The 55,319-nt window shown below is 65.5% G+C and carries 61 protein-coding genes, 1 tRNA gene and 1 pseudogene; 47 read left to right on the forward strand and 16 right to left on the reverse strand.

Going from position 1 to position 55,319, the window contains the following annotated elements:
* The 32 genes and pseudogenes from K6142_RS05320 to rplQ form a co-directional block, all read left to right on the forward strand.
* Positions 1-72: pseudogene (locus tag K6142_RS05320) on the forward strand (30S ribosomal protein S12); the annotation flags it as partial.
* A gap of 15 nt (positions 73-87) precedes the next feature.
* Complete coding sequence (gene rpsG, locus K6142_RS05325; RefSeq protein WP_012611244.1) at positions 88-558, forward strand: 30S ribosomal protein S7; 471 nt, start codon at positions 88-90, stop codon at positions 556-558.
* Between the two features lie 18 nt (positions 559-576).
* Positions 577-2,652 carry an elongation factor G gene (gene fusA, locus K6142_RS05330; protein ID WP_190243655.1) on the forward strand — a complete coding sequence of 692 codons (2,076 nt, stop codon included), beginning with the start codon at positions 577-579 and terminating at the stop codon, positions 2,650-2,652.
* A gap of 785 nt (positions 2,653-3,437) precedes the next feature.
* Positions 3,438-3,755: a 30S ribosomal protein S10 gene (rpsJ, locus tag K6142_RS05335; protein WP_007521013.1), complete on the forward strand. Its 318-nt coding sequence runs from the start codon at positions 3,438-3,440 to the stop codon at positions 3,753-3,755.
* A 12-nt stretch (positions 3,756-3,767) separates the two neighbouring features.
* Entirely contained in the window at positions 3,768-4,397 is a 630-nt protein-coding gene (rplC, locus tag K6142_RS05340; protein ID WP_012611246.1) for a 50S ribosomal protein L3, read from the forward strand.
* A gap of 18 nt (positions 4,398-4,415) precedes the next feature.
* Entirely contained in the window at positions 4,416-5,036 is a 621-nt protein-coding gene (gene rplD / locus K6142_RS05345) for a 50S ribosomal protein L4 (RefSeq protein WP_012611247.1), read from the forward strand.
* 11 nt (positions 5,037-5,047) lie between these two features.
* A complete protein-coding gene (gene rplW, locus K6142_RS05350; protein WP_012611248.1) occupies positions 5,048-5,338 on the forward strand; it encodes a 50S ribosomal protein L23 in 291 nt (96 codons plus the stop codon).
* Positions 5,339-5,341: 3 nt separating this feature from the next.
* A complete protein-coding gene (rplB, locus tag K6142_RS05355; RefSeq protein WP_012611249.1) occupies positions 5,342-6,172 on the forward strand; it encodes a 50S ribosomal protein L2 in 831 nt (276 codons plus the stop codon).
* A gap of 9 nt (positions 6,173-6,181) precedes the next feature.
* Positions 6,182-6,463, forward strand: coding sequence for a 30S ribosomal protein S19 (gene rpsS / locus K6142_RS05360; protein ID WP_007521020.1), 282 nt, complete (start codon positions 6,182-6,184; stop codon positions 6,461-6,463).
* A 12-nt stretch (positions 6,464-6,475) separates the two neighbouring features.
* Positions 6,476-6,814 (forward strand): 50S ribosomal protein L22, encoded by a 339-nt coding sequence (gene rplV / locus K6142_RS05365; protein WP_012611250.1) that lies wholly within the window; start codon positions 6,476-6,478, stop codon positions 6,812-6,814.
* 3 nt (positions 6,815-6,817) lie between these two features.
* Positions 6,818-7,459 carry a 30S ribosomal protein S3 gene (gene rpsC, locus K6142_RS05370; protein WP_007521024.1) on the forward strand — a complete coding sequence of 214 codons (642 nt, stop codon included), beginning with the start codon at positions 6,818-6,820 and terminating at the stop codon, positions 7,457-7,459.
* Positions 7,459-7,872 (forward strand): 50S ribosomal protein L16, encoded by a 414-nt coding sequence (gene rplP, locus K6142_RS05375; RefSeq protein WP_012611251.1) that lies wholly within the window; start codon positions 7,459-7,461, stop codon positions 7,870-7,872. The genes rpsC and rplP overlap by 1 nt, the downstream gene beginning before the upstream one ends.
* Position 7,873: 1 nt before the next feature.
* Positions 7,874-8,059 (forward strand): 50S ribosomal protein L29, encoded by a 186-nt coding sequence (gene rpmC / locus K6142_RS05380; protein WP_007521028.1) that lies wholly within the window; start codon positions 7,874-7,876, stop codon positions 8,057-8,059.
* Positions 8,060-8,063: 4 nt separating this feature from the next.
* Positions 8,064-8,330 carry a 30S ribosomal protein S17 gene (gene rpsQ, locus K6142_RS05385; RefSeq protein WP_007521031.1) on the forward strand — a complete coding sequence of 89 codons (267 nt, stop codon included), beginning with the start codon at positions 8,064-8,066 and terminating at the stop codon, positions 8,328-8,330.
* Positions 8,331-8,339: 9 nt separating this feature from the next.
* On the forward strand, positions 8,340-8,708 hold the full coding sequence (gene rplN, locus K6142_RS05390; RefSeq protein WP_007521033.1) for a 50S ribosomal protein L14: 369 nt from the start codon (positions 8,340-8,342) through the stop codon (positions 8,706-8,708).
* 10 nt (positions 8,709-8,718) lie between these two features.
* The gene (rplX, locus tag K6142_RS05395) at positions 8,719-9,042 is read left to right on the forward strand and encodes a 50S ribosomal protein L24 (RefSeq protein ID WP_167128968.1); all 324 of its coding nucleotides are present in this window, start codon (positions 8,719-8,721) and stop codon (positions 9,040-9,042) included.
* A gap of 11 nt (positions 9,043-9,053) precedes the next feature.
* Positions 9,054-9,593 carry a 50S ribosomal protein L5 gene (rplE, locus tag K6142_RS05400; protein WP_007521038.1) on the forward strand — a complete coding sequence of 180 codons (540 nt, stop codon included), beginning with the start codon at positions 9,054-9,056 and terminating at the stop codon, positions 9,591-9,593.
* Between the two features lie 12 nt (positions 9,594-9,605).
* Positions 9,606-9,791 (forward strand): type Z 30S ribosomal protein S14, encoded by a 186-nt coding sequence (locus tag K6142_RS05405; RefSeq protein ID WP_007521040.1) that lies wholly within the window; start codon positions 9,606-9,608, stop codon positions 9,789-9,791.
* 18 nt (positions 9,792-9,809) lie between these two features.
* On the forward strand, positions 9,810-10,190 hold the full coding sequence (gene rpsH, locus K6142_RS05410; RefSeq protein ID WP_012611254.1) for a 30S ribosomal protein S8: 381 nt from the start codon (positions 9,810-9,812) through the stop codon (positions 10,188-10,190).
* A 9-nt stretch (positions 10,191-10,199) separates the two neighbouring features.
* Positions 10,200-10,736 carry a 50S ribosomal protein L6 gene (gene rplF / locus K6142_RS05415; RefSeq protein WP_223380766.1) on the forward strand — a complete coding sequence of 179 codons (537 nt, stop codon included), beginning with the start codon at positions 10,200-10,202 and terminating at the stop codon, positions 10,734-10,736.
* A 14-nt stretch (positions 10,737-10,750) separates the two neighbouring features.
* Positions 10,751-11,110: a 50S ribosomal protein L18 gene (gene rplR / locus K6142_RS05420; RefSeq protein ID WP_007521046.1), complete on the forward strand. Its 360-nt coding sequence runs from the start codon at positions 10,751-10,753 to the stop codon at positions 11,108-11,110.
* An 18-nt stretch (positions 11,111-11,128) separates the two neighbouring features.
* A complete protein-coding gene (gene rpsE / locus K6142_RS05425) occupies positions 11,129-11,620 on the forward strand; it encodes a 30S ribosomal protein S5 (protein ID WP_012611256.1) in 492 nt (163 codons plus the stop codon).
* A 9-nt stretch (positions 11,621-11,629) separates the two neighbouring features.
* Entirely contained in the window at positions 11,630-11,800 is a 171-nt protein-coding gene (rpmD, locus tag K6142_RS05430) for a 50S ribosomal protein L30 (protein WP_007521049.1), read from the forward strand.
* On the forward strand, positions 11,800-12,249 hold the full coding sequence (rplO, locus tag K6142_RS05435; protein WP_012611257.1) for a 50S ribosomal protein L15: 450 nt from the start codon (positions 11,800-11,802) through the stop codon (positions 12,247-12,249). The genes rpmD and rplO overlap by 1 nt, the downstream gene beginning before the upstream one ends.
* A gap of 3 nt (positions 12,250-12,252) precedes the next feature.
* Positions 12,253-13,566: a preprotein translocase subunit SecY gene (gene secY / locus K6142_RS05440; RefSeq protein WP_190243657.1), complete on the forward strand. Its 1,314-nt coding sequence runs from the start codon at positions 12,253-12,255 to the stop codon at positions 13,564-13,566.
* 1 nt (position 13,567) lies between these two features.
* Positions 13,568-14,362: a type I methionyl aminopeptidase gene (gene map, locus K6142_RS05445; RefSeq protein WP_012611259.1), complete on the forward strand. Its 795-nt coding sequence runs from the start codon at positions 13,568-13,570 to the stop codon at positions 14,360-14,362.
* 85 nt (positions 14,363-14,447) lie between these two features.
* Positions 14,448-14,561, forward strand: coding sequence for a 50S ribosomal protein L36 (gene rpmJ / locus K6142_RS05450; RefSeq protein ID WP_007521055.1), 114 nt, complete (start codon positions 14,448-14,450; stop codon positions 14,559-14,561).
* Positions 14,562-14,578: 17 nt separating this feature from the next.
* The gene (gene rpsM, locus K6142_RS05455; protein ID WP_012611260.1) at positions 14,579-14,947 is read left to right on the forward strand and encodes a 30S ribosomal protein S13; all 369 of its coding nucleotides are present in this window, start codon (positions 14,579-14,581) and stop codon (positions 14,945-14,947) included.
* Between the two features lie 151 nt (positions 14,948-15,098).
* Positions 15,099-15,488, forward strand: coding sequence for a 30S ribosomal protein S11 (gene rpsK / locus K6142_RS05460; RefSeq protein WP_007521058.1), 390 nt, complete (start codon positions 15,099-15,101; stop codon positions 15,486-15,488).
* Positions 15,489-15,504: 16 nt separating this feature from the next.
* Entirely contained in the window at positions 15,505-16,131 is a 627-nt protein-coding gene (gene rpsD, locus K6142_RS05465) for a 30S ribosomal protein S4 (RefSeq protein WP_012611261.1), read from the forward strand.
* 12 nt (positions 16,132-16,143) lie between these two features.
* On the forward strand, positions 16,144-17,187 hold the full coding sequence (locus K6142_RS05470) for a DNA-directed RNA polymerase subunit alpha (RefSeq protein ID WP_012611262.1): 1,044 nt from the start codon (positions 16,144-16,146) through the stop codon (positions 17,185-17,187).
* Positions 17,177-17,578 (forward strand): 50S ribosomal protein L17, encoded by a 402-nt coding sequence (gene rplQ, locus K6142_RS05475; protein ID WP_012611263.1) that lies wholly within the window; start codon positions 17,177-17,179, stop codon positions 17,576-17,578. The genes K6142_RS05470 and rplQ overlap by 11 nt, the downstream gene beginning before the upstream one ends.
* Positions 17,579-17,773: 195 nt before the next feature.
* Here rplQ and selD read toward each other — a convergent pair whose 3' ends face one another.
* A complete protein-coding gene (selD, locus tag K6142_RS05480) occupies positions 17,774-18,826 on the reverse strand; it encodes a selenide, water dikinase SelD (protein ID WP_190243658.1) in 1,053 nt (350 codons plus the stop codon).
* Positions 18,823-19,785, reverse strand: a complete 963-nt coding sequence (locus tag K6142_RS05485) for a selenium metabolism-associated LysR family transcriptional regulator (RefSeq protein ID WP_190243659.1) — start codon at positions 19,783-19,785, stop codon at positions 18,823-18,825. Before K6142_RS05485 ends, selD begins: the two co-directional genes overlap by 4 nt.
* 340 nt (positions 19,786-20,125) lie before the next feature.
* Between K6142_RS05485 and K6142_RS05490 the strand changes: the two genes are divergently transcribed.
* From K6142_RS05490 to lon, 5 genes are all read left to right on the forward strand, one after another.
* Positions 20,126-20,210, forward strand: a tRNA-Leu gene (locus tag K6142_RS05490).
* 80 nt (positions 20,211-20,290) lie between these two features.
* Complete coding sequence (tig, locus tag K6142_RS05495) at positions 20,291-21,589, forward strand: trigger factor (protein ID WP_190243660.1); 1,299 nt, start codon at positions 20,291-20,293, stop codon at positions 21,587-21,589.
* Between the two features lie 539 nt (positions 21,590-22,128).
* The gene (gene clpP / locus K6142_RS05500) at positions 22,129-22,734 is read left to right on the forward strand and encodes an ATP-dependent Clp endopeptidase proteolytic subunit ClpP (protein ID WP_012611267.1); all 606 of its coding nucleotides are present in this window, start codon (positions 22,129-22,131) and stop codon (positions 22,732-22,734) included.
* Between the two features lie 7 nt (positions 22,735-22,741).
* Positions 22,742-23,995 carry an ATP-dependent Clp protease ATP-binding subunit ClpX gene (clpX, locus tag K6142_RS05505; RefSeq protein WP_190243661.1) on the forward strand — a complete coding sequence of 418 codons (1,254 nt, stop codon included), beginning with the start codon at positions 22,742-22,744 and terminating at the stop codon, positions 23,993-23,995.
* Positions 23,996-24,442: 447 nt separating this feature from the next.
* Positions 24,443-26,905, forward strand: coding sequence for an endopeptidase La (lon, locus tag K6142_RS05510; protein WP_190243662.1), 2,463 nt, complete (start codon positions 24,443-24,445; stop codon positions 26,903-26,905).
* 298 nt (positions 26,906-27,203) lie between these two features.
* On the opposite strand, the gene K6142_RS05515 is transcribed toward lon, so the two are convergent.
* The 7 genes from K6142_RS05515 to K6142_RS05545 form a co-directional block, all read right to left on the reverse strand.
* Complete coding sequence (locus K6142_RS05515) at positions 27,204-27,779, reverse strand: FlgO family outer membrane protein (protein WP_012611270.1); 576 nt, start codon at positions 27,777-27,779, stop codon at positions 27,204-27,206.
* Positions 27,780-27,801: 22 nt separating this feature from the next.
* Positions 27,802-28,068 (reverse strand): hypothetical protein, encoded by a 267-nt coding sequence (locus tag K6142_RS05520; RefSeq protein WP_190243663.1) that lies wholly within the window; start codon positions 28,066-28,068, stop codon positions 27,802-27,804.
* A 17-nt stretch (positions 28,069-28,085) separates the two neighbouring features.
* Positions 28,086-29,027 carry a FlgO family outer membrane protein gene (locus K6142_RS05525; RefSeq protein ID WP_190243664.1) on the reverse strand — a complete coding sequence of 314 codons (942 nt, stop codon included), beginning with the start codon at positions 29,025-29,027 and terminating at the stop codon, positions 28,086-28,088.
* A 378-nt stretch (positions 29,028-29,405) separates the two neighbouring features.
* On the reverse strand, positions 29,406-29,834 hold the full coding sequence (locus tag K6142_RS05530; protein WP_190243665.1) for a Fur family transcriptional regulator: 429 nt from the start codon (positions 29,832-29,834) through the stop codon (positions 29,406-29,408).
* Between the two features lie 243 nt (positions 29,835-30,077).
* Positions 30,078-30,908 (reverse strand): metal ABC transporter permease, encoded by an 831-nt coding sequence (locus K6142_RS05535; protein WP_190243666.1) that lies wholly within the window; start codon positions 30,906-30,908, stop codon positions 30,078-30,080.
* Positions 30,908-31,843 (reverse strand): metal ABC transporter ATP-binding protein, encoded by a 936-nt coding sequence (locus K6142_RS05540; RefSeq protein ID WP_190243667.1) that lies wholly within the window; start codon positions 31,841-31,843, stop codon positions 30,908-30,910. The genes K6142_RS05535 and K6142_RS05540 overlap by 1 nt, the downstream gene beginning before the upstream one ends.
* A 6-nt stretch (positions 31,844-31,849) precedes the next feature.
* A complete protein-coding gene (locus K6142_RS05545) occupies positions 31,850-32,884 on the reverse strand; it encodes a metal ABC transporter solute-binding protein, Zn/Mn family (RefSeq protein ID WP_190243668.1) in 1,035 nt (344 codons plus the stop codon).
* 515 nt (positions 32,885-33,399) lie between these two features.
* Here K6142_RS05545 and ispG point away from each other — a divergent pair.
* The 7 genes from ispG (at position 33,400) to dxs (ending at position 42,147) form a co-directional block, all read left to right on the forward strand.
* Positions 33,400-34,491 (forward strand): flavodoxin-dependent (E)-4-hydroxy-3-methylbut-2-enyl-diphosphate synthase, encoded by a 1,092-nt coding sequence (gene ispG / locus K6142_RS05550; RefSeq protein ID WP_190243669.1) that lies wholly within the window; start codon positions 33,400-33,402, stop codon positions 34,489-34,491.
* Positions 34,491-36,218, forward strand: a complete 1,728-nt coding sequence (locus tag K6142_RS05555; RefSeq protein WP_190243670.1) for a proline--tRNA ligase — start codon at positions 34,491-34,493, stop codon at positions 36,216-36,218. The genes ispG and K6142_RS05555 overlap by 1 nt, the downstream gene beginning before the upstream one ends.
* 165 nt (positions 36,219-36,383) lie before the next feature.
* A complete protein-coding gene (xseA, locus tag K6142_RS05560; protein WP_223380767.1) occupies positions 36,384-37,874 on the forward strand; it encodes an exodeoxyribonuclease VII large subunit in 1,491 nt (496 codons plus the stop codon).
* A complete protein-coding gene (locus tag K6142_RS05565) occupies positions 37,874-38,884 on the forward strand; it encodes a M23 family metallopeptidase (protein ID WP_190245434.1) in 1,011 nt (336 codons plus the stop codon). The genes xseA and K6142_RS05565 overlap by 1 nt, the downstream gene beginning before the upstream one ends.
* A gap of 72 nt (positions 38,885-38,956) precedes the next feature.
* Positions 38,957-39,199: an exodeoxyribonuclease VII small subunit gene (locus tag K6142_RS05570; protein ID WP_317846374.1), complete on the forward strand. Its 243-nt coding sequence runs from the start codon at positions 38,957-38,959 to the stop codon at positions 39,197-39,199.
* Positions 39,183-40,124: a polyprenyl synthetase family protein gene (locus tag K6142_RS05575; protein WP_190245430.1), complete on the forward strand. Its 942-nt coding sequence runs from the start codon at positions 39,183-39,185 to the stop codon at positions 40,122-40,124. Before K6142_RS05570 ends, K6142_RS05575 begins: the two co-directional genes overlap by 17 nt.
* An 82-nt stretch (positions 40,125-40,206) precedes the next feature.
* Positions 40,207-42,147, forward strand: a complete 1,941-nt coding sequence (gene dxs / locus K6142_RS05580; protein WP_223290407.1) for a 1-deoxy-D-xylulose-5-phosphate synthase — start codon at positions 40,207-40,209, stop codon at positions 42,145-42,147.
* Positions 42,148-42,336: 189 nt separating this feature from the next.
* Here dxs and K6142_RS05585 read toward each other — a convergent pair whose 3' ends face one another.
* The 4 genes from K6142_RS05585 to dnaE all read right to left on the reverse strand — a co-directional run bounded on the left by K6142_RS05585 (position 42,337) and on the right by dnaE (position 49,609).
* Complete coding sequence (locus tag K6142_RS05585) at positions 42,337-44,652, reverse strand: methyl-accepting chemotaxis protein (protein WP_190245429.1); 2,316 nt, start codon at positions 44,650-44,652, stop codon at positions 42,337-42,339.
* Between the two features lie 174 nt (positions 44,653-44,826).
* Positions 44,827-45,444: a MarC family protein gene (locus K6142_RS05590; protein ID WP_190245428.1), complete on the reverse strand. Its 618-nt coding sequence runs from the start codon at positions 45,442-45,444 to the stop codon at positions 44,827-44,829.
* Positions 45,445-45,636: 192 nt separating this feature from the next.
* The gene (queD, locus tag K6142_RS05595) at positions 45,637-46,029 is read right to left on the reverse strand and encodes a 6-carboxytetrahydropterin synthase QueD (protein ID WP_190245427.1); all 393 of its coding nucleotides are present in this window, start codon (positions 46,027-46,029) and stop codon (positions 45,637-45,639) included.
* Between the two features lie 58 nt (positions 46,030-46,087).
* A complete protein-coding gene (gene dnaE / locus K6142_RS05600) occupies positions 46,088-49,609 on the reverse strand; it encodes a DNA polymerase III subunit alpha (RefSeq protein ID WP_190245426.1) in 3,522 nt (1,173 codons plus the stop codon).
* 456 nt (positions 49,610-50,065) lie between these two features.
* Between dnaE and K6142_RS05605 the strand changes: the two genes are divergently transcribed.
* The 3 genes from K6142_RS05605 to K6142_RS05615 all read left to right on the forward strand — a co-directional run bounded on the left by K6142_RS05605 (position 50,066) and on the right by K6142_RS05615 (position 52,150).
* Complete coding sequence (locus K6142_RS05605; RefSeq protein ID WP_190245425.1) at positions 50,066-50,407, forward strand: hypothetical protein; 342 nt, start codon at positions 50,066-50,068, stop codon at positions 50,405-50,407.
* Between the two features lie 2 nt (positions 50,408-50,409).
* Positions 50,410-51,279: an HD domain-containing protein gene (locus K6142_RS05610; protein ID WP_190245424.1), complete on the forward strand. Its 870-nt coding sequence runs from the start codon at positions 50,410-50,412 to the stop codon at positions 51,277-51,279.
* 112 nt (positions 51,280-51,391) lie between these two features.
* Positions 51,392-52,150, forward strand: a complete 759-nt coding sequence (locus K6142_RS05615; RefSeq protein WP_190245423.1) for a class I SAM-dependent methyltransferase — start codon at positions 51,392-51,394, stop codon at positions 52,148-52,150.
* Positions 52,151-52,388: 238 nt separating this feature from the next.
* Here the strand turns inward: K6142_RS05615 and K6142_RS05620 are convergent, their stop codons facing one another.
* From K6142_RS05620 to K6142_RS05630, 3 genes are all read right to left on the reverse strand, one after another.
* Entirely contained in the window at positions 52,389-52,928 is a 540-nt protein-coding gene (locus K6142_RS05620) for a hypothetical protein (protein ID WP_190245422.1), read from the reverse strand.
* A gap of 114 nt (positions 52,929-53,042) precedes the next feature.
* A complete protein-coding gene (locus K6142_RS05625) occupies positions 53,043-53,861 on the reverse strand; it encodes an HAD family hydrolase (protein WP_190245421.1) in 819 nt (272 codons plus the stop codon).
* The gene (locus K6142_RS05630) at positions 53,861-55,105 is read right to left on the reverse strand and encodes a DUF3179 domain-containing protein (RefSeq protein ID WP_190245420.1); all 1,245 of its coding nucleotides are present in this window, start codon (positions 55,103-55,105) and stop codon (positions 53,861-53,863) included. The genes K6142_RS05625 and K6142_RS05630 overlap by 1 nt, the downstream gene beginning before the upstream one ends.
* Positions 55,106-55,319 lie beyond the last annotated feature (214 nt).

Genomic DNA, 55,319 nt, shown 5'->3' on the forward strand with positions numbered 1-55,319 from the left:
ACCCTCGACACTGCCGGCGTGCAGGATCGTCGCCAGGGCCGTTCCAAGTACGGCGCCAAGCGTCCCAAATAGCAAGGGAGTATTTCGATGCCTCGTAAAGGTCCCGTCCCCAGACGTGAAATTCTGCCCGATCCGGTGTACAACAGCCGGCTGGCCGCCCGTTTCATCAATCGCCTGATGTACGACGGCAAGAAGGGTGTGGCAGAAAAGTTGTTCTACAAGTCGCTCGAAACCCTGGGCGAAAAGACCGGCGAAGAACCCCTGAAGGCGTTCGAACGCGCCGTCGAGTCCGTGAAGCCGCACCTTGAAGTGAAGGCCCGCCGCGTGGGCGGCGCCACCTACCAGGTGCCCATGGACGTGCGGCCCGATCGCCAGGTTTCCCTGGCCATCCGCTGGCTGATCAACTATGCCCGCTCGCGCGGCGAGAAGGGCATGTCCGCGAAGCTTTCCGCCGAGCTCATTGATGCCTTCAACAGTCGCGGCGGCGCCGTGAAGAAGAAGGAAGACACCCACCGCATGGCCGAAGCCAACAAGGCCTTCGCCCATTACCGCTGGTAGGGCGCCGGAGTACCCATCGTGTCCAGAACCGTCCCCCTCGAACGGCAGAGGAACATCGGGATCATGGCCCACATTGATGCGGGCAAGACCACGACCACCGAGCGCATCCTCTATTACACCGGCGTCTCCCACAAGATCGGCGAAGTCCATGACGGCGCGGCCACCATGGACTGGATGGAGCAGGAGCAGGAGCGCGGCATCACCATCACTTCCGCTGCCACCACGTGCAGCTGGAAGGAACATACCATCAACATCATCGACACGCCCGGCCACGTCGACTTCACCATCGAAGTCGAACGTTCGCTGCGCGTGCTTGACGGTGCCGTGGCCGTGTTCGACGCCGTTGCCGGCGTCGAGCCGCAGTCGGAAACGGTGTGGCGCCAGGCCAACCGCTACGGCGTTCCGCGCATCTGCTTCGTCAACAAGATGGACCGCATCGGCGCCAACTTCTTCCGTTGCGTCGACATGATGGTCGAGCGCCTGCGCGCCAAGCCCATCCCCATCCAGCTGCCCATCGGCAGCGAAGACAAGTTCGAAGGCGTGGTCGACCTCATCAGCGGCAAGGCCATCAAGTTCGACAAGTCCAGCAAGGGCGTGGAGTTCACGGAAGAAGACGTGCCCGCCGACATGATGGACCTGTACCTTGAAAAGCGCCTGGCCATGGTCGAAGCCGTGGCCGAAGAGGACGAAGCCCTGCTCGAGAAGTACCTTGGCGGCGAAGAGCTGACCGAGGAAGAAATCATCTCGTGCGTGCGCAAGGCCACCATTGCCCGCAACATCGTTCCGGTGTTCTGCGGCTCGGCCTTCCGCAACATGGGCGTGCAGCCGCTGCTTGACGCGGTGGTCGCCTTCCTGCCTTCGCCCCTGGACATCGAACAGATGAAGGGCATGAACCCGGACAACGAAGAGGAAACCATCGTCTGCCCCTGCAGCGACAAGGAGCCTCTGGCCGGTCTGGTGTTCAAGCTGTTCTCCGACCCCTACATCGGTCACCTGTCCTTCTTCCGCATCTACTCCGGTTTCATCGAGTCCGGCATGACCGTGCTGAACTCGACCACCGGCAAGAAGGAACGCGTCGGCCGCCTGCTGCGCATGCACGCCAACAAGCGTGAAGAGATCAAGTGGGCGGGCGCTGGCGACATCGTGGCCGTGGTGGGCCTGAAGCAGGCTTCCACCGGTGATACCATGTGCGACGAAAAGCGCCCCGTGGTGCTCGAATCGCTGGATATCCCCGAGCCGGTCATCGAAGTGGCCATCGAGCCCAAGACCAAGGCCGACCGCGATGCGCTGTCCGCCGCCCTCGCCAAGCTGGCCAAGGAAGACCCGTCGTTCCGCGTGAAGGGCGACGAGGAAACCGGCCAGACCCTGATCGCGGGCATGGGCGAACTGCACCTCGAGATCATCGTCGACCGCCTGACCCGCGAGTTCAGCGTCAACGCCAACGTGGGCAAGCCCCAGGTTGCGTACCGCGAAACCATCACCGCTTCGTCCAAGTCGGACATGAAGCACGTGAAGCAGTCGGGTGGCCGTGGCCAGTACGGCCACGCGGTCATCGAGATCGAACCGAACCCCGGCAAGGGCTACGAGTTCGTCAACGCGATCACCGGCGGCGTCATTCCCAAGGAATACATCGCCCCGGTGGACAAGGGTATCCAGGACGCCATGAAGAGCGGCGTGCTGGCCGGGTTCCCCACCGTGGACATCAAGGTAACCCTGGTGTTCGGTTCGTACCACGACGTCGACTCCTCGGAGCAGGCGTTCTACGTTACCGGCTCCATGGCGATCAAGGATGCCGTCCACAAGGCCTCGCCGGTTCTGCTTGAACCGATCATGGACGTGGAAGTGGTGACCCCCGACGAATACCTCGGCGACGTCATGGGCGACCTGAACGGCCGCCGCGGCCGCGTGCAGAACATGGAAGCCCGCGTGGGTTCCCAGGCCGTGCGCGCCCAGGTGCCGCTGTCCGAGATGTTCGGCTACGCCACCGACCTGCGTTCCAAGACGCAGGGCCGCGCCACCTTCACCATGCAGTTCCATCACTACGAGCGGGTTCCGGCCCAGCTCGCCGAAGAAGTGATCAAGAAGAAGGGCTAGCCCTTCCTCTCGTGGAGAGCCGGAGCCGTCGGTAAAGGACTCCGTAGAAAGTAGAGCCCCGGGTGTTAGTCCGGGGCTCTTTTTTTTCGAAACTTCTTGACGGGAGAGGGTGGCTGCGGTAATCAATCCACTCGCGCCGGTTCTCCGGTGTGAAAAACGTGATCCCCGAAGCTTCGGGGGCCCCTGTAACGGCAGGGGAAGGGCAGGTCGAGCCTGTCCTGATGCGTTTGGCGCAAGCCAAGCTTTGACAATTGCAGGCGTTACCGAATGCCGCAATTATGTCATGCCGTTCCAGTCCGTCGTTAACCCCTTGTTGGCGGGCTGTAAGGTACTGTACGTGCGGGGCACCATGTGCCCTATTCGGTGACCCCTGTGGACCACCTGCACTCGCCGGAGCATGCTCCGGCCTGGGCCAGGCTGGCGACAACATGGGTGATCTTCCCGGACGGATACCGCGAATGCGGTTCCGCGAGGTGATTGAGAAGGCCTTTGGGTGTGCCAGCCGGCTCCCCCTCCCGCCTTTCTCCAAATCGCTCCGAACCCCCGAAGATCACGGCACCCCGTCCCCCGCCGGACGGCAAGCCGCCATGGCGTCATATGCCACCTGAGCCCGCGTCGCGGAAGCGGCATCCGGGTATCGCGTAGCTCCGGATGCTTATGGCGGGTCTCGGTGTGCCGCCACCGAACGTGAGGAACTCTGCAGCCTACGGCATCTGCCTCTCACCTCATGGCAGTCAGGCGCCGGACGGCAAGGGTACGTTTGCCAGATAACGGAGTAATCAACAATGACGACAGTTAGCAGTGATCGTATCAGAATCAAGCTGAAAGCTTACGATTACCGCATCCTCGACAAGGCTGTGGCGGAAATCGTGGATACGGCGCGCAACACGGGCGCCGGGGTGGCTGGTCCCATCCCCCTGCCCACCAACATTCACAAGTACACCGTCAACCGGAGCGTGCACGTCGACAAGAAGTCGCGCGAGCAGTTCGAAATGCGCATCCACAAGCGGCTCATGGACATCCTCGAGCCTACGCAGCAGACCGTGGACGCACTGGGCAAGCTGAGCCTGCCCGCCGGTGTGGACGTCGAAATCAAGCTCTAGTGAGAGGAAGTCATGGCTGAGAAATTGGGTATCCTGGGTCGCAAGGTCGGCATGACCCGCATTTTCGCCAGTGATGGTTCCGCCGTGGCTGTTACGGTCATCCAGGCCGGTCCCTGTCCGGTCATCCAGGTTCGCAACGGCGAGACCGACGGCTACGACGCCGTGCAGATCGCCTTTGAGGAAGCCAAGGAAAAGCACGTGACCAAGCCCGCCCGTGGCCACTTCGCCAAGGCCGGCAAGGGTCTTTTCCGCAACCTCCGCGAAATCCGCCTGGAAGCGCCTGCCGAATTCGAAGTCGGCCAGGAACTCACCGTGTCCCTGTTCGCCGCTGGCGAAAAGGTGAAGGTGACCGGTACCAGCATAGGCAAGGGGTACCAGGGCGTCATGCGCCGCTGGAACTTCGCCGGCTCCAAGGACACGCACGGCTGCGAAAAGGTGCATCGTTCCGGTGGCTCCATCGGTAACAACACCTTCCCGGGTCACGTGTTCAAGGGCAAGAAGATGGCTGGCCACTGGGGTGACGAGCGCGTGACGGTCAAGAATCTCGAGATCGTCGACATCCGCGCCGAAGACAACGTCATTCTGGTGAAGGGTGCCGTTCCCGGCCCCAAGAACGGCCTGGTCCTGGTGCGCAAGCAGTAACGAAATGAGGATGATCACATGGCTGTGGTGAAAGTATACGATCAGAACAAGAAGGAAGCTGGCGAACTGACGCTCGCTCCCGAGGTGTTCGAGGTCGAGGTGAAGCCTGAGATTCTCAATCTCGTGGTCCGTGCGCACCGCGCCGGGCTGCGCTCCGGCACCCATGCCACCAAGACCCGCGCCTTCGTCTCCGGCGGCGGTGCAAAGCCTTGGCGCCAGAAAGGCACCGGCCGCGCCCGTTCCGGTTCGAACCGCTCGCCCATCTGGCGTGGCGGGGCCGTCATTTTCGGCCCCCAGCCCCGCGAGTACGGCTTCAAGGTGAACAAGAAGGTCCGTCAGCTGGCCCTGAAAATGGCGCTCAGCTCGCGGCTTGCCGGCGAGAACCTGATGGTGGTCAAGGGCATCGAACTGCCCGAGATCAAGACCAAGCTGTTCGCCAAGGTGGCCGGTGCCCTGGGCCTCGAAAAGGCCCTGGTCATTACCGCCGAAGCGGATACCACCCTCGCCCTTTCGGCCCGCAACATTCCCGGCATTACCCTGATCACCGCCGACCAGCTCAGCGTCTACGAGATTCTGAAGCACCCGAAGCTGGTGATGTTCGAGGGCGCCGTCGAATCCGTCCAGGCCAGGCTGAAGTAGGGAGGTTGGTCATGGATTATACACAGATTCTCGTGAAGCCCCTGGTGTCCGAAAAGGCCACCTTCGTGAAGGAACAGGCCCAGCAGGTCGTGTTCTTCGTGAACCCCCGGGCCAACAAGATCGAAATCAAGAAGGCCGTCGAAGCCGCCTTCAAGGTCAAGGTGACCGACGTCAACGTCATCACCAAGAAGCCTTCCGACAAGGTCCGTCAGGGCCGCGTCGTGGGCCGGATCTCCGGCTGCAAGAAGGCTTATGTGACCCTGGCTCCCGGCGAAAAAATCGAATTCTTCGAGGGAGTGTAAGCAATGGCTGTTCGTAAGCTGAAACCGACATCTCCCGGTCGCCGCTTCCAGACCGTCTCGGATTTCGAGGAAGTCACCAGGAGCACGCCCGAGAAGTCCCTTACCGAGGGGCTGACCAAGAAGAGCGGTCGCAACAACAATGGCCGCGTGACCATGCGCCGTCGCGGCGGCGGTCACAAGCGCCTGTACCGCATCATCGACTTCCGTCGTAACAAGCTCGGTATCGCGGCCACCGTCGCGCACATCGAGTACGACCCCAACCGTACCGCCCGCATCGCGCTGCTGCACTACGCGGATGGCGAGAAGCGCTACATCCTCGCCCCGCTCGGCATCAAGCAGGGCGACATGGTGCAGGCCGGCGAAGGCGCGGACATCAAGCCTGGCAATGCCATGCCCATGGCCCGCATCCCGGTCGGTACCGTGCTGCACAACATCGAGCTCTACCCCGGTCGTGGCGGCCAGTTCTGCCGCGCCGCCGGTACCTACGCCCAGCTGGTGGCCAAGGAAGGCAAGTACGCCCTCCTGCGCATGCCTTCGGGCGAAGTGCGCAAGGTGCTTGCGGCCTGCTGCGCCACCATCGGCCAGGTCGGCAACGTGAACCACGAGAACATCTCGTTGGGCAAGGCTGGCCGCAATCGCTGGCTCGGCCGTCGTCCCAAGGTCCGCGGCGTCGCCATGAACCCCATCGACCACCCGTTGGGTGGTGGTGAAGGCCGCAGCTCCGGCGGTCGCCATCCGGTGACCCCGTGGGGCGTGCCCACCAAGGGGTACAAGACCCGCGATCGCAAGAAGGCTTCCACGAAGCTCATCGTCAAGCGTCGCGGTCAGAAGTAGGAGTAGAGCATGCCCAGATCCCTGAAGAAAGGTCCGTTCATCGACGACCATCTGATCAAGAAAGTGGAATTGGCCGTGTCGAACAGCGACCGCCGCGTCATCAAGACGTGGTCGCGTCGGTCCACCATCGCTCCCGAGATGGTCGGCCTGACGTTCGCGGTCCACAATGGGAAGAAGTTCATTCCCGTGTTCGTCACCGAGAACATGGTGGGTCACAAGCTGGGCGAATTCGCCCCGACCCGCACGTTCTACGGGCATGCCGCGGACAAGAAGAGCAAAGCAAAGAAGTAGTGGGTGAATCCGATGGAATCGAGAGCCACCGCGAAATTCATGCGTGTGTCGCCGCGTAAGGCCCGCCTGGTTGCCCAGAACGTGAACGGGCTGCCTGTCGAAGACGCCATGAATATCCTGAAGTTCACGCCCAACAAGCCCGCCGACATCATCTTCGGCGTGCTTCGTTCGGCCCTCGCCAACGCCGAGCAGCTGCCCGGCATCGACGTGGACGCCATGGTCGTGAAGCAGATCGTCATCAACGAAGGCCCCACCTGGAAGCGGTTTCTTCCGCGTGCGCAGGGTCGCGCCACCAAGATTCGGAAGCGTACCAGCCACATCACCGTGATTCTCGCAGAAGGGCAGGAATAGGTTATGGGTCAGAAAGTACATCCTTACGGCTTCCGGCTGGGGTACAACAAGAACTGGCAGTCGCGCTGGTTCAGCAAGAAGGAATACCCCGGCTTCGTCTTCGAGGATCACAACATCCGCAAGTTCGTGAAGAAGACGCTGTACCACGCCGGTCTTTCCAAGATCGAGATCGAGCGTGCCGGCGGCAAGGTGCGGCTGATCCTCTCCACCGCGCGTCCGGGCATTGTCATCGGCCGCAAGGGCGTGGAAATCGAAAAGCTCCGTGGCGACCTGCGCAAGAAGTTCAAGCGCGAGTTCTCCATTGAGGTGAACGAAATCCGCCGCCCCGAAGTGGAAGCCCAGCTCGTTGCCGAAAACATTGCGCTGCAGCTTGAACGCCGTGTGGCTTTCCGTCGCGCCATGAAGCGCACGGTGTCCATGTCGCGCAAGTTTGGCGCCGAAGGCATCAAGGTGACCTGTTCCGGCCGCCTCGCCGGGGCCGAAATCGCCCGTACCGAATGGTACCGCGATGGTCGCGTGCCCCTGCAGACCCTGCGTGCCGACATCGACTTCGGTTTTGCCGAGGCCCGCACCACCTATGGGGTGATCGGCGTCAAGGTCTGGATTTTCAAGGGTGAAATTCTGGACAACGAGGTAGAACAGTAATGCTGAGCCCCAGAAAGGTTAAATTCCGCAAGTGGCAGAAGGGCCGTCTGCGTGGCATGGCCACCCGCGGCGCCACTGTCTCCTTCGGTGATATCGGTCTTAAGGCAGTAGAACACGGCAAGCTGTCCAGCCAGCAGATCGAGGCCGCCCGTATCGCCATGATGCGCCATATCAAGCGCGGCGGTAAGGTCTGGATCCGCATCTTCCCCGACCATCCGGTCACCGCCAAGCCCCTCGAAACCCGCCAGGGTTCCGGTAAGGGCGCCCCGGTGGGCTGGTGCGCTCCGGTGAAGCCGGGCCGCGTGCTTTACGAAATCAAGGGCGTCAGCCTGGAGCTGGCCAAGGAAGCTCTGACGCGCGCCGCCCACAAGCTCCCCATCAAGACGACCATTGTCGTGCGGGAGGGCCTCTAGAATGAACGCCGCAGAACTGAGAAAGCTCAGCGCTGAACAGCTCAAGGACAAGTTGGCCGAATCCCGCAAGGAACTGTTCGATCTGCGCTTCCGCCACGCCACCGCGCAGTTGGAGAAGACCTCCAACCTCCCGGCGACCAAGCGCGAGATCGCCCGGATTCTGACCATCCTGAAGGAAAAGGGGTAAGCCCATGTCCGAAGAACTGATGAACCGCAAGGGCAGGGTGCTCACCGGGATCGTCGTCAGCGACAAGAACGACAAGACCATTGTCGTTCGCGTCGAGACGCTGGTGCAGCATCCCCTGCTGAAGAAGTACGTACGCCGCCGCAACAAGTTCACCGCTCACGATCCCCAGAACGAGTGCGGCATCGGCGACAAGGTGAAGATCATCGAGTACCGTCCGCTCAGCCGCAACAAGCGCTGGCATCTGGTCTCCATTCTCGAAAAAGCCGTGTAGGGGTTTGCGATGATCCAGGTAGAATCCACGCTGCAGGTGGCGGACAACTCCGGTGCGAAGAAAGTCGCGTGCATCAAGGTGCTCGGCGGCTCCAAGCGCCGCTACGCCACCGTGGGCGACATCGTCGTCGTTTCCGTGAAGGAAGCCCTGCCGCACTGCAAGGTGAAGAAGGGCGACGTGATGCAGGCCGTCATCGTGCGCACCCGCAAGGAAGTTCGCCGCGTCGACGGTTCGTACATCAAGTTCGATTCCAATGCGGCCGTTCTGCTGAACAAGCAGGGCGAGCCGGTGGGCACCCGCATCTTCGGCCCTGTTGCCCGCGAACTGCGCGGCAAGAACTTCATGAAGATCGTCTCGCTGGCGCCCGAAGTGCTCTAGGAGCCCACAAATGAAACAGTTCCGTATCCGCAAGGACGACAAAGTGGTCGTCATCGCCGGCAAGGACAAGGGCAAGATCGGCAAGGTGCTGAAGGTTCTTCCCAAGAAGGACGGAGTGCTTGTCGAGAAGGTCAATATGGTCAAGCGCCACATGCGCGCCAATCCGTACCGGCAGCAGCCGGGCGGCATCATCGAGAAGGAGATGCCTGTTGACATCTCCAACGTGATGGTGATGTGCGATGCGTGCGCCAAGGCCACCAAGGTGGGCTACCGCTACACCGAGGACGGCAAGAAAGTTCGCTTCTGCAAGAAGTGCAACGAAATCATTGGATAGGGTGAGAGACGATGACGCGTCTTGAACAGATATACCGCGAGAAAGTGGTTCCGGTATTGCAGAAGGAGTTTAACTACACTTCTTCGATGCAGGTTCCCGGGATTGAAAAAGTCTCTCTGAATATCGGCCTCGGCGCCGCGAGCCAGAACAACAAGTTGATGGAAGAAGCCATCAAGGAGTTGACCGCCATCGCCGGGCAGAAGGCCGTCGTGACCCGCGCCAAGAAGTCCATCGCGTCGTTCAAGCTGCGCGAAGGCATGCCCATCGGCTGCCGCGTGACGCTGCGCAAGGAACGCATGTGGGACTTTCTGGACAAGCTGATGAACTTCGCGCTGCCTCGCGTGCGCGACTTCAGAGGGATTCCGGACCGTGGCTTCGATGGCCGGGGCAATTTTACCCTGGGCATCAAGGAACACACCATTTTCCCCGAGCTGGAAGTGGATCGCGTTGACAACCCCAAGGGGATGAACATCACGATCGTTACCACTGCCCAGACGGACAAGGAAGGCAAGCTGCTGCTCGACCAGCTCGGCATGCCTTTCAAGAAGTAAGGAGAAACGGCTTTGTCTCGTACATCGCTTGAAGTGAAGGCGCAGCGCAAGCCCAAGTTCTCCGCCCGCGCCTACAACCGTTGTCCGGTCTGCGGCCGCCCGCGTGCCTACATGCGCAAGTTCGGTCTTTGCCGTATCTGCTTCCGCAACATGGCCCTGCGCGGCGAACTGCCCGGCGTTCGCAAGTCGAGCTGGTAAGTCACCAAGGAGTAAGGAATGCTGACTGATCCTATTGCTGATATGCTTACGCGTATCCGCAACGCACACTTGGCCCTGCACAAGGAAGTGAGTGTGCCGCGCTCGAAGATCAAGGAATCCATCGCCGCCATCCTGAAGCAGGAAGGCTACATCGAAGATGTGGCGACGGAAGAGGCCGAGATCAAGATCTCCCTCAAGTATTTCAAAGGCAAGCCGGTCATTTCCGGTCTGAAGCGGGTGAGCAAGCCCGGCCGCCGGGTGTATGTCGGTTCCACCGACATCCCCAAGGTCCAGAACGGCCTTGGCATCTGCATCCTGTCCACCTCCAGCGGTGTCCTTGCGGGCACGCAGGCCCGCGACCGCAAGGTCGGCGGTGAACTGCTCTGCGAAATCTGGTAGGGTACGGACATGTCGCGAATCGGTAAACTCCCCATCGCCATTCCTTCCGGCGTTGAAGTGAAGGTCGGGACCGAAGCCGTCGAGGTCAAGGGCCCGAAGGGCGTGCTTGTCACCCCTACCCATACGGAACTGAACTACGCGGTTGAGGACGGCCATGTCGTCATCACCCGCGTCACCGAAACCCGCACTGCGCGTGCCCAGCACGGCCTGCGCCGCACCCTGCTTGCCAACTGCATCCAGGGCGTGACCAAGGGCTTTTCCAAGACCCTGGAAGTCATCGGCGTCGGCTACAAGGTTGCCGTCAAGGGCAACCTGGTGGAGCTCGCGGTCGGTTTCTCGCACCCGGTGATCATGGAAATGCCCGAAGGCGTTGAAGCCAAGGTGGAAGGCCAGAAGCTGACCATCTCGGGCACCAGCAAAGAAGTGGTCGGCGAGATCGCCGCACGCATCCGTCGCGTGCGTAAGCCTGAACCCTACAAGGGCAAGGGCATCAAGTACGACAACGAGCAGATTCGCCGCAAGGCCGGCAAGTCTGGTGGCAAATAGGCAGGTATGAGAAAATGACGATGACCAAGAACGATGCCAGAAAGCGGCGCAAAGTCCGCATTCGCAAGAAGATCGCCGGGAGCACCGAGCGTCCCCGGCTGGTTGTCTACCGCTCGAACCTGCACGTCTACGCCCAGATCGTGGACGACGCCACCGGTGCCACGCTTGTTGCCACCTCCACCCTTGCCATCGGCAAGGCCCAGGCCGGAGCGCACTGCAACAAGGCCGGGGCGGAACTGGTGGGCAAGGAAATCGCGCGTCTTGCTGGCGAAAAGAGCATCAAGCGCGTGGTGTTCGACCGTAACGGCTACCTGTATCACGGGCGCATCAAGGCTGTTGCCGACGGTGCCCGTGAGGGCGGCCTGGAATTCTAACGGGTGGTAGGTACTGGCATGGAACAGAATGAGTTCGGGTTGGTAGAGAAGATCGTCTACCTTAACCGAGTTGCCAAGGTTGTGAAGGGCGGTCGCCGCTTCAGCTTCAGCGCCCTCGTTGTCGTGGGCGACGCCAAGGGTGCCGTGGGCTTCGGCCTCGGCAAGGCCCAGGAAGTGCCGGAAGCCCTGCGCAAGGCCACCGAACGCGCGAAGAAGGACATGGTCCAGATTCCGCTGGTGGACGGCACCCTTCCGTACGAAATCCTGGGCGAGTTCGGCGCCGGCTGCGTAATGCTGAAGCCCGCCTCCAAGGGTACCGGCATCATCGCCGGTGGTGCGGTGCGCGCCGTCATGGAAGCCGTGGGCGTGACCGACGTGCTTGCCAAGGCCATCGGCACCAACAACCCGCACAACGTGCTGCGCGCCACCATGGCGGGGCTTACCTCGCTGCGCAGCGCCGAGTACGTGAGCCAGCTTCGCGGCATGAAGCTCGAAGCGCCCAGAAAGTAGGACGCAATCATGATCAAGGTGAAGCTCGTACGCAGCTGGATCGGCTGCAAACCCAAGCAGCGCAAGGTTCTTGACGCGCTTGGCCTGCGAAAGATCCGTTGCGAGAAGTCGTTTGAGGACAATGCCGCCATTCGCGGCATGATCGCCGAAGTCAAGCACCTGGTCGAGGTCAGTGAATAATGAGACTGCACGAACTCTATCCGTTCGCCGAGGAACGGGCATCGCGCAAGCGCGTGGGCCGCGGTTCCGGTTCGGGGCTCGGCTGCACCTCCGGCAAGGGTAACAAGGGCCAGAACGCCCGCGCAGGCGGCGGCGTCCGCCCCGGTTTCGAAGGCGGCCAGATGCCGCTGCAGCGTCGTCTGCCCAAGCGCGGCTTCAAGAACGCCCCCTTCAAGGCCACCTACGAAGTGATCAACCTTGATCGCCTTGTGGCGTCCTTTGAGGGCAAGACCGACATCACGCTGGAAGACATCTACGCGCGCGGCCTGTGCAAGGCCGGCGCCTCGGTGAAGATCCTTGGCGTGGGCGAAGTCAGCGTGGCCCTTACGGTGGAAGCGCACAAGTTCAGCGCCTCCGCCGCCGAAAAGATCCGCAACGCCGGTGGCGAAGCCAAGGCACTGGAAGGGTAAGCCGTGGCGCTTAGTGGTGTAGAAAACCTGGCGCGTCTGCCGGAGCTTCGCAAGAAGCTCTTCTGGACGTTCCTGTTGCTGGCCGCATACCGCATCGGGGTTCACGTCCCGGTTCCCGGGGTGGATTCCGGAGCGCTGGCCGACTTCTTCGCCAGCGTCCAGAACACCCTTTTCGGCCTCTTCGACATGTTCTCCGGGGGCGGGCTCCGCAATCTGTCGGTGTTCGCCCTCGGCATCATGCCCTACATCTCTGCCTCCATCATCATCCAGCTTCTCCAGGTCGTCAGTCCTGAACTGAAGCGGATGGCCAAGGAGGAAGGGGCGGCGGGCCGCCGCAAGATCACCCAGTACACCCGGTACGCCACGGTGCTCATCACCGTGATCCAGGGCTTCGGCATCGCCGTGGGCCTGGAGAACATGCACAGCCCCGCGGGCGCGCCCGTGGTGCTGGATGCTGGCTGGGCCTTCCGGATGATCACCATCGCAACCCTTACCGCCGGTACCGTGCTGATCATGTGGCTTGGCGAGCAGATTACCGAGAAGGGCATCGGCAACGGCATTTCGCTGATCATCTTCTCGGGCATCGTCGCCGGTATTCCCGGCGGCATCGTCAAGTCCGGCCAGCTCATCAAGGCCGGCGACATGAGCGTGTTCACGGCGATTCTGGTGCTGGCGCTGATGGCGGTGGTGCTTGGCTGCATCGTGTTCATGGAACGCGGGCAGCGGCGCATCCCCATCCATTACGCCAAACGACAGGTTGGCCGTAAGATGTTCGGCGGGCAGAGCACGCATCTGCCGTTGCGCATCAATACGGCGGGCGTCATTCCGCCCATCTTCGCCTCGTCGCTGCTGCTGTTCCCCGCGACCATCGCCAGCTTCTCGGCCAACGAGACGCTTCAGCGAGTGGCCGCGTGGTTCGCGCCGCACACGGTGATGTACAACATCCTGTTCATCAGCCTCATCGTGTTCTTCTGCTTCTTCTACACGGCGATCATCTTCGACCCGAAGGACATCGCCGAAAACCTGAAGAAGGGCGGTGGGTTCATTCCCGGCATCCGCCCCGGGGACAAGACCCGGCAGTACATCGACAGGGTGCTTACCCGGATGACCATCTGGGGAGCCATCTACATATCCGCTATCTGCGTCCTGCCCATGATCCTCATCGCGCAGTTCAACGTGCCGTTCTACTTCGGCGGCACCAGCGTGCTGATTCTCGTGGGCGTGGCCATGGACTTCATGTCCCAGGTGGAATCGCACCTGATCTCACGGCAGTACGAGGGTCTCATGAACAAGACCCGCATCAAGGGACGGCAGTGAGTTGAAGAAGTTCCGCGGAGTCTTCATCAAGAATGACAACGAGATTGGCCTCCTTCGGGAGGCCAATCGAATCGTTGCCGCGATACTGGACGTTCTGGGCGAACACGTTCGCCCGGGCGTTTCGACGATGCATTTCGAAGAGCTGGCCCAGGCGGAGTGCCGCAAGCACGGCGTCCGTCCGGCCTTCCAGGGGTATCACGGGTTTCCGTTTGCCCTGTGCTGTTCGGTGAACGAAGAGGTGGTGCACGGCTTTCCCTCGGCGAAGCGGATTCTCCAGGAAGGGGACATCGTCAGCTTCGACATGGGCGTCGTGTACGACGGCTTCTACGGCGACTCCGCCCGCACCTACCCGGTGGGGACGGTGAGCGACGAGGCTGCTCACCTCATCCGCGTGACGCGCGAATCGCTCTTTGCGGGCATCGCCGAGGCGCGGGTGGGCAACTCCCTGTACGACATCTCGGCGGCCGTGCAACGGCACGTCGAGGCGGCCGGTTTCGGGGTGGTACGCAGGTTCGTGGGGCACGGCATTGGCCGTTCGCTGCACGAAAAGCCGGAAATCCCCAACTTCGTGCCGCGCGGCATGCCGGGTGTACCCCTGAAGCCGGGCATGGTGCTGGCCATCGAACCGATGGTCACGGTGGGGACGTACGAGGTGGAAATCCTTGCCGACAACTGGACTGCGGTCACCCGTGACCGCAAGCTGTCTGCCCACTTCGAACACAGCGTGGCTGTCACGCCGGACGGGCCGATCATTCTCAGCCTGTCGCAGGCAGAGGCGGCGCGACTTGCCGGTTGACGGGCGCCGGTGGGGGTGATATGCACCCCTGTTCCGACGTTGCTCTTCCGTCATGTCGGGCCAAAGACAAACAACGGAGTCGAACATGAAAGTCAGGCCTTCCGTCAAGAAGATGTGCCCCAAGTGCAAGGTTATCCGCCGCCGGGGCATTCTCAGGGTCATTTGCGACAACCCCCGGCACAAGCAGCGCCAGGGCTAAGCCGTCAGGAGTAAACAGTGGCCAGAATTGCAGGTGTCGATCTGCCCCGTGGCAAGCGCGTTGACATCGCCCTTACCTATATCTACGGTATCGGGCGTACTACCGCGCTTCAGATTCTGGATGTTACCGGCGTCGACTGGAGCCGGAACATCGACGACCTGAGCGCCGACGAAGTCAACGAAATCCGTAAGGAACTTGAGCAGAACCACAAGGTTGAAGGCGATCTCCGTCGTGAGATTTCCAGCAACATCAAGCGTCTGATGGACATTGGCTGCTACCGCGGCCTGCGCCATCGTCGCGGTCTGCCGGTTCACGGTCAGCGCACCCATACCAACGCCCGCACCCGCAAGGGTCCGCGTCGCGGCGCTGTCGGCAAGAAGAAGTAATCCAAGGCTAGCACAAAGGCGTGGAATCTCACCTGAGTCGCCAGGGCAATCAAATTTCCCGGTGGCCAGCGCGGCACGGCTCTGTCATGACTGAGCTCGTTTTGAGGTTCCGGCTGCAAGCCCCCTAATTCTAGTCCGCAGAGAGTAAGTCATGGCAAGACCCAAGCGTACGGTCAAAAAGAAAGAGAAGAAGAACGTCCCGGTCGGGATTGTTCACATTCAGGCGACGTTCAACAACACCATCGTGACCTTCACGGACACGCGGGGAAACACCATCAGCTGGGCCAGCGCCGGGCAGAGCGGTTTCAAGGGCTCGCGCAAGAGCACCCCGTTCGCCGCGCAGGTGGCTGCCGAACAGGCGGCCAAGCGTGCCCAGGATCACGGCATGCGTACCGTGGGCATCTACGTCAAGGGCCCCGGCTCCGGCCGTGAAGCCGCCATGCGCGCAGTCAATGCCGCGGGCTTCAAGGTCGCCTTCATCCGTGACATCACCCCGATTCCCCACAACGGCTGCCGTCCGCCCAAGCGGCGCCGCGTCTAGTTAGGAGGATCCAGCCTTGGCTAAGTACAATGACGCAAAGTGCCGGATGTGCCGGCGTGAAGGCACCAAGCTTTTCCTCAAGGGCGACCGCTGCTACACCGACAAGTGCGCCTACGACCGTCGTCCTTACGCGCCCGGTCAGCATGGCCGCGCCCGCAAGAAGGTGAGCGACTACGCCGTCCAGCTGCGCGAGAAGCAGAAGGTCCGTCGCGTGTATGGCGTTCTTGAACGCCAGTTCCGCGGTTACTTCCACAAGGCCGACATGGCCAAGGGCGTGACCGGCGCCAACCTGCTGGCCATTCTCGAACGCCGTCTCGACAACGTGATCTACCGTCTCGGTTTCGCCAACTCGCGCCAGCAGGCGCGCCAGCTGGTGCGCCACGGCATCTTCACGCTGAACGGCCGCAAGGCGAACATTCCTTCGATGCAGGTTCGCGTTGGCGACATCATCGAAGTGCCTGAAGCCAGCCGCAAGATCCCCGTGATCGCCGAGGCCCAGGAAGTCATCGCCCGTCGCGGCTGCCCCTCGTGGCTGGAAGTGGACGGTCCGAGCTTCAAGGGCACGGTCAAGGCCCTGCCGCAGCGCGAAGACATTCAGTTCCCGATCAACGAACACCTGATTGTCGAGCTTTACTCCAAATAAGCGGGTGTGAGCATGCTCATCAAACAAGGCGACAGGCTTATCAACACCCGGAACTGGTCGGAGCTGGTGAAGCCCGAACAGATCACCCGGGACAGCGACCCGGCCGATGCCATGTACGGCAAGTTCGTGTGCGAACCGCTGGAACGTGGCTACGGCACCACCATCGGCAATGCGCTGCGTCGGGTTCTGCTGTCGTCGCTTCAGGGCGCGGCGTTCGTCTCGGTGAAGGTCTCGGGCGTACAGCACGAGTTCACCACCATTCCCGGCGTGCTTGAGGACGTGACCGATATCGTCCTCAACCTGAAGCAGGTGCGTCTTGCCATGGACACGGACGAGCCCCAGTTCCTGGAGCTTTCCGTGAACAAGAAGGGCGCGGTGAAGGCCGGCGACATCAAGACCAACCAGCACGTGATGGTCCTCAACCCCGACCTGCACATCGCCACGCTGACCGAAGACCTGGAACTCACCTTCGAGTTCGAGGTGCGCATGGGCAAGGGCTACGTGCCCGCGGACATGCACGAAGGCCTCAGCGAAGAGATCGGGCTGATCAAGCTGGACTCCAGCTTCGCCCCGGTCCGCAAGGTCGCCTACACGGTGGAGCAGGCTCGCGTCGGCCAGATGACCAACTACGACAAGCTCATCATCGAGGTCTGGACCGACGGTTCCGTGACCCCCGAAGATGCGATTGCGTACAGTGCCAAGATCATCAAGGACCAGATATCCGTCTTCATCAACTTCGATGAGCGCATTTCGGGCGAAAGTTCCGGCAATTCGTCGGGCAGCAGCGATGTCAACGAGAACCTGTTCAAGGGGATCGACGAACTCGAGCTGTCCGTGCGCGCCACCAACTGCCTGAAGAGCGCCAACATCACCCTGGTGGGCGAACTGGTTCAGAAGTCCGAGAACGAAATGCTGAAGACCAAGAACTTCGGTCGCAAGTCGCTGGATGAAATCAAGCGGGTGCTGTGCGACATGAGCCTGGACTTCGGCATGAAGGTCGACGGCTTCGAGAAGAAATACCAGGAATGGAAGAGGAAGCAGCAAAATGAGGCATAGCAATTCCGGCAAGAAGCTGGGCAGAACGCCGTCCCACCGGAAGGCCCTGTTCCGCAACATGGCCAAGGCCCTGCTGACTTACGGCAAGATCCGCACGACCGAGACCAAGGCCAAGGAACTGCGCCGCATCGTCGAACCGCTGATCACCCTGGCCCTGCGCAACGACCTGCACTCCCGCCGCCTGGCGTACGACGTGCTGGGTTCGCACCAGTTGGTCAAGCGCCTGTTTGACGACATCGGCCCCGCCTTTGTCGGCGTGTCCGGCGGCTTCACCCGCGTGGTGAAGCTGGGCCTGCCCCGCAAGGGCGACAACGCCCCGCTGGCGGTCATCGAACTGACCCACCAGCCCGCCGCCGAAGCCCCGGCGGAAGAAAAGAAGGCCGCCGAGTAATCGGCAACGCCTTCGGCATAGCGCACATCAACGGGGCGGACCGCATGGTCCGCCCCGTTTCTTGTTGGAAAAGGGAAAGGCCGCTCCGTGTCTGTCGGGGCGGCCTTTGATTACAGGCGGGAGATGCACCGCATGAAGGGGGAAGGCAGTCTGTCCGCCGAAGCCGGACGGGGAAAGGGCGGTGCTTTGAACCAGCTACCGAAGCAGCAGGCGAACACCGCCGGGCAGCGGTTCCAGCACTACGCCCACGGGGTAGGCGGGGTCTCCGGTTTCGGCCAGCAGCGTCGTGGCCGCGTCTACCTGGTCCGGGGATACGGCCAGCAGCATGCCGCCCGATGTCTGGGCGTCGAAGGCCACGTCGACCAGCAGCGGGTTGACGCCGGTGGCCACGTGCACATGCGTGTGGCAGTGGGCGCGGTTGGCGTGGCTGCCTTCCGGCACCAGCCCCATGCCAGCCAGTTCCGTCACGCCGGGCAGCACGGGCAGGGCGGCGGTGTCCAGGGCCACGGTGACCCCGGAGGCCACGGCCATTTCCAGGCAGTGCCCGCCAAGGCCGAAGCCGGTAACGTCGGTGGCGGCCTTCAGGCGAAGTTCGCGGATGACGCGGCCCGCGCCCTTGTTCAGGCGCGACGCCCAGCGGAACAGTTCTACCTCGTGCGCGTCGCAGCCGGGCCAGTTGGCCTTGACGGCGGTGGCCAGGATGCCGGTGCCCAGGGGCTTGGTGAGCAACAAGCGGTCGCCGGGGCGCAGCCCGGCATTGGAGGCGATGATCTCCGGATCGATGAGGCCGGTGACGGACAGCCCGTATTTGATCTCGTCGTCTTCCACGCTGTGCCCGCCCACCAGCGCGGCGCCCGCCTCGCGCAAAGCGTCGGACCCGCCGCGCAGGATATCGGCCAGAATGGATTCCGGCAGCCGCTTGACCGGAAAGCAGACGATGTTCATGGCGCACCACGGCTCGCCGCCCATGGCGTAGACGTCGGACAGGGCGTTGGCCGCGGCAATGCGCCCGAAGTGGTACGGGTCGTTGACGATGGGCGTGAAGAAGTCCAGCGTCTGCACGATGGATTGCCCACCGGGCAGGCGCACCACGGCGGCGTCCTCGTTGTGCCGCGTGCCCACGATGACCCTGTCCTCAACGGACGGGTCGCGCGGCAGTCCCGCCAGGATGCGCTCCAGGTCCCCCGGAGCCACCTTGGCGGCTCAGCCGGCGGCCTTGACCGAATCGACCAGACGGATGCGGCTCATGCCTTGTCCTTGTGACGGCCCTTGTTGTTGACCGCCTTGGCGTCCGTTGCATGGCCGTTGCGCAGGTGGCGGGTGTGCTCGTCGAGGAAGGCGGCAAAGGCCACCGCCGCCGGGAACTGGTGGCGCCGGGCGTGCCGCACCGAGTGGAACTGGCGCGCCGGGCGGCAATCGTCCAGTTGCAGTTCCACCAGTTCGCCACGGGCGATGCTTTCTGCCACGGCCAGGCGAGAGGTGGCGCTGATCCCAAGGCCCGCGCGCACGTACTGCACCACGGCCTGGGTGCTGTCCACCACCAGGGCCACCGGCAGCCGCCGCACGTCCATGCCCGCGGCGGCCAGCGCCTCGGCAAAGGTGCGCCGCGTGCCGGACCCTGCCTCGCGCATGATCCACGGCCACTGGGCCAGTTCCTCGACCTGCACGTGGCGCCTGCCCCCTGCAAGCTCCGGTGCGGCCACCACCACCAGTTCGTCGTCCACCAGCGGTTCGAATACCAGGTCGGGGTGCGGATCCACCGCGCCCACCAGTCCCAGCATCAGTTCGCCGTCGGTGACGCGCTGCATGATGTCCGCCGTGTCGCCCACGCGCAGGTGCACGCGCACCGAAGGATAGGTGCGCACGAATCCGGCGATGACCTCCGGCAGGACGTGATGGGCGGGTATGGTGCTGCCGCCGACCACAAGGTCGCCGCTGACCTCGTCGCGCAGCTGGCCGATTTCGGCCTCTGCGGCGGCAAGGCTGGCGAAAGCCTCAGACGCGCGCCGGTACAGCACCTCTCCGGCGGGCGTGGGCAGTACCTGCCGGCCCATGCGGTCCAGCAGGCGCACGCCCAGTTCCTTTTCCAGTGCAAGGACGTGCGCGCTGATGGTGGGTTGGGACAGGAACAGGTCCGCCCCGGCCCGCGAGAAGCTGCGCAGTTCGTAGACCTTGCAGAATGCTTCGAGTCTTCTGAAATCCAGCATGCTGATTGTGTATATTGATGGAAACGATACGTCAAGAAAGCTGGCGGGTTGGAAACCATCTTTCTCATGCGTGCCCGGCGTTGCGGCAGGCTGGAGGGGAGGGGCGAGCGCTAATACGGGCCCGGCGGAGATACTGGCCCGGCACGGCCCCTCGCCGTCACGCGTGCACCCGCCCGGAGTGCCGCGCCTGTCCTTGCGCGGGCTTGCGCTCCGTGGGCACAAATGGTAAAGGAGCGGGCTTTCCGAAGCGTTGCCCAACCGTCACCGGACCGCCATCCGCCATGCGCACCTGCCGCACGGGGGGCGCCGGGCTGTCGGCCCGGGATCGCGCCGTCGCACTGCCGGGGTGGCGGAACTGGTATACGCGCTGGTCTTAGAAGCCAGTGGTTCACACCGTGCGGGTTCAATCCCCGCCCCCGGCACCAGCGCCGCCGCGCCGCTTTCCCGCAACGGGGCAGGTACGGGGCGCCGGGCACCAACAGACTTTCACAAGGAGCGCAGCACCATGGAATATACCGTCGAAGATCTTTCCCCGGTCAAGAAAAAGGTCAACATCTCGGTGCCGGTTGAAGAGGTGGAGGCCGCCCTGTCCGCCGCCATCGCCATGTACCGCACCAACATGAGCCTCGACGGGTTCCGCAAGGGCAAGGTGCCCTCGAATCTGGTCGAAAGCCGCTTTCGCAAGGAAATCTACGGCGAGGCCACGCAGGACCTCGTCAACGTGCATATCAACGAAGTGATGACCGCGCTGGACGCCAACCCCATCTCGCGCATCGACTTCGACGGCGGGCAGCTGGAACGCGGCACCCCCTTCGAATACAGCATCTCCTTCGAAGTGCTGCCCGAATTCGACCTGCCCGACTACGACGGCTTTGCCGTGGAACAGGAAAAGGCCGTGGTGGACATGAAGGAAGTGGATGAAGTCATCACCCGCATCCGCACCAACATGGCTGAACTGGTGCCCGTGGCCGAAGCGCGCCCCGGCAAGGACGGCGACGTGGTGGTGCTGGACTTCGCCGCGTTCGAGAACGGCGAGCCGGTGGAAGGCATCAGCGCCGAGAACTTCCAGATGAACCTTGGCGACCGCCAGGCTCTGGAAGACTTCGAGAACCTGGTGAAGACCCTGGCCCCCGGCCAGGAGGGCGAAGGCCCCCTGAATTTCCCGGCGGACTTCATCAACCCCGACTTCGCGGGCAAGAGCCTGACCGTCAAGGTCAAGGTGCATGCCGTGAAGGAACGCCGCCTGCCCGAGGCCAACGACGAGCTGGCCCAGAAGGCCGGCGGCTTCGAGTCCATGGACAAGATGCGCGAGGCGGTCACCTCTTCCTACATGCAGAGCCGCACCCAGCTGGTGAAGGCCACCGCCCAGAAGACCATGCTGGACAAGCTGCTGAAGATGGTGGACTTCCCCCTGCCCGAATCCATGGTGGACATGTACGTCGGCCACCTGCTGGACGACATGCGCTCCAAGCTGGAACGCCAGGGCAAGAGCATGGAATCCTTGGGCAAGAAGCCCGAGGAACTGCGCGCCGAAGTGCGCCCCGAAGCCGAGCAGGTGACCCGCACTCAGATCTTCCTGCTGCGCGCCGCCCGCAAGGAAAGCGTGGAAGTGAACGAGCAGGAGATCGACGGCCAGATCCAGCAGATCGCCATGCGTTCCGGCCAGGACTACAATGCGCTGAAGGACTACTACATCAAGAACAACCTGATCTTCTCGCTGCGCGACCGCATGCTGGCCGACAAGGCCATGGACGCCATCTACGAGAAGGCCGCCGTGACCGAGGTGGAGCCCGCCGCGAAGTAGCGGCAGCTTTGCCCGCGCACGCGAACCGGCCCGCCGGTTCATGGACGCACGTTCGGAGCAGGGGGGGTGCACCCGCACCTTCCCTGCCCTTGTTTTCGCGGGGTGTTTCGTAAAGCATTGCGGCTTTCAGCCGACAAGACGGGTGAAGGCGCACGGTGCCGGGCGCCATGCCCACGGACTGTTGGGATACGACCGGAAGGACGGCGGGCGCACGGGTGAACGCCAGCGGCGCATCAGCGGCCGGAAGGCCGGGCCGCCACGGGCGCCTTGTGGTGCGGGGCGGTCTTCTGCTATCCTTCGGGCAACGAGTCAGTTCCGCACCGGGCGCGCATCCGCCCCGGCGGCCATTCCGGTTTTGTCCCGTCCCGTCCTGTCCCGTCCCGCCCGTCCCGTCACATCCGGGCATGCCCCGAGACGTCCGGACGGGATGCGGCATGCCCCCGGTACACGGAATCCGGCGTCCACAGACCGCCCGGACACGGCATCACCAACGCACGGCAGCACGCGGCGGTTCACGCCGATACACGCAGGAGAGGCACATGCCAGTTCCCATAGTCATCGAGACCTCGGGCCGTTCCGAACGCGCCTACGACATCTATTCGCGCCTGCTGAAGGATCGCATCATCCTGCTCGGCACTCCCATCGACGACCAGGTCGCCTCGCTCATCTGCGCGCAGCTGCTGTTCCTCGAATCGGAAAACCCCGAGAAGGAAATCTACCTGTACATCAACTCGCCGGGCGGCTCGGTGACGGCGGGCATGGCCATCTACGACACCATGCAGTACATCACCTCGCCCGTGGCCACCCTGTGCCTGGGCCAGGCCGCCAGCATGGGCGCGCTGCTGTTGGCCGCCGGTGCCCCCGGCATGCGCCACGCGCTGCCCAACAGCCGCATCATGATCCATCAGCCCTCGGGCGGCTTTCACGGCCAGGCCAGCGACATCGACATCCATGCCCGCGAAGTGCTGCGCATGAAGGCCAACCTGAACGAAATCATGGCCCGCCACACCGGCCAGCCCGTGGAGCGGGTTGCCGACGACACCGAGCGTGATTACTTCATGGGACCCGCCGAGGCCAAGGAATACGGCATCATCGACAGCATCCTCACCTCGCGGCGGGATGCCACGCAGAACCAAGCGAAGTAGGTACATCATGGCCAATACCAAGGGCGGCTCGGAACGCGAGCTGCGTTGTTCCTTCTGCGGCAAGGGGCAGGACGCCGTGCAGCGCCTCATTGCCGGGCCCGGCGTCTACATCTGCGACGAATGCGTCTCGTTGTGCAACGAGATCATCGCGCAGGAGCACATCACCGAAACGGTGGAAGAGGGCAAGCTGCTCACCCCCGCCGAGATCAAGGCCAAGCTCGACGAATACGTGATCGGCCAGCACCAGGCCAAGAAGATCCTGTCCGTGGCGGTGCACAACCACTACAAGCGGGTCTTCTTCGCCAGCGCCCTTGGCGGCGAGGTGGAGCTGGAAAAGAGCAACATCCTGCTCATCGGTCCTTCCGGCAGCGGCAAGACCCTGCTGGCGAAAACCCTGGCCCGCGTGCTGAAGGTGCCCTTCGCCATCGCCGACGCCACCACCCTGACGGAAGCCGGCTACGTGGGCGAGGACGTGGAGAACATCCTGGTCCAGCTGCTCCAGAATGCCGACTACGACATCGAGGCGGCGTCCAAGGGCATCATCTACATCGATGAAATCGACAAGATCTCCCGCAAGGGCGACGGCCCCTCCATCACCCGCGACGTGTCGGGCGAAGGGGTGCAGCAGGCCCTGCTGAAGATCATCGAAGGCACCGAAGCCAACATCCCGCCCAAGGGCGGGCGCAAGCACCCGCAGCAGGAATTCATCAGGATGGACACCTCGAACATCCTGTTCATCCTCGGCGGGGCGTTCATCGGGCTGGACAAGCTGATCGGCCAGCGCATCGGCGGCGGGGCCATGGGCTTCGGCGCCAAGGTGGCCACCCGCAAGGATCTGCCCTTCGGCGAACTGCTGGGCCAGGTGCATCCGAACGACCTCGTCAAGTTCGGCCTGATTCCCGAATTCGTGGGCCGTATCCCCGTGGTCACCCACGTCGAGGAACTGAGCGAGGACGACCTGGTGCGCATCCTTACCGAGCCCAAGAACGCGCTGGTGCGCCAGTACCAGAAGCTGTTCGAGCTGGACAAGGTCAACCTGCGCTTTACCGCCAACGCGCTGAAGAGCATCGCCAGCCAGGCCATCGAACGCAAGACCGGCGCGCGCGGCCTGCGCAACGTCATGGAATCGGTGATGCTCGACATCATGTACAAGCTGCCCTCGCAGCAGGACATCAAGGAGTGCGTCATCAACCGCGCCGTGGTGGAGAAAAGCCGCGAACCGGTGATGATCTACCACACCGAGGCCAAGACCGGCTCCTAGTGAATGCAACGGCGCGGTCCGCAAGGGCCGCGCCGTCATGGTTTTGTCCCGCGCCGCGCTGGTGCGGCCCCGTGGTGCCCGTGACGCTCATGATGCCCATGATGCCCATGATGCCCATGATGCCCATGATGCCCATGACGTCCACGGGTTCCGACAGGCCCCGTTGTCCCCGTCGCAGGGGTCCGCCCCTTTCCCCCTCCACGGGAGAAACTTTCACGGGGGGCGCCCGCGCACGGGCCACCCGGCCTGGCGTCAACTGCGGATTTCCGCCCGGTACCCCGCAGGGTACCACGGCAATCTGCCCGGCGCCCCTTCAGTGGGTGCGTTGACAACGGGAATCGGGACACTAGTTTGTGTGCATTGTGCCCCGTCTCGCACGCGGGGCTCCCGCGCCCCCTTCCGGCGCGCGGGCACCCGGCGGCCCCTGCCGCCGTTCTGGAGGAATGAATGAGCGATTTCGACGTTGATGGCGAAAAGGCCCGTCCTGTTCTGGACCTGCCGCTGATGTCGCTGCGCGAGGTGGTGATGTTCCCGCGCTCCATCGTGCCCCTGTTCGTTGGGCGCGAGGCGTCCATCCGGGCCATCGAGAACGCCATCTCCGATTACGGCAAGAAGATATTCCTGGTGGCCCAGCGCGAGCCCGAAGTGGAAAAGCCCGGCGGCGAAGACCTGTTCGAGGTCGGCACCGTCAGCAAGATACTGCAACTGCTGCGCCTGCCCGACGGCACCATCAAGGTGCTGTTCGAAGGCCTGTACCGCGCCCGCTGGGAAGCCCTTGGCGAAGAAGGCGAGGGCGAATTTCCCCGCGCCTCCATCCTGCCCCTGCGCGAATCCGACGCCCTGACCGCCGAGTCCGAGGCCTTGGTGCGCGCCACGCAGGAAGCGCTGGAGGAATACAGCAAGATCAACAAGAAGCTGGCGCAGGAAACCCTGCTGGCCATCACCGCCATCAACACGGCGGGCCGCCTGGCCGACGCGGTGATGCCCCACCTGAAGGTGGACTACCGCAAGAAGCAGGAAGTGCTGGAACTGGAAGACCCGGTGGTGCGCCTTGAAAAGGTGTACGAGCTGCTTCAGGGCGAGATTGCCATCTCGTCCATGGAAAAGCGCATCAAGAACCGCGTCAAGAACCAGATGGAGCGCAACCAGCGCGAGTACTACCTGAACGAGCAGATCAAGGCCATCCACAAGGAGATGGGCCGCGAGGAAGACCCCCAGGCCGAGGTCAACGAGCTGGAACAACGCCTGGCGGAAAAGAACATGCCCGACGAGGCGCGCGAGAAGGCCCTGCGCGAGATGAAGAAGCTGCGCCAGATGCCGCCTTCGTCCGCCGAGTACACCGTGGTGCGCAACTACGTGGACTGGATTCTCGATCTGCCGTGGAACACCCTGAAGGAAACCGAGATCGACATCGAGAAGGCCCGCACGGTTCTCGACGCCGACCACTACGGCCTGGAAAAGCCCAAGGAGCGCATCCTCGAGTATCTGGCCGTCCAGAAGCTGGTGAACCGCCTGAAGGGTCCCATCCTGTGCCTTGTCGGCCCCCCCGGCGTGGGCAAGACCTCGTTGGCCAAGTCCGTGGCCAAGGCCACGGGCCGTGAGTTCGTGCGCCTTTCCCTTGGCGGCGTGCGCGACGAGGCCGAAATCCGCGGCCATCGCCGCACCTACGTGGGTGCGCTGCCCGGCAAGATCATCCAGTCGCTGAAGCGGGTGAAGTTCAACAACCCCTTGTTCTGCCTGGACGAAATCGACAAGATGAGCATGGACTTCCGGGGCGACCCTTCCGCCGCCCTGCTGGAAGTGCTGGACCCCGAGCAGAACAACACCTTCAACGACCACTATCTGGACATGGACTACGACCTGTCGCAGGTGTTCTTCATCACCACGGCCAACAGCCTGCATTCCATCCCCCTGCCGTTGCAGGACCGCATGGAAATCATCCGGCTGCCCGGCTACCTCGAAACGGAAAAGCGCCGCATCGCGCGCGAATTCCTGCTGCCCAAGCAGATCGAGGCGCACGGCATCAAGCCCGAGAACGTGAAGATGTCGGACAACGCCGTGCTGGAGATGATCCGCACCTACACCCGCGAGGCGGGGGTGCGTAACCTCGAGCGCGAGTTGGCGGGCGTGTGCCGCAAGGTGGCCATGCAGATCGTCGAGGCCGACGACCTGGACAAGACGGTCACCGTCACCCGGCAAAACCTGTCCCAGTTCCTGGGCGTGAAGAAGTTCCGCTACGGCGAGCGCGAGGCCAACCCGCAGGTGGGCGTGACCACCGGCCTTGCCTGGACCGAACTTGGCGGCGAACTGCTGATGGTGGAAACCGCCCTCATGCCCGGCACAGGCAAGGTGGTCATCACCGGCAAGCTCGGCGAGGTCATGACCGAATCGGCCAAGGCCGCCCTGTCCTACGTGCGCTCGCGGTCCAACATGTTCGGCCTGCGCAGCGACTTCCACAAGGACATCGACATCCACGTGCACGTGCCCGAAGGCGCCACCCCCAAGGACGGCCCCTCGGCAGGCATCACCCTGGCCACCTCGCTGGTCTCGGCGCTGCTCGGCGTGCCCGTGCGCAACGACGTGGCCATGACCGGCGAGATCACCCTGCGCGGTCGCGTGCTGCCCATCGGCGGCCTGCGCGAAAAGCTGCTGGCCGCGCACCGGGGCCTGATCACCAAGGTGCTCGTGCCGCGCGACAACAAGAAGGACCTCAAGGACGTCCCCGACGAAATCCTCAAGGACCTGACCATCACCTTCGTGGATCACGTGGACGAAGTGCTGCCCCTGGCCCTGGAAAGCGAGGCCGAAGCCATCTTCTCCGGCCGCGCCGACGAAGGCCTGCCGTTGTTCCGTACCCTGCGCGAAGGCGCTGGGTGCGAAGTGACGCCGCCCGTGACCACGGCGCACTAGGCGAAATGAATGTGAGAGCGCCGGGGAGGGGACCCTTTGAAAAGGGTCTCCCTCCCCGGACCCCTCCCCCCCCAAACTTTTCAATTGGCTTGGTGAACCCCCGTTGCGGAGACGTGACGGGGTTCTTTTTTGGGGATTAAAGGAAAAGATAGATGCCTGTGATGTTCATTTGCCGTGTTCATGGCACGTCAAATAGGAGCCGCCCCGTCCTGAGGCAGGGCGGGGCGGTCCGTATCCTGGGCGTGGTGCCCGTGCCCTGGCCCCCCTGGCGCAGGGGGCGGGCGTCGGAAGCTTGGGGTCAGCGCAGGCTGGTGCCCACGCTGGGCCGGATGGGTCCAAGGCGCGAGGCGTCCACCAGCAGCGGGCGCAGTTCCTCGGAAACCGGCACCGTGGCGGTGCCCATGGCCAGCACCTCGTTGGACGGGGTGTGGATGAGCCGCATGTTGAAGCGCACGGCCTTGGGGGTGATGGTGTAGGTGCCCGCCAGAATGGCCACGCTGGACACGTTCTGGGTGCCCAGCAGTTCCGTCTTGCGCGTCAGCAGCAGTTCGCCCGTTTCGGGCTGGAACAGGATGGTGCGGCCCTTGCGGATTTCCTGCACCCGGTAGCCCGCCTGCACGAACCAGCGGGACATTTCTTCCGCCATCTGGCGGGCCAGCCCGTTGGCGCCTTCCAGGTCGCCAAGGTCCACCGGGGTGGTGACCATGATGCTGATGCCCTTGGCTGGCGGGGCTTCCTGCCCCAGTTTGCGGGCCATCTGCACATCCATGGCGGCGGCCATGGCGTCGGCGGCTTCGGGCACGCTGGCGGCGGCTGCGGCCAGGGGCAGCAGCAGGCCTATGGTCAGCACGAGCAGGGCGAGTATGCGCTTCATGGGATGCTCCGGAATCGCCGCGTCAGCGCAGCGTTTTTATCTGGCGGTCCACAACGTCCACTTCGCGGGCCAGGGCGTCGCGCACGTCGTCCGAGCGCGCTGCGGCAAGGGCCAGCAGGTAGTGTTCGCGGGCCAGTTCGTAGCGGCCCTGGGCCTGATAGGTGCGGCCCTGGTGCCAGTTGTGCAGGGCCTCGTCGCTTTCCGGCACCGAGGCCACCTGCCTGCCGCACCCGGCAAGGGCGGGCAAAGCCAGGCTGGCCAGCAGCAGAAGGATGGCGGGGATACGCATGGCAGAAGTCCTCGCGGCTATTTCCGGGTGGTCCGGTCGAAATCGCCGATGTTCATGGAGCCGCCCATCAGCTTGCGCCCGGTATTGGCCAGCATGCGGCCCAGCAGGCCGTTGGCGGGCATCACCAGTTCCGCCGTGCGCAGCACCAGACCGTCCGCCGCGCGGATCAGCCGGGCGTTGATGAACACGCTGTACTTGTCGCGGTAGTAGGTGCCCGCCACGAACACGGCCCACCCTTCGCGCGCGGGCAGCACGCCCACGTTGCGCGACAGCAGGAACTCCCCTTCGCCCTCGCGCGGGCGCAGGGTGCCGGGCAGGCGGTATTCACGCACGGGAAAGCCGCGCTGGTTGAATTCGTAGAACAACTGCTCGGCGATGTACCGGCCCAGCGAGGACGATTCGTCGAAGTCGTCCTGGTTCACGAACGACGTGGGCAGGGCAATGTACCCCATCAACGCATCGTTGGGCACCGTGGCCAGCAACTGGTCCACCAGTTCGCGCACCTTCAGCTTCAGTTCGCGGGCTTCCATGTGGTTGGGGTCCGCCTGGGGGCGCGGCGCGCCCTTGCTCCAGAACATGCCGCCCTGATTGTCGGGCACCATGAAGCCGTTGTCGTGGGTGACCACCGTGGATAGGGGCATGGTCTGCCCGTTCACGTTGGCCTCGCCCGATTCCCTGGCCTCCAGCGGGGCGCCGGGGTCCGCGCCGAGGCGCGGCGGCTGCGGAGTCATGGAGGCGGGCTGCGGCGGCACACCTTGCGACTGGCGCATCTCGGCCACTGCGGGTGTACCGCCGGGGGGCAACAGGGGCAGGGCGGCAAATGCCAGACCGGTCAGGATCAACCCGCTCAGAACGGGGCCCGTGCGGACCAGTGCCGCAATGCCCGTGCCTGTCGTCTTGTCCTGCCCCTTGCCGGGGTTCTTCTGCGGAATATGTGGCTCGCGGGGTACGCGGGACATGATTGCCTCCGATGGTATCCGCGCGGCGCGGGGCCGCGCATCGCATGCCGTGGTGCGCCTGTCTTGTCTGTCTGGCCAGTCTGGTCAGTCTGGCTAGTCTGGCCGATGTGGCCGGGCGCAGCCTGCGGGATGCTTCATTGCTCGTCCTATCGGCGCAAATGCGAAAAGCTTGAGGCTGCGAAGGCGCGACGGGAAAGAGGAAAGAGATGGCAGGACCGAATAAGCGCCGGATGCGCTAACGGACGAGCGCCGGACCAGTGGCGAGAGAGGGAAACAGCGGGGATGCCACGAGCGATGCCCGTCTTTTCCAGGCGCATGCCCATGGCGATGGGCGAAGAGAGGTGGATGCCGGAAAGGAAAGAAGACGTTGCCGACCGGTCAGCCTCTTTGACACCGCCCGCACACCCCGTCCAGGCGCACCTCCACGTGCTCCACGATAACTCCGGCGGGCAGCAGGGCGGCGGCATCCAGCGCCGCAGGCAGCGGGGGCAGGCAGGTCATCACCCCGCAGCGGGTGCACTGGAAATGGCCGTGCGGCGCGTTTTCCCCCGCCGGGGCCATACAGTGCCGGAAGGTGCCGTCGGCCCCGCTGTGGCGTTGCAGGATGCCCGCCTCCACCAGCAGGTCCAGGGTGCGGTACAGGGTTACCTTGTCCATGCGGGTGGTGCGGCGCACCGCGTCCAGCAGTTCCTGCGCCGCAGGGGCATGGGGCAGGGCGGCCAGCGCCTCCAGCACGGCGATGCGGCGGGGAGTGGCTTCCAGCCCGGCGTGTTCCAGCCGGGCGCGGGGATCTGTCGTATTGGTCATGATGATTTCCAGTGGAAGGAGGGAATCGGGGGAAGGGGCCCTTTGACGCCTTGCGGTCCTCATCCGCAATGCTCGAAGACTCGCATTACGGCTCGGGCAAAGGGGCTCCTTCCCCCGGTCCCCCATCCCTCCGAATTTTTCACAAGGGGTCGTCACCGGCACCGACCTAGTGCGTGACATGGGATATGTTTACAGCAACATGGAACGAGTGATGATGGTTGTCGCAGGCAAGGGTGCATTGATTCAGCGTGGTATCGACTGTTTTCCCATCGCCCGGCGCAGCATGCCCACGCCGGACACGGCCATGAATCCTGCCGAAGCCACGGCGATGATGGCCGCGCCGGAGGTCACGTCCCAGCGGTAGGCCAGGGCCAGCCCGCCCACGCAGAACACGGTGCTCCAGGCGGTGGCGGCGGCCATCATGGATGGCAGCGAGCGGGCCGAGCGCGCCGCGATGAACGGAGGTATGGTCAGCAGGGCCATGACCAGCACCAGCCCCACCACGCGGATCAGCATCACCACGCCCACTGCCGTCATGCCCACCACCAGATAGTGGGCGGTGCGCACGGGCAGGCCGCGCGCCTCGGCGAACTCGCGATCGAAGGAGGCCACCAGCAGGGTCTGGTGGCACAGGGCCACCACGGCCAGCAGGACGGCGTCCAGTGCGGCCATCAGGTACAGGTCGGTCAGCGGCACGGCCAGGATGGACCCGAACAGAAAACTCATCAGGTCGGCCTTGTAGCCGGGGGTAAGGTCTATGAGGATGATCCCGAAGGCCATGCCCGCCGCCCACAGCACGCCGATGGCCGTGTCGGCCTTTTCGGGCCGCTTCAGGGCCACCCCGGCCATGAGCATGGACGAGGCCACGGAAAAGCCGATGGCGCTGGGCAGCACCGGCCAGCCGTAATGGAAGGCCAGCCCCACGCCGCCGTAGGCCGCGTGTGACACCCCGCCCGCCAGGAACACCAGCCGGTTCACCACCACCAGGGTGCCGATGACCCCGCAGGCGATGCTGGCCAGCAGCGATGCGGCCAGGGCCTGCTGCATGAAGTCGTAGGAAAGCGCGTCGAGCATCAGGCGTCCTTTGCGACGGGGGAGGGTGCGGCGTCCGCAGCGCCTGGGGCGTCGGGAGCGCCGGGGGAAACGGGGGGCGTGGCGTCGGAAGGCTTCAGCTCGTCCATACGCGGCAGCACCGGGAACAGCCCGGACACGGAGGATATGAACGCCCCCATGGGGCAGGTCTTTTCGTGGTGGCCGTAGAGCATGGTCAGCATGTCCGGGGTCAGACCCGCGCCCCGGCTGTGCACCAGGGTGCGGTTGACGAAGGCCACGTTGGAGAAGGTGGACGTGGCGATGGACAGGTCGTGGCTGACCACCACCAGGGTGTGCGGCCCGCGCAGGGTGCCCAGGAATTCGAAGAAGCAGAACGAGCCCTGCGGGTCGATGGAGGCGGTGGGCTCGTCCAGCAGCAGCAGTTCCGGCTGGGCCATCAGGGCGCGGGCCACCACGGCCCGCTGGCGCTGCCCGCCGGAAAGCGCGCCCACCATGCGTTGTTCCATGCCGGAAAGGCCCACCTGGTCCAGCGCCTCGCGGGCGCGGTCGATGGACGCGGCATCGCGTGACCAGTGACGCCCCAGCAGGCCGCGCCGGGTGCCCGCAAGGCCCATCAGCACCACGTCCAGCACGGTGACGGGAAAATCCAGCCGGGCCGTGGAGTATTGCGGCACGTAGCCGATGCGCGGCAACGCAGCACGCGGCGCGCCGCCAAACAGCGCCACGCTGCCGGAACGCGGGGTCAGCAGGCCCAGCAGCAGTTTGAGCAGGGTGGTCTTGCCGCCGCCGTTGGGGCCGAGCACGGCCAGGAATTCGCCGCGCTCCACGGTAAGGTCCACGTGGTCCAGCACCGGTTCATCGCCGTAGGCGAAGCACAGGTCGCGCACGGCGATGACCGGTTCATGCGGTGTATGCGGTGCGTCCGGCATGCCGGACGCACTGGAGGGCATGTGCATGCGTGCCTACTTGCCGAGGGGGTGGTTCAGGGTTTGGGCCATGGCTTCGGCCACGCGGCGGATGTTGGCGGCCCAGTCTTCGGCCAGCGGGTCGGCCTCGATGAGCTTTGCCCCCACGTTGCGGGCGATGGTTTCCGCGCCGCGCTTCGAGAATTGCGGCTGGACGAAAAGGGCTTCGATCTTTTCCTTCCTGGCGAACTCCACGATGCGGGTCAACTGCCTGGGCCCGGGCTCGCGGCCTTCCACTTCAATGGCCACTTCGCGCAGGTTGTAGTTGTGGGCGAAGTAGCTCCACGCCGGGTGAAAGACCATGAAGCGGCGGCGGTTTTCGGGCACGTTCTCGAACAGGCCGTTGATGTGCAGGTCCAGTTCGTCCAGCTCGCGCACGAAGGCGTCGTGGTTGGCGCGGTACACGGCGGCGTGGGCCGGGTCGGCCTTGACCAGCGCGGCCTTGATGGAACCGGCCATCATCTTGACCAGCGCGGGAGACAGCCAGATGTGCGGATCGCCGCCTTCGTGGTCGTGGTGGTGGGCGTCGGCGGCCTCGCCTTCGTGCCCCTCATCCAGAACATGCTCGTCCTGCGGCAAAAGGTCGATGCCCTTTTCCAGGCGCACCACGGTCATGTCCTTGCCGCCCGCCGCCATGATGCGGTCCAGCCAGGATTTTTCGAAGGGCACGCCGATGGTCATGTACAGTTTGGCGCCGGCAAGCCCGCGCATCTGGCTGGGTTTCGGCTCGTAGGTGTGCGGGTCGGCACCGGGGGGCACCATTACCGTCACCTCGGCCAGGTCGCCCGCAATGCGCTGGATGAAATACTTCTGCGGCAGGATGCTGACCGCCACCTGCACGGTGGCAGCGGCGCTGGCGGGCGCAACGGCGGGGGAGCCGGGCGCGGCAAGCAGGCCGGACAGCAGGAGCGGGAAGAACAGGGCGCACAGCCCGAACCGCGCTTCCCGGGCATATCTGGCAAGCCGGGCATATCTGGCAAGCCGGGCAAACCGGGACGGGGTGGCTTTCGCAAGGGCAAGGGGAGTGTTCATGGCGCCTCCGGCGATGGAATCCGGGATGAGGGATTGATAATGCAACTCTGTTGCATTTTGAGTGTGTAGCCCTCTGGCAGCACGGTGTCAACGCACCGGGGCGAAAGAAGGGAAAAGATGGGGGCAGTGGTGGGGGGCTGCCCGTCCCTTTCCTGCACGGGGCGGGCACATCCCCCGTTTTCCGCAAGGCCCCGCCGTGCGCGCCGGTCGCGCCTACCCGTCCCGCCGTGCGCGCCGGTCGCGCCTACCCGTCCCGCCGTGCGCGCCGGTCGCGCCTACCCGTCCCGCCGTCGACCGTTGCGCCAGCCTTGCCTCCAACCGTTGGGCCTGTCCCCCTCGCCTGTCTGTTGCACGTGGCTGGCGCATCGTCCGGGCGCACTGGCTTGGCGCATCGTCCGGGCGCACCGTCCGGGCGGCGGTGGCGCCCTTGGCGAGCAGGGGGAAATGCAGTATGAACCATCAATTCGGCCCGCGCCCTCCGGGTGCCGTCGGTCGTCCATCTTCAGGGACCATTCATGACCATCGAACGCAGGCGGACCCGCGAGGTCCGCATCGGCTCCGTGCGCATCGGGGGGGACAACCCCGTGGTGGTGCAGAGCATGGCCAACACCGACACGCGCGACGTGGACGCCACCGTGGCGCAAATCCGCGCGCTGGCCGCCGTGGGGTGCGAGGTGGTGCGCCTTGCCGTGCTGAACGAGGCGGCTGCGGCGGCCATCGGCCCCATTCGCGCCGCATCGCCCGTGCCGTTGGTGGCGGACATCCATTTCGACCACCGCCTGGCCGTGGCCGCGCTGGAAGCAGGCGTGGACGCCCTGCGCATCAACCCCGGCAACATCGGGGGCGAGGCCAACGTGGCCCGCGTGGTGGACGCGGCCCGCGCGCGTGGCGCGTGCATCCGGGTGGGGGTCAATTCCGGCTCTGTGGAAAAACACCTGCTGGAACGCTTTGGCGGGCCCACGCCCGAAGCCATGGTGGAAAGCGCCCTCGGCCATGTGCGCATGCTGGAGGACCGGGGCTTCGGCGACATCAAGATATCGCTGAAATCCTCGTCGGTGTTGCACACCATAGACGCCTACCGCGTGCTGGCCGAACGGTGCGACTACCCCCTGCACATCGGCGTGACAGAGGCGGGCACCATGCTGCGCGGGTCGGTCAAGTCGTCCGTGGGCCTTGGCGTGCTGCTGTGGCTGGGCATTGGCGACACGCTGCGCGTATCGCTGACCAGCGACCCGGTGGAGGAAATCCCCGTGGCGTGGGAAATTCTGCGCTCGCTGGGGCTGCGCCACCGGGGGCCGGAAATCATCTCCTGCCCGACATGCGGGCGCACCGAAATAGGGCTCATCAGCCTTGCGCAGGAAGTGGAGCGCCGCCTCGCGGGCGAGACGGAAAACTTCAAGGTGGCCGTCATGGGCTGCGCCGTCAACGGCCCCGGTGAAGCGCGCGAGGCCGACATCGGCATTGCGGGCGGGCGCGACAAGGGCATCATCTTCCGCAAGGGAGAGATCATACGAACAGTCAAGGGCGGCGCGAACCTGCTCGCCGCCTTCATGGAAGAACTCGATACGTTCCTTGCCGAACGCAAGGCAGCCAGAAAGGACAGCTGATGCGCTGGAGCAATTGCTACATCCCCACCCTGAAGGAAGCCCCGGCAGACGCCGAGGTGGTCAGCCACAAGCTGCTCACCCGCGCGGGCATGGTCCGCAAGCTTACCTCGGGCATCTACATCTACTTGCCGCTTGGCCTGAAGGCCATCGAGAAGACCGCCGCCATCGTGCGCGAGGAAATGAACCGCGCGGGCGCACTGGAACTTTCCATGCCCATGGTGCAGCCCGCCGACCTGTGGCAGGAATCGGGCCGCTGGGAATTCTACGGCAAGGAACTGCTGCGCTTTCAGGACCGCAATGGCCGCGACTATTGCCTTGGACCCACGCACGAGGAAGTCATCACCGACCTCGTGCGTGGCGAGGTGCGCTCGTACCGCCAGCTGCCCATCAACCTGTACCAGATACAGACCAAGTTCCGCGACGAGATCCGCCCGCGCTTCGGCCTGATGCGCGGTCGCGAGTTCATCATGAAGGACGCCTATTCCTTCGACCGTGACGAGGCCGGGGCCGACAAGAGCTACCGGGCCATGTACGAGGCCTATCAGCAGGTGTTCAAGCGCCTTGGCCTGCGCTTCCGCGCGGTGGAGGCGGATTCCGGTTCCATCGGCGGCAGCTTCTCGCACGAGTTCATGGTGCTGGCCGACACCGGCGAAGACACCATCGCCGCCTGCACCGGCTGCGAGTACGCGGCCAACGTGGAGCGCGCCGAGGTGGCCGCCCCTGCGGTACCCGCCTCGCTGCCCGCCGTGGGCGCCATCGAAGAAGTGCCCACCCCCGGCAAGCACACCGTGGAAGAGGTGTGCGCCTTCCTCGGCGTGCCGCAGTCCGCGCTGGTCAAGACGCTGATCCTGGTGGCCGACGGCAAGCCCGTGGCCGCGCTGGTGCGCGGCGACCGCGAACTGAACGACGTGAAGCTGAAGAACCTGCTCAAGTGCGACGAACTGGAGCTTGCCACGCCCGAACTGGTGCAGCAGGTCACCGGCGCGCCCGTGGGCTTTGCCGGTCCCGTGGGCCTGAACGTGGAACGCGTCTTCGCCGACCACGAACTGCTGGCCTCCGACGGGTGGATCACCGGCGCCAACAAGGGCGACACCCACCTGCGCAACGTCAGTCTGCCCCGCGACGCCAGGATCGAACGCTACGCCGACCTGCGCGTGATCACCCCCGCCGACGCCTGCCCGCGTTGTGGCCAGCCCATCGAGCTGACGCGCGGCATCGAGGTGGGCCACGTGTTCAAGCTGGGCACCAAGTACAGCGAACCCCTGAAGTGCACCTTCCTTGACGAAGACGGCAAGGAAAAGGTCATGGTCATGGGCTGTTACGGCATCGGCGTGTCGCGCGTGGTGGCCTCGTGCATCGAGCAGAACCACGACGCCGACGGCATCGTGTTCCCGCCGCCCATCGCCCCCTTCGAGGCCGTGCTGTGCTGCCTGGACCCCAAGAACGGCGAGACCCTGGGCAAGGCCGAGGAGTTCTATGCCGAACTCAAGGCCCAGGGCGTGGACGTCATCCTGGACGACCGCGACGAGCGCCCCGGCGTCAAGTTCAAGGACGCCGACCTCGTGGGCATGCCCCTGCAACTGGTGGTCGGCGGCAAGGGCCTGGCGCGCGGCATCGTGGAAGCCAAGGACCGCCGCACCGGCGAAAAGACCGAACTGCCCGTGGAAGGCTTCGCCGAAGCCTTCCGCACCTGGCGCGCCGCCGTGCGCGCGGGCTGGGGGCTGTAAGGCTATCAGACTATGAAGAGTTACCGGGGAGGGAACCCTTTAAAAAGGGTCTCCCTCCCCGGACCCCACCCCCCCAAATTTTTCAATTGACCCATCGCACCCGAAAGGGGGTGCAGGGGGCAGCGCCCCCTGCCCGCCGGAGGCGCATAAAAAACCTCGCGCGCCATGAGCACCATCTACACCGTGGGTGAATTGACCCGGGCCATCCGGGCCGCCGTGGAGGGCGGATTTCCCTTTGTGTGGGTGCGCGGGCAGGTGAGCAACCTGTCGCGCCCGGCCTCGGGGCATTGCTATTTCGCGCTTAAGGACGAGGACGCGGTGTTGAACTGCGTGTGGTTCCGGGGCAACCAGCGCGACGCGGAACATTTCGACCCCATGACCGGCGAAGTGTTCGAGGACGGGCCGCGCCCCGGCCTTGCGCGCACCATGGCCAACGGCCAGGAGTTGCTGTGCGCGGGGCGGCTGACGGTGTACCCGCCGCGCGGCGGCTACCAGCTGGTGGTCGAAATGGCGCAGGACGCGGGCCTGGGGCGGCTGCACGCGCAGTTCGAGGCGCTGAAGGCCCGCCTTGCCGAGCGGGGATATTTCGACGCGGCGCGCAAGCGTCCGCTGCCGCGCCATCCGGAACGGGTGGCGGTGATCACGGCCCCAGGCGGGGCGGCGGTGCGCGATTTTCTGCGCATGGCGGACGAGCGCGGCTGGGGCTGCGAGATACGCATCCACCCGGTGCCGGTGCAGGGCGACGAGGCACCCCCGCGCATTGCGGCGGCGCTGGCCGAGGTGGCCGCGCAGGGCTGGGCGCAGGTGGCGGTGCTGATCCGGGGCGGCGGTTCGCTGGAAGACCTATGGGCCTTCAACGACGAGCGGGTTGCCACGGCGGTGTTCGGCAGCCCCTTGCCGGTGCTGGCGGGCATCGGCCACGAGGTGGACCACACCATGGCCGACATGACCGCCGACGTGCGCGCGGCCACGCCCACCCATGCGGCGCAGTTGCTGTGGCCGGAACGGCGCGAACTGGCGCAGCGCGTGGACGAACTGGAAATGGCCCTGACGCGCGGCATGGAACGCCGCTTTGCCCGGCTGGACGAACAGCTGGGTGCGCTGCTGCGCGGGCTGGCCTGGCTGTCGCCGGAACGGGCGCTGGCCCGGCTGGACGAACGTTTTGCCGACGCGGCGGCCCGTTTGGGCCGGGCGTGGGAGATGCTGGCCCGGCGCGATGCGGCGCGGCTGGACGCGGCGGACGCGGCACTGGCCCGCACGCTGGGGCCGGAGGCGTGGGAGCGGCGTGAGCGCGCCGTGGACGCGCTGGAAGCGCGCCTGCGCTGGGCGGGCGAACGCGCCGTGACCGGGCGCGAACACGAGTTGGAACGTTGCGCCCTGCGGCTGGACGCGCTGGACCCGCTGCGCCCGCTGGAGCGCGGCTACAGCCTGGTGCGCCGGGCCGACGGCGGCTTTCTGCGCAGCGTGGCCGAGGTTGCCCCCGGCGATGCGCTGGCCGTGCTGGTGCGCGACGGCGAGGTGGACGTGACCGTGCGCGGCGCGCGGCCCGGAGGGATGCTGGAGCAGGGCGGCGCGGGCGATGCTGGCCGCACCGCAGGAAACGGCGGCAATGCCGGAACGGGCGCCACGGAGCGGGGCGCCGGAGATATTTCGTGATGCAGTGTTTTCCGTGTGCCGGGGGGGATGGCCGGGGAGCCGCCCGCCTGTGGGCGGTGCTGGTGGCGGGTCGCGGTCTGGCCGTGTTGTTGGTCGCGTTGTCGGTACTGTCGTCGGCCTTGCTGGTGGGGGTATCGGCCATGCCCGCCCGGGCGGCGGTGCTGTCTTTGGATGCCCCGGAATCCACCGGCGACGGCAAGCCCTTCGTGGTCACGGTGGCGGCGGATGCGCCGGGCGACGTGGTGCTGGACTGGCGCGGCCAGGCCGTCACCGTGCCCGTGGCGCCTGCTGACGCCGGGTCTGCTAGCCCTGCCGATCCTGTCCGCTGGATTGGTCAGGCCATCCTGGCCGTGCCGCTGGACACCAAACCGGGTACGGAGACGTTGCGCGCCCGCGTTGCCGGGCAGCCCAAGGCCGCGCCCGCCGTGACCCGTGCCGTCGCCGTGGTTCGCGCCGCCTATCCGGAGCAGCGCCTGACCGTGGAAGGCAAGTACGTCAACCCGGACAAGACCGCGCTGGACCGCCACGAGGCGGAGCGCGTCCGCGTGAAGGCCGCGCTGGCCCTGCGTACCCCGGAACGCCTGTGGGCACTGCCCATGGCCCGGCCCGTGCCGGGCGACGTATCCAGCCTGTTCGGCCTGCGCCGGGTGTTCAACGGCGAACCACGCGCGCCGCATCGCGGGCTGGACCTGCGCGGCGAGGCGGGCGAGCTGGTGAAGGCCTGTGCGGCGGGGCGGGTGGTGCTGGCCGAGAATCATTATTTTGCCGGAAATTCCGTGTACATCGACCACGGCATGGGCGTGGTCAGCATGTATTTTCACCTGCTTGCCATGGATGTGGCCCCCGGCCAGATGGTGGCGCGGGACCAGGTCATCGGCAAGGTAGGCAGTACGGGGCGGGTCACCGGGCCGCACCTGCATTTCGGCATGGCGGTGCTTGGCGACATGGTGGACCCTCAGGTATTGCTGGACAACGCGCCCGCGAACACGGGCGCGAGCACACGGGAGTAACGCATGGCCGCGCGCGCACGAAGGAATGCGGGGGCAGAGGCCCCAGTTGAGGTTGTTGAGGTTGATGGCGTTGTGGAACAGGCCGTGGCCACGGTGGATTACGAAGCCGCAATGGCCCGCCTGCAAGAGGTGGTGGCCGCGCTGGAAGCGGGCGATCTGCCGCTGGAGCGCAGCGTGGCCCTGTACAAGGAAGGGCTGGGCCTGTCCCGCGCCTGCCGCGACCGGCTGCGCACGGCCCGCAACGAGATACGCCTGTTCACCGAAGGCGGCCTGAAGGATTTTGAAGGGGTGAGGGACGATGCTGACGCCGAGTGAGATCAAGACCCGCCTGCGCGACGCTGCCGCCGGGGTGGAACGCTACCTGGCCGCGTGCCTGGCCGACCGGGGCATTCCCGCACGGCTGCGCGCCTCCATGGAATACAGCCTGAACGCTGGCGGCAAGCGGGTGCGGCCTGTGCTGTGCCTGACCACCGCCGCGCTGTTCGGCCTGCCCACGGAACGGGTGATGCCCTTTGCCGCCGCCATAGAAATGATCCACACCTATTCGCTCATCCACGACGACCTGCCCGCCATGGACGACGACGACCTGCGGCGCGGCAAGCCCTCTAACCACAAGATGTTCGATGAAGCCACGGCCATTCTGGCCGGTGACGGCCTGCTCACCGACGCCTTCGATTTCATGGCGGGCGTCGGGGCCGGCGTCGCGGCAGCAGCAGGTGACGAAAACGGCGGCAACGCCGCCATCCCCGCCGCCAACGTGCTGGCGGCCCTGCGCGCCGTGGCCCGCGCCGCCGGTGCCTCCGGCATGGTGGGCGGTCAGGGGCTGGACATGGAATACACTGGCCGCACGGGCGTGACTCTGGAAGAAATGGCCGCCATGCACGCCATGAAGACCGGGGCGCTGCTGCGCGCGTCGTGCCTGTCCGGCGCGCTGCTGGCAGGTGCCGACGCCGACGCGCAGGCCCGCATCGCCGACTACGGCGCGCACATCGGCGCGGCCTTCCAGATCGTGGACGACATCCTCGACGAGGTGGGCGACGAGGCGGAAATCGGCAAGCCCGTGGGCAGCGACGCGGAGCAGGGCAAGACCACCTATCCTTCGCTGCTGGGCGTGGAGCGCAGCCGCGCCCTGGCCCATGAACGGGCCGACGCGGCCATCGAACGGCTGTCGCCTTACACCGGTCCGGACGCAGATTTCCTGCGCAGCCTGGCGAGCTATATCGTCGATCGCGCTTCGTAGAACCGCGCGAGCATCACGGCACGGCAACAACGCACTGCATCACCGGGCGCGTCCAGCGCGGCCCGATAACGGATATCCACGCATGACCGAGCAGCTACCGCCTTCGCGTTCTCCCCAGGGACAGCTTGTTGGCACGCCCCTTCTGGATTCCCTCGCCAGCCCGCGCGACGTGGCCGGTCTGGCGCCCGAACAGGTGCAGCAACTGGCCGACGAGTTGCGCCAGCGCATCATCGCCACCGTGTCCCGCAACGGCGGGCACCTTGCCCCCTCGCTGGGCGTGGTGGAACTGACCATCGCCCTGCTGACCTCGTTCGATGCCGGGCGGGACAAGGTGATCTGGGACGTGGGGCATCAGGCCTACGCCTGGAAGCTGCTTACCGGGCGCGCGGCAGATTTCCATACGCTGCGACGGGGCGGCGGCATCAGCGGCTTTCCCAAGATGGCGGAAAGCCCGTACGACCACTTCGGCGTGGGGCATTCCTCCACGTCCATCTCCGCCGCGCTGGGCATGGCCATGGCGCGCGACCTGGCCGGGGGCGACAACAATGTCGTGGCCGTCATCGGCGACGGCTCCATGACCGCCGGTCTTGCCTTCGAAGGGCTGAACCAGGCCGGGGCCATGGACCGCAAGCTCATTGTCGTGCTGAACGACAACGAGATGTCCATTTCCAAGAACGTGGGGGCGTTGTCGCTGTTCCTCAGCCGCAACCTGTCCAAGCGCTGGGTGCGCCGCATGAAGAAGGACATGGAAACCTTCATGCGCTCCATCCCCGGCATCGGCGAGGACATGCTGGGCTACGCCAAGCGCAGCGAGCACAGCCTGAAGGGGTTCTTCACGCCGGGCATGCTGTTCGAGGCGTTCGGGTTCAACTACATCGGCCCGGTGAACGGGCACGACGTCAAGGCGCTGACCCGCACCTTCGACATGGCCCGCACCCTGGACGAGCCGGTGCTGCTGCACGTGCTGACCCGCAAGGGCAAGGGCTACGCCCCGGCGGAGACCAATCCCACCCATTTCCACGGGGTGGGCCGCTTCGAGCCGGAAACGGGCAAGGCCGCCAAGCTGGCCGATGCCCCGGCGCTGCCCAGCTTCACCGACGTGTTCGGCGAAACCCTGTGCATGCTGGCCGACGAGGACAAGCGGGTCATAGCCATCACCGCCGCCATGCCCGAGGGCACCGGCACCAGCTGCTTCTGTGCGCGCCACCCCGAGCGGTTCGTGGATGTGGGCATCTGCGAGCAGCACGCGGTGACCTTTGCCGCGGGCCTTGCCACGCAGGGGCTGCGCCCGTTCGTGGCCATCTATTCCACCTTCCTGCAACGCTCGTACGACCAGGTGGTGCACGACGTGTGCATCCAGAACCTGCCGGTGGTCTTCTGCGTGGACCGGGCCGGGCTGGTGGGCGAGGACGGCCCCACCCACCACGGAGTGTTCGATATTTCCTACCTGCGGCACATCCCCAACATGCACATCCTGGCCCCGCGAGACGAAGCGCAGCTGCGCCATGCCATGAGCACCGCGCTGGCTCTGGATGCCCCGGTGGCCGTGCGCTACCCCCGCGGAGTGGGCACGGGGGCCGCGCTGCCCCCGCGCGGCGAGGTGCTGCCCCTTGGCCGGGGCGAGGTGCTGAAGCAGGGCGAAGGGCTGGCCGTCATTGCCTGCGGCAGCCGGGTGCCCCCGGCGCTGGAGGCGGCGGAACGGGTGGCCGAGGATTCGGGCCGCCAGGTCACCGTGTTCGACGCGGTGTGGGTGAAGCCGTTGCCGGAAGCGCAACTGCTGGAACTGGCCGCCACCCATGACGCACTGCTGCTGGTGGAGGAAAACGCCCTGGCGGGCGGCTTTACCTCTGCCGTGCTGGAATGCCTGTCCGACAACGGCGCGCTGCGCGGGCAGACCATCCGCAGGCTGGGCGTGCCCGACCACTTCGTGGAGCACGGCAGCCAGAAGGAATTGCGGGCCAAGCTGGGCCTGTGCGTGGACGGCATCGAGGAGACTCTGCGGTCCATGCTGGGGGTGGAGTAGGGCGGCGGAAGGTTCCGTTTGCGGGCTACCATGCAATGAACGCGGCGGCGGGAGGTTACTCCCGCCGCCGTTCGTTTTTTGCGAAGTGTCCGGTTGGCAATGGGCCAGAAACTGCCAACAACTGCCCCTCAACCCGCCATCAACTGCCCATCAACCGGAGAGTGGCGGATATGGTGCCGATGCCGGGCGTTACTCCCGCATTTCCGCGATGATCGACTTCAGTTCCACGGCCAGCCGGGCCAGTTCGGTCACGGCCTGCGACGACTGGCCCATGGCTTCCGCCGTTTCCGAGGCGATGCGGTTGATGTCTTCCGTGCCGCGCCCCACCTGTTCGCTGGCGGCGGACTGCTGCTCGCTGGCGGCGGCAATGGCGCGCACGTTGTCCGAGGTGCGCTCCACCAGCCCCACGATGCTGCGCAGTGAATCGCCGGAAAGGTTGGCGGTGCGCGTGCAGTCCACGATGGCGGCGGTGGTGTTTTCCGTGCTCTGGATGTTGGCCCGCGCGCTCTGCTGCACCGAGCGGATGTAGCCGCCCACCTCGCTGGTGGCGGTCATGGTCTTTTCGGCCAGTTTGCGCACCTCGTCGGCCACCACGGCAAATCCGCGCCCGGCGTCACCGGCCCGGGCGGCCTCGATGGCGGCGTTCAGCGCCAGCAGGTTGGTCTGGTCGGCAATGTCGGCGATGACCGTCATGATCTGGCCGATGCCGTCGGCCTGGCGGCCCAGTTCGGTCATGTCGGCCTTCAGGGTTTCGGCCTGCCCGTTGATGGCGTTGATGGTGTTCACCACCGATTCCACCAGCCGCGCGCCCTCCTGGGCCTGCGAGCGGGCGGAATCGGCCAGGTCCGCCGTTTCCGCGGCGTTGCGCGCAACGCTCATGGAGGCGGAGTTCATTTCCTCCACGGCGGCGGCAGCCTCTGCCGTGCGGCTGCGCTGCTCGTCGCTGCCGCGTGACGACTGTTCGATCTGCGCGGCCAGTTGTTCGGACGCCGAGGCCAGCATGTTGGCCACTTCGTCGGCCCTTACCGCGGCATGGGCGATGCGTTCGTTCTGCTGCTCTATGCGGGCGTGTTGGGTCTTGATGTCCGTCTGGTCCGAAATCAGGGCAAACCCGGCGATGAGCGTGCCGTCTAGGTCGTACATGGGGGCGGCGTCCACGCTGGCGTGCAGCCGCGCGCCCTTGCGGCCCGCCAGTTCCGTCTGCACGCCGCGCTGGGGGCTGCGCTCGCGCATGCAGGTGCCGATGACCGTGGGGTGGTTGTCGTCGCCGTGGAAAATGCGCCCCACCGGCACCCCCATGAAGGCTTGCGGGTCGCCGTCGATCTGCATGTAGTCGAGGGTGGTGCGGTTGACGAACAGCACCTGCTGGTCGGGCCCGGCCACCACGCAGGGCAGGGTGATGCCGTCCAGCAGCCCCTGGGCAAAGCCCAGCTTGTGCTTGAGTTCGCCCACCATGGTCCGCACGTTGTCACCAAGGCTGCGGAATTCATACTTGAAGTCCTGACGCAGGACGGCCTTCAGGTCGCCACCGGCCACGGCGCGGGTAAATGCCTCTATGTCCGCCACCGGTCGGGCCACAAGGCGGCGCACCAGCAGAGACACCACGCCCGCCAGCACCAGCAGCGCCGCCGCGCCGATGCCCAGCAGGGTGTTGCGTTGGGCAACGGCCGTACCGGCCAGTTCGTCGGTGTAGGCACTCATGCACACCAGCCAGCCGGTGGCGGGGTCCGTGGTGACGGTCAGGTACTTGCGTTCGCCCTTCCAGTCGTAGAAGGCGCTGCCGTTTTTCATGGACAGGGCGGTGCGCACGAATTCGTGCTCGGTCACGTCCTTGAGCATCATGTCCCTGTCGGGGTGGGCGATGATGTTGCCTCTGCCGTCCAGCATGAAGCCGTAGCCCCGCTGGCCGAAGTGCAGCCCGCTGACGAAGGTGGAGGTGAAGTTTTCCCAGCGCGGAAAGATGCCCACCCCGCCGATGACGCGGCCATCGGCATCGCGGATGGCCTTCACCGCCACGAAGATGAACATGTTGCCGCCGCCGGTCTTGGCGGTGATGATGGACTTGCCGATGAAGGTGTCCTGCCCGGCCATGACCGCCTTGAAGTAGTCGCGGTCGCCGCGCTTGCCTCCGGTCAGGTCTTCCATGTCGGCGTTGATGCCCGCGCGGATGATGCCCTTGTCGTCGAACACGATGACCGACCAGATGTTGCCGTCGCCGCGCACCACGTCCTTCAGGCGGTTCTGGGCGGTGGCGGCGTCGCCGGTCAGGGCTTCCAGCACCAGGCGCTGCTTGGCAAGCTGGTTGATGGTGCCGGTAAAGTTCTGCACGTACAGCGCAAGCGCATCGCGCGCGCTGGTGCCTGCCTGTTCCATGGAGTGCTGTTCCAGTTCCAGCGCCATGCGGTACGAGGAACCCGTCACGTAGTATATGATGCCGCCGAATACCGCGATGACGGCCAGCATGACGGAAATTATGAATACCGGTGCGACGCTTTTGACGCTCATGGTCCCCCCAAAGAATGCAATGTTTCGATCGTATATGAAATGTAGCGCCATGGCACGGATGCTGTCAAGAAATAGGGGCACTACCGGGGATATGGGGGTAAACAGAAGTGGCGCATCCGATACGCGGAATGCGCCACCCGAACGGCAAGTACGCCACGATTTGCTGGAGTGCTGTTACAACGATGTCACGAACAGGCGTATGCCGTTTTCCAGCATCTGCACGGCCATCATGATGAGCACGAGGCCCATCAGCCGTTCCATGGCGCGCATGGTGCGGGGGCCCAGCAGGCGGGCTATGTCCGGGGTAAAGGCCATGATGGCGGCGGTGGCCGTCCAGGCCATCAGGATGCCCGCCAGCACGTTGATCTGGGACATCATGCCGCCCTGGGCCTGCCGGGCAAAGACCATCACCGCCGCCAGCAGCGAGGGCCCGGCGATGAGCGGCACGGCAATGGGCACGATGAACGGATCGTGGGCCACGGCTTCCGTGTCGCCCTCCTGCGGCGGAAAGACCATCTTCATGGAAATGATGAACAGGATCAGCCCGCCTGACAGGCGCAGGGTGGACTGTTCGATTTCCAGCATGCCCAGCAGCGCATCGCCCAGCGCGTGAAAGCCCAGGATGATGCCGAGGGCGAACAGCAGTTCGCGCCGCAGGATGGCGCGCTGCCGGGCCTCGCCGTGTTCGCGCAGCATGCCGAGGCAGGCGGCGGCGTTGCCCACCGGGTCCATGATGAGGAACAGCGGCAGGGCGATCTCGAAGGCGGTGCGAAAGTTGAAGGCGTCGAACATGTGCATATCCGTCTTTGGGGCATAGCCGGTGTAGGGGAAGGTTCGTTGCTCGCGGCGGTCCGTGCTGCCCGTGCGGTTGGGCGATGATCCGCTGCCGGGCCCGGCACGGCAGACAAACGGATTCGCCCGGCGGGGCCACGCTGTCGCGGGTGCCGCCGGGCGGAAACTGTCGGGCGGCGCCGCCGCGCGCGGCTATTCGTCGATTTCCATGTACGTGGCCGACTGGGCGGCCTTTTCCGACACGGTGACGGCATGCAGGCGCACCCCGTGCGGGGCAAGGCGCGGGGTCAACTGTTGCCAGATGTGCCGCGAAAGGTTCTCGGACGAGGGGTTGATGGTGTCGAACGGCGTGACGTCGTTCAGGTTCTTGTGGTCCAGGGTGTCGAGCACCGCGTTCAGTTCGCGCTTCAGCACCTTGAAATCCAGCACGATTTCCGTGTCGCCGGTCAGGCGGTCGCCCTCGGCCACCATTTCCACGGCAAAGTTGTGGCCGTGCATGGATTCGCATTTGCCTTCGTAGTGGCGCAGCGCGTGCGAGGCGCAGAACTCCGAGCGCACGGTCAGCCGCCAGATGGATTTCTTCACGGTGTGTCTCCTGGGCGATGAGGCCAAAGAAAGCGAAAAGGCCAATTGGGGGCAGCCCCTACTCCGGGCCTTCGGTCCAGTGGGCGATGTCCGTCTCGAACGCCGGGCCGGGCTGGACCATCCACTGCGGGCCGAACTGCAACAGGCATTCGGACTCGTCCACCACCAGGCGCACGTTCACCGGCACCGGGCCGCGATGCCGCTCCAGAATGGCGCGCAGTGCGGCAAGGCTGGCGGGCTCCACGCGGGGCAGGGGCATGTCGATGGTCACGGGCTGGTCGCTGGCGCCGCAGGCGCGGGCCAGCGGAATGACCTTGTCGCCCAGCAGCTTGATTTCGCGCGGGGTGTCGTCGTCTTCTTCGGTCATGCCCGTCGAGCCGGACATGCCGTCACCGCCCCCGCCGTTCCTGCCGCCATCGTCGTTCTGCTGCTTGCTGATGGTGGCCTCCAGCAGGAGCGGCTGGTCGGACTTCAGCAGTTCGCGGAACTCCGCGTACGGTTCGGGAAAGAACACGCATTCGCCGGACGCGGTAAGGTCTTCCACCTGCAAAAAGGCCATGCGCGCGCCCTTTTTGGTCATGTGCTCCTTGATGCCGGTGACCAGCACGGCGGTCTTCAGCGACATGCCGGGGGCCATGTCCCGCGTTTCTTCCAGCGGGGTAAGGCGCAGGCGGAACAGTTCCTTGCGGTAGGGCTGGAGCGGGTGGCTGGTCAGGAAGAAGCCCAGCGCCTCCTTTTCGAAGCGCAGCTTCTGGTCGTCGTCCCACTCCTGGGCCTGCTGCTCTTCGCAGTCGAAGCCGATGCCGGGGCACACGGCGGGTTCTTCCGGCACCATGGTGAACAGCGAAACCTGGTTGGATTCCTTGTCCTTCAGGCGCTTCTGGGCCTTGCTGACCACGTTGTCCAGCGCGGCCAGCATGCCCGCGCGGGTGCAGCCCAGGCAATCGCACGCGCCGCCCTTGATCAGGCTTTCCAGCACGCGCTTGGTCACCTTGCGCAGGTTAACGCGCATGCACAGGTCCAGCAGCGAGGCGAACACCCCGCCTTCCTCGCGGGCATCCACGATTTCGCGGATGGCTTCGTCGCCCACGTTCTTGATGCCGCCAAGGCCGAAGACGATGGCCCCCTCGTGCACGGTGAATTCGCGGCGGCTGGCCTGCACGTTGGGCTGCAACACGGCGATGCCCATGTCCTTGCACGCGGCCACGTACTTCAGCAGCTTGTCCTGGTTGCCCATTTCCGACGTGAGCAGGGCGGCCATGAATTCCGTGGGAAAGTGCACCTTCAGGTACGCGGTGTAGTACGAGATGAGCGCATAGGCCGCGCTGTGCGACTTGTTGAAGCCGTACTCCGCGAACTTTTCCATCAGGTCGAAGATTTCGTCGGCCGTGGCCTTGGGGACGTTGTTCTTCTGTGCGCCCTCCACGAATTTGATGCGCTGCTGGCCCATTTCCTCGGCGTTCTTCTTGCCCATGGCGCGGCGCAGAAGGTCCGCGCCGCCCAGGGTGTAGCCCGCCGCGATCTGGGCGATCTGCATCACCTGTTCCTGGTACACGATGACGCCGTAGGTATCGCGCAGGCAGTCTTCCAGCGAGGGCAGGGGGTAGGTGACGGGCACCTCGCCGTGCTTGCGCTTGATGAATTCGTCCACCATGCCCGAACCCAGCGGGCCGGGCCGGTACAGGGCCAGCATGGCGATGACGTCGTCGAAGCAGGACGGCTTGAGCATGCGCAGGTACTGGCGCATGCCCGAACTTTCCACCTGGAAGATGCCGTCGGTGTCCCCGCGCGAGTACAGTTCGTAGGTTTCCGCGTCGTCCAGGGCCAGGGTGTCGAGGTCGGGCGGGGTCTTGCCCTGCCGGGCGATCTCGTCCAGCGAATCCTGCACCAGGGTCATGGTGCGCAGGCCCAGAAAGTCGAACTTCACCAGCCCGACCTTCTCGACCATCTTCATGTCGAACTGGGTGACTATTTCACCCTTCTTTCCCCGGTACAGCGGCAGGTAGTCGCGCATGGGCCTGTCGGAAACCACGACGCCCGCAGCGTGGGTGGAGGCGTGGCGCGAAAGCCCTTCAAGCCGCATGGAAACGTCCAGCAGCTTGCGGATCTGCGGATCGGTCTTGTACAGCGCGGCCAGGTCCGGTTCCGCGTCGATGGCCTTCTTGACCGTCATCTTCAGGTCTTCGGGCACCAGCTTGGCGATGCGGTCGGTCTCGGCAAAGGTCATGCCCAGGGCGCGGCCCACGTCGCGCACCACCGCTTTCGCCTTCATCTTCCCGAAGGTGGTGATCTGCGCCACCATGTCTTCGCCGTACTTCTCGCCCACGTACCTGATGACCTCGGTACGGCGGCGTTCGCAGAAGTCCACGTCGATATCGGGCATGGACACGCGTTCGATGTTCAGGAAGCGTTCGAACAGCAGGTTGTACGGGATGGGATCGAGGTTGGTGATGCGCAGCGACCACGCCACCAGCGAACCGGCGGCGGAACCGCGCCCCGGACCCACGGGAATGCCGTTGTCCTTGGCCCAGTTGATGAAGTCCTGCACGATGAGGAAGTAGCCGGGAAAGCCCATCTGGCCGATGACGTCCAGTTCCAGCTCAAGGCGCTTCCAGTACAGGTCGTGGTCGATGGTGTCGCGGTTGGGGTGGCGTTCCAGGCGGCGCTTCAGCCCTTCGCGCGAGAGGCGGCGAAACTCGTCCTCCAGGGTCATGCCCTCTGGCAGGGCATACACGGGAAAGACGTACTTGCCGAATTCGAACTTCACCGCGCACTGCTCGGCGATGCGCCCGGTGTTGGCCACGGCGTCGGGCACGTGGGCGAACGCCTTTTCCATTTCCTCCGGCGACTTGTAGTACAGTTCCTTGGTCTCGAAGCGCATGCGGCGCTCGTCGTCCACCTTGGCCTGGGTCTGGATGCACAGCAGCACGTCGTGGGCTTCCACGTCGCTGGCTTCCAGGTAGTGGCAGTCGTTGGTGGCCACCAGGGGCAGCCCGGTGTGGTCGGCGAGCTCGATGAGCTTCTCGTTCAGCTCGTCCTGTTCCTTCAGGCCGTTGGACTGCAATTCCAGATAGAAGTTGCCGGGGTAGATGGCTTCGTATTCGCGGGCGATGCGGATGGCATCGTCCATGCCGCTGCGCAGGAGCGCGCGCGGCACCTGCCCGGCCAGGCAGGCGGAAAGGGCGGTGATGCCGCCCGAGTACTGGCGCAGCAGGTTCATGTCCACGCGCGGCTTGTAGTGAAAGCCGTGCAGAAAGCCGTGGGATACCAGCTTGACCAGGTTGTGGTAGCCTTCGTTGTCACGCGCCAGCAGCACCAGGTGGTGGCGCACGCGGGCCAGCTCCGAGGTCTTGTCCGTGTGGTCGTTGGCCACGTAGACTTCGCAGCCGATGATGGGCTTTATGCCGAACTGCTTGCAGGTATTGTAGAAATAGACGGCGCCGTAAAGGTTGCCGTGGTCGGTGATGGCGGCGGCGGGCATGCCGAAGTCCACCGCCTTGGCGCACAGGTCCTTCAGGCGGATGGCCCCGTCGAGCAGGCTGTATTCGGTGTGGCAATGCAGATGAACGAAATCGGACATGGACGTTGGACGTGTTCCCGACAGGGCGGCGCAGGCCGGGCCGCGCGGGCGCGGTGCCTGGTCGTCTGTCTGTTCGCGTGTGAATACGGATGGTTGCCGCTTCGGGTGCCGCCCAGCAGGGCGGCGGCGGTGCCGTGACGGGGATGACACACCCTAGCAGAAGGGGGGCGCACCCACAACGCCGGAATGGGGGCGGTGAGTCCCCGGCGGTGAGTCCCCGGCGGTGAGGCCCGGACGGTGAGGCCCGGACGGTGAGGCGAACGGATTGGGTGGCCCGGTTGGGCCAGACATGTTGGGCCAGACATGTTGGGCCGGACAAGTTGGCCAGGCATGCTGGTCAGACGAGTGGGCGGGACGGGGAGCGGGCGCGGATTTGCCGCGCGTCTTGCCCGGCAGATGGGGAATGCGTACAACCACGGCTGCCGCCGCAGCCAGCGGGCGGCACAGGAGGTTGACGTGTTCGACGTGACCATGGCCCATGCGGCCGCCGCAGCCACCGTGGCAACGGACGCGGGACTGGGGGGGCTGATTCTGGAAAAGGCGGGGCAGTACGTCCTGATCATCGCCTTTTTCTGGTCCATCATCTGGTTCTTGCGTTTTCTGTACGGCCCCAAGGGCATATTCCGCGACCCGACCTGGGACCGCTGGAACGACCAGGCTCGGCGCGAGACGGAGCTTTCCGCGCAGGACGCCGACGCGCAGGCGCAGGCTGCGGCTCCCCACACGGCTCCCCACGCCGCCGCCCATGCGGCACAGTCCGCCGGGACGGCAGCGCCTTCCGACGGGGACCGGCGGTGAGCATGGACGCCCAGCGTGACATTTTCCGGCACGAGGCGTGGTTCGGCCAGTACGTGGACCGCTTCCTGACCGGCGATGCGGCGCATGACGCGCACATCGAACTCAAGCGCGAACATTCCCTGCTGGTGCTGGGCAACGCACGGGCCATCGTGTCCGAGGCCGTGGCGGCGGGGACCATGGACGTGGTCAGCGCCCGTGCGGCCTTGCTGGGCGCGCTGTACCACGACATCGGGCGGTTCCGGCAGTACCGGCGCTGGCAGACCTTCAGCGATGCGCGCTCCACCAACCACGGCCTGCTGGGCGGGCGCGTCCTGAACGAGGAACGCCCCCTGCACGACGAATCCCCCGCCGTGCGGCATCTGGCCGCCTGCGCCGTGGTGCTGCACAACCGTTTCGCCATTCCCGGCGGGGTTTCGCCGCGTGTCCGCCAGGTGACCCGCGTGGTGCGCGATGCCGACAAGCTGGACATCTTCCGGGTGCTGGCCGCCCACATGGAACCCGGCGGCCCTCGTGACGACGTGGTGGTGATGCACCTGCCGGAAGTGCAGGGGGCGTGGACACCCGCCGTGCTGGACGCGGTGCGCGCCGGACGCCTGGCCAGCTATGCGGACATGCGCTGCCTGAACGATTTTCGCATCCTGCTGTGCGGCTGGTGCTTCGACCTGGGGTTTGCCGCCTCGCGCAGGTTGCTGCGCGAATCGGGCCGGGTGGAGCAGTTGCTGGCGTGGCTGCCCGCTCCGGACCAGGTTCCGGAGATGGCCGAGCTGCGTTGCCGGGTGCTGGCGGCGCTGCACGACCAGAACGACATGGCGGACTGCCGCCCCGGCATGACGGGTGACGCGGCGGAAACGCCGGAATCCGTGGCCCCGTGAGCCCGTGCCCCGATGACCACGTGACCCGTAGACGGGTGCCGACGGCGCGCTTGCCCCTGCCCGGTGTCATTGCGATGTGCCCTCCTGCATCGTCCAACCCCCCGGATTTTCCATGACCGCCGACCCGTATGCCCGCATCGCGGAATGGTACGACCTGTTGCTGAACCCCGTGCTGGACGGGGTGCGCCGGGCCGTGGCCGAGGTCTGCCGAGCCGAGGGGCTGCTGCGGGTGCTGGATGCCTGCTGCGGCACCGGTCGGCAATGCGCGGTGCTGCGCGGGGCGGGCGTGGGCTGCATCGGGTCGGACCTTTCCCCGGCCATGCTGGGCGCGGCCCAGTCCGCCACCCGCGTGGTCCACTCCACCACCAGTGCGGCCGGGCCCTGCGAGCGGGATGCGGCCAGCGGGGGCGGTGACCCGCTGCGCCAGCGTGCAGTCGGGGGGGGCGAAAGCCCGTCTGCCGCTGGCTTTTCTCAATTTTTCTGCCGCATTCCCTTGTTGCGCGCCGATGCGCGTGTGCTGCCCTTCGCGGATAACGCCTTTGATGCGGTGGTGCTGTCGTTGGCCCTGCACGAGATGCCGGAGGCCGTGGGCAACGCGGCCCTGGCCGAGGCCCTGCGCGTGGCCCCGCGCGTGCTGCTGGCCGACTACCGGCTGGCCGAACGCAACCTGGACCTGCCCGCCGCCCTGTTCGTGCACCTGCCGGAACGGCTGGCCGGGGCGGAACACTACCGCAACTTCCGGGGGTTCATGGCCCGTGGCGGGGTGGAAGGGCTGGCGCACCGGGCCGGGGTGACCGTCATCCGGCGGGAACGGCTGTTCGGCGGGGCCGGGGCGCTGCTGCTGGCGGAGCGGAACAGCCGGGCAGCGTGACGGGTGGGGGAGTGGCATGTTGGAAGATGCCATGCCCGTTGCATGCCTGTTTCGTGCTTCCTTCGGGCCTGTTCCGGTTCTGCTCCGGGCCTGTCCCGTGCCCGCTCCGTACCCGCTCCGTACCTGACGCGCACCCCATCTTCCAACGTGCGCGCAACGCGAAACGCCCGGTCGAAGCCGGGCGTTTCGCGTTGGAAGGATATGGCCAGTGTCCGCCGTATGGGCGGGGCAGCGTGCGTTACTCCCTGGCCGCGCCCTCGCCGGTGGCGGAGGCGGGCACGGCGGCCACCAGGTCCAGGGTGGGCTGGGTCACCCGGCCCTCGGCCAGCAGGCGCTGGCGGGCGTCGGCCACGCGCAGGATGGACAGCGGCGTGGCCAGCAGCGGCACCAGGCCGGAGGTCAGGGCATCGCGGTAGTAGGTGGTGTCCTCGTGCTTGCCCAGGAATTCGCGCAGGGTGGCGTCGAGTGAATAGCCCTCTTCCTTGAAGGCGTCGTCAAAGGCGCGGTACATGTCCAGCCGCAGGCCCTCGCCGGTGAATTTCGGCCCGGTGGCCGTGCCGGTCAGCACGCCCAGCAGCCCCTGCACCACGGCCTGCTGCCCGGCGTTGACGGCCTTGTTCTGCACCCGCTCGAACACCGGTTTGGTGCAGCTTTCGCGCGGGGGGCAGACCCGTCCGGCGCAGGCGGCGCACAGGGCGGCGGCAAGCAGCAGCACAAGGACGGCGGTTTTCGGAAGGGCGGTACGGGCGGGGTGCGCGCTGTGGGGCGTGAAAGGCATGGCGTGGTCTCCTGCGGGACGTTGATGGCCGGGGTAGTATCTTCCAATAGGCCGTTGGGCATGCCGATGCAACCGATCGGATCGGAAGCGGATGGCGGTTGCGGCGGCAGGGGGCTAACCCGGCGTCTCGGAATCCGCTTCGGTCAGCCCCAGATGCACCATCAGCGCCGCGCAGTCGTCGGCCACCACGTGCGCCCCGGCCTCGTGCAGCGCGCGGGCAGGGCTTTCGCCGCTGGCCACCCCGGCGGTCAGGGTGCCCGCGCGGTGCCCGGTCACGATGTCCATGGGGTGGTCGCCCACCATCAGCGCCTCTGCGGGGGCGCGGCCCAGCATGCCCAGCGCGCGCAGCAGGTGGTCCGGGTCTGGCTTTACGCTGGGCACGTCGTCGCGGGTGAGCAGGCAGGGGCACAGGGCGTCCACGTCGGGAAACACGGCCCGCACCGCCTCCGGGCAGTTGCGGGTCACGATGGCCACGGCAACGTCCATGGCTGACAACGCTGCCAGCATGGGGCGGGTGAACGGAAACAGGCTGCCCCGGGCGGCGGCCTCCACCTCCACGCGGCGGATGGCGGCGTGGGCATCGGCATGCAGGGCGGCCGCGTCGTCGCGTCGGCCATGCGCTTCCAGCAGGCCCGCCACGTGGGCGATCCATTCCATCACCGGCAGGTCACGCCTGTCGGGAAGTCTCGTCGGCCCCGCCAGTTCCGCCAGATCTGTTGGACCCGTTTGTTTCGCCTGGCCAGCCAGCCCCGTTTGACGCGGCATGACCGGCGGATTCGGGCGTTGCGGCGGCTCCAGATGTGCCCGCATGGCCTCCGCCACGGTACGGCGCATGACGCCGAAGTCCAGCGTGGGCGCGGCAAGGGTGCCGTCGAAGTCGAAGACCACGGCGCGCACGGCCACCCCGGCGCAATGCAGCGTGCGGCGGGCCATCACTGGAACGGGGCCAGTCCCGGCAGGTTCAGCTGGGGCTGGGACTGGGGCGGCGCGGGCCAGGCGTCACTGGTCGGCACCACCAGCGTTGCCGGGTGAAAGCTGGACCAGGCAAACCACATGGCGTTGACGGGGATCAGCTCGTTCAGCACGGCGCCCTTCATGGGGCCAGCCTCGGCCTTGCCGTCGATGGACCATTCGCTGCCGCTTTCGGTGTCCACCAGCCGGTTGGGGCTGCCCTTCTTCAGCGCGAAGGTGGCGGGCTTGCTCCACACCGTGCGGTCGTACACCCGGATCACGTCCAGCCGCCGGTCCACCACGGCCAGCAGCGGCGTGGGGCCCTGGTCGATGTTGGCCACGCCGTTCTTGCGCAGGGTAGCCACGTCGATGGCCAGTTGCTGCCCCTGCACGTCCATGCCGAGGATGGGCGTCTTGGGCTTCATGCGCCTGTCCAGCTTGGGCACGGGGTGCATGATGCGGTCGTCGTCGTAGTAGGTGCCGGGCAGCAGGTAGGAACCGTAGGGATCCTTGCCGTACGAGCGGCGGATGGCCGTGGGGGTGGCCAGCACCTTCGCATCGGGCATGGCCGCGCGCGCCACGCCCCAGGTGGTCCACCAGGCGGGTATGCGTTGCAGCACCTTGCCGCGCAGGGGGCCGTCGATGGCAATGCCCAGCAGTTGCGACCACAGGCTGCCGGTGGCCCTGTCGAAGAGCACGGTGTTGTTGTACAGCAGGCGGCCATCCACCCCGAAGGTGGTCATGAACCGGCCCGCCTGGCCCTTGTACGCGGCCAGCACCCCGGTGAGCGGGCTGTAGGTGATGCAGTAGGTGGCGTCGCCCACCACCTCGTTGACCACCTCGTGCCAGACCATGATGCGCTGGGGGTAGATGCGCGGGCCGTCGGGCAGGCGCACCACGAAGACCGGTTCCGGGTCTTCCAGACTGAGGGCGGCGCTGATGGTGGAGGTGTATTCCGGGCGGTACAGGGCGGGAATGGCGTCGGGCTTGATCTTGGTTTCCAGCAGGCTGGCCGTCAGCTGCTTCAGGTCGTCGTCGTTGCGGGGGCCCGCGGCTGCGGGCAACGTCAGGCACAGCAGGGCGGCAAGGCAGGCGCAGGCCAGTCCGCTGAACCTGACGAGCCCGACGTTGAACAGGCCGATACGCGCGGGCAGGCCCGCCAGTGTCGCCGGCACGGTGCGGTGTGGCGGAAAGATGGTGCCGTGTGGTTGCATCCGTTGCCGCATGTGTTAGGTTCTCCTTGGCTGACGGCATGTTGCGGGGCGATGCGCCCACTGCCCGCCATGCGGGCATGCCTGGCGTGCGGGTTGCCGTGCCGGATGTTCCGGAAGACATGGCCGAAAGACATGGTGGCGGTGCGCGCCCAAGGCCGCTGCATCGGCATCCGGACAAGAATAGAGAAAACGGCGGCATGGGGCAAGGACGCCCCGATCCGTCGTA

Origin of the sequence: Nitratidesulfovibrio sp. SRB-5 (assembly GCF_019931275.1) — a bacterium.
Classification (GTDB): domain Bacteria; phylum Desulfobacterota; class Desulfovibrionia; order Desulfovibrionales; family Desulfovibrionaceae; genus Cupidesulfovibrio.

Bases quoted from the DNA above. Each gene is read 5' to 3' on its own strand.
- rpsK (WP_007521058.1), top strand. From the start codon at position 15,099: ATGGCAAGACCCAAGCGTACGGTCAAAAAGAAAGAGAAGAAGAACGTC.
- rplP (WP_012611251.1), top strand. From the start codon at position 7,459: ATGCTGAGCCCCAGAAAGGTTAAATTCCGCAAGTGGCAGAAGGGCCGT.
- rplD (WP_012611247.1), top strand. From the start codon at position 4,416: ATGGCTGTGGTGAAAGTATACGATCAGAACAAGAAGGAAGCTGGCGAA.
- rpsC (WP_007521024.1), top strand. From the start codon at position 6,818: ATGGGTCAGAAAGTACATCCTTACGGCTTCCGGCTGGGGTACAACAAG.
- rplO (WP_012611257.1), top strand. From the start codon at position 11,800: ATGAGACTGCACGAACTCTATCCGTTCGCCGAGGAACGGGCATCGCGC.
- rpmD (WP_007521049.1), top strand. From the start codon at position 11,630: ATGATCAAGGTGAAGCTCGTACGCAGCTGGATCGGCTGCAAACCCAAG.
- rplN (WP_007521033.1), top strand. From the start codon at position 8,340: ATGATCCAGGTAGAATCCACGCTGCAGGTGGCGGACAACTCCGGTGCG.
- K6142_RS05515 (WP_012611270.1), bottom strand. From the start codon at position 27,779: ATGAAGCGCATACTCGCCCTGCTCGTGCTGACCATAGGCCTGCTGCTG.
- xseA (WP_223380767.1), top strand. From the start codon at position 36,384: ATGAGCACCATCTACACCGTGGGTGAATTGACCCGGGCCATCCGGGCC.
- ispG (WP_190243669.1), top strand. From the start codon at position 33,400: ATGACCATCGAACGCAGGCGGACCCGCGAGGTCCGCATCGGCTCCGTG.
- rplV (WP_012611250.1), top strand. From the start codon at position 6,476: ATGGAATCGAGAGCCACCGCGAAATTCATGCGTGTGTCGCCGCGTAAG.
- K6142_RS05535 (WP_190243666.1), bottom strand. From the start codon at position 30,908: ATGCTCGACGCGCTTTCCTACGACTTCATGCAGCAGGCCCTGGCCGCA.
- rplQ (WP_012611263.1), top strand. From the start codon at position 17,177: ATGAGGCATAGCAATTCCGGCAAGAAGCTGGGCAGAACGCCGTCCCAC.
- rpmC (WP_007521028.1), top strand. From the start codon at position 7,874: ATGAACGCCGCAGAACTGAGAAAGCTCAGCGCTGAACAGCTCAAGGAC.
- rpsG (WP_012611244.1), top strand. From the start codon at position 88: ATGCCTCGTAAAGGTCCCGTCCCCAGACGTGAAATTCTGCCCGATCCG.
- rpmJ (WP_007521055.1), top strand. From the start codon at position 14,448: ATGAAAGTCAGGCCTTCCGTCAAGAAGATGTGCCCCAAGTGCAAGGTT.
- rpsQ (WP_007521031.1), top strand. From the start codon at position 8,064: ATGTCCGAAGAACTGATGAACCGCAAGGGCAGGGTGCTCACCGGGATC.
- K6142_RS05520 (WP_190243663.1), bottom strand. From the start codon at position 28,068: ATGCGTATCCCCGCCATCCTTCTGCTGCTGGCCAGCCTGGCTTTGCCC.
- rpsS (WP_007521020.1), top strand. From the start codon at position 6,182: ATGCCCAGATCCCTGAAGAAAGGTCCGTTCATCGACGACCATCTGATC.
- K6142_RS05525 (WP_190243664.1), bottom strand. From the start codon at position 29,027: ATGTCCCGCGTACCCCGCGAGCCACATATTCCGCAGAAGAACCCCGGC.
- rpsJ (WP_007521013.1), top strand. From the start codon at position 3,438: ATGACGACAGTTAGCAGTGATCGTATCAGAATCAAGCTGAAAGCTTAC.
- K6142_RS05575 (WP_190245430.1), top strand. From the start codon at position 39,183: ATGCTGACGCCGAGTGAGATCAAGACCCGCCTGCGCGACGCTGCCGCC.
- dnaE (WP_190245426.1), bottom strand. From the start codon at position 49,609: ATGTCCGATTTCGTTCATCTGCATTGCCACACCGAATACAGCCTGCTC.
- K6142_RS05565 (WP_190245434.1), top strand. From the start codon at position 37,874: ATGCAGTGTTTTCCGTGTGCCGGGGGGGATGGCCGGGGAGCCGCCCGC.
- rplF (WP_223380766.1), top strand. From the start codon at position 10,200: ATGTCGCGAATCGGTAAACTCCCCATCGCCATTCCTTCCGGCGTTGAA.
- dxs (WP_223290407.1), top strand. From the start codon at position 40,207: ATGACCGAGCAGCTACCGCCTTCGCGTTCTCCCCAGGGACAGCTTGTT.
- clpX (WP_190243661.1), top strand. From the start codon at position 22,742: ATGGCCAATACCAAGGGCGGCTCGGAACGCGAGCTGCGTTGTTCCTTC.
- clpP (WP_012611267.1), top strand. From the start codon at position 22,129: ATGCCAGTTCCCATAGTCATCGAGACCTCGGGCCGTTCCGAACGCGCC.
- K6142_RS05585 (WP_190245429.1), bottom strand. From the start codon at position 44,652: ATGAGCGTCAAAAGCGTCGCACCGGTATTCATAATTTCCGTCATGCTG.
- rplC (WP_012611246.1), top strand. From the start codon at position 3,768: ATGGCTGAGAAATTGGGTATCCTGGGTCGCAAGGTCGGCATGACCCGC.
- rplW (WP_012611248.1), top strand. From the start codon at position 5,048: ATGGATTATACACAGATTCTCGTGAAGCCCCTGGTGTCCGAAAAGGCC.
- K6142_RS05610 (WP_190245424.1), top strand. From the start codon at position 50,410: ATGGACGCCCAGCGTGACATTTTCCGGCACGAGGCGTGGTTCGGCCAG.
- K6142_RS05590 (WP_190245428.1), bottom strand. From the start codon at position 45,444: ATGTTCGACGCCTTCAACTTTCGCACCGCCTTCGAGATCGCCCTGCCG.
- rplX (WP_167128968.1), top strand. From the start codon at position 8,719: ATGAAACAGTTCCGTATCCGCAAGGACGACAAAGTGGTCGTCATCGCC.
- K6142_RS05630 (WP_190245420.1), bottom strand. From the start codon at position 55,105: ATGCGGCAACGGATGCAACCACACGGCACCATCTTTCCGCCACACCGC.
- K6142_RS05470 (WP_012611262.1), top strand. From the start codon at position 16,144: ATGCTCATCAAACAAGGCGACAGGCTTATCAACACCCGGAACTGGTCG.
- rplE (WP_007521038.1), top strand. From the start codon at position 9,054: ATGACGCGTCTTGAACAGATATACCGCGAGAAAGTGGTTCCGGTATTG.
- rpsH (WP_012611254.1), top strand. From the start codon at position 9,810: ATGCTGACTGATCCTATTGCTGATATGCTTACGCGTATCCGCAACGCA.
- K6142_RS05620 (WP_190245422.1), bottom strand. From the start codon at position 52,928: ATGCCTTTCACGCCCCACAGCGCGCACCCCGCCCGTACCGCCCTTCCG.
- K6142_RS05615 (WP_190245423.1), top strand. From the start codon at position 51,392: ATGACCGCCGACCCGTATGCCCGCATCGCGGAATGGTACGACCTGTTG.
- K6142_RS05530 (WP_190243665.1), bottom strand. From the start codon at position 29,834: ATGACCAATACGACAGATCCCCGCGCCCGGCTGGAACACGCCGGGCTG.
- K6142_RS05545 (WP_190243668.1), bottom strand. From the start codon at position 32,884: ATGAACACTCCCCTTGCCCTTGCGAAAGCCACCCCGTCCCGGTTTGCC.
- K6142_RS05485 (WP_190243659.1), bottom strand. From the start codon at position 19,785: ATGCTGGATTTCAGAAGACTCGAAGCATTCTGCAAGGTCTACGAACTG.
- rpsE (WP_012611256.1), top strand. From the start codon at position 11,129: ATGGAACAGAATGAGTTCGGGTTGGTAGAGAAGATCGTCTACCTTAAC.
- rplR (WP_007521046.1), top strand. From the start codon at position 10,751: ATGACGATGACCAAGAACGATGCCAGAAAGCGGCGCAAAGTCCGCATT.
- K6142_RS05625 (WP_190245421.1), bottom strand. From the start codon at position 53,861: ATGGCCCGCCGCACGCTGCATTGCGCCGGGGTGGCCGTGCGCGCCGTG.
- lon (WP_190243662.1), top strand. From the start codon at position 24,443: ATGAGCGATTTCGACGTTGATGGCGAAAAGGCCCGTCCTGTTCTGGAC.
- K6142_RS05540 (WP_190243667.1), bottom strand. From the start codon at position 31,843: ATGCACATGCCCTCCAGTGCGTCCGGCATGCCGGACGCACCGCATACA.
- tig (WP_190243660.1), top strand. From the start codon at position 20,291: ATGGAATATACCGTCGAAGATCTTTCCCCGGTCAAGAAAAAGGTCAAC.
- K6142_RS05555 (WP_190243670.1), top strand. From the start codon at position 34,491: ATGCGCTGGAGCAATTGCTACATCCCCACCCTGAAGGAAGCCCCGGCA.
- rplB (WP_012611249.1), top strand. From the start codon at position 5,342: ATGGCTGTTCGTAAGCTGAAACCGACATCTCCCGGTCGCCGCTTCCAG.